At 67.1% G+C, this 56,015-nt stretch carries 53 protein-coding genes and 1 pseudogene (2 of these 54 only partly in view); 25 read left to right on the top strand and 29 right to left on the bottom strand.

Annotated features, from left to right (window positions below):
* Both poxB and WJ12_RS21920 read right to left on the bottom strand, forming a co-directional pair.
* A protein-coding gene (poxB, locus tag WJ12_RS21925; protein WP_059559960.1) for a ubiquinone-dependent pyruvate dehydrogenase crosses the window boundary here: on the bottom strand, positions 1 to 1,388 show its 5' portion. The gene continues 334 nt to the left of window position 1, outside the view; only the first 1,388 of its 1,722 coding nucleotides appear in the window; the start codon lies at positions 1,386 to 1,388; its stop codon lies beyond the left edge, outside the window.
* A 180-nt stretch (positions 1,389 to 1,568) separates the two neighbouring features.
* Positions 1,569 to 2,096 (bottom strand): Lrp/AsnC family transcriptional regulator, encoded by a 528-nt coding sequence (locus WJ12_RS21920; protein ID WP_049032659.1) that lies wholly within the window; start codon positions 2,094 to 2,096, stop codon positions 1,569 to 1,571.
* A gap of 163 nt (positions 2,097 to 2,259) precedes the next feature.
* Here WJ12_RS21920 and mdeB point away from each other — a divergent pair, with 163 nt between their 5' ends.
* Positions 2,260 to 4,986, top strand: coding sequence for an alpha-ketoglutarate dehydrogenase (gene mdeB / locus WJ12_RS21915; RefSeq protein ID WP_059559963.1), 2,727 nt, complete (start codon positions 2,260 to 2,262; stop codon positions 4,984 to 4,986).
* 126 nt (positions 4,987 to 5,112) lie between these two features.
* On the opposite strand, the gene WJ12_RS21910 is transcribed toward mdeB, so the two are convergent.
* A complete protein-coding gene (locus WJ12_RS21910; protein WP_034188541.1) occupies positions 5,113 to 5,613 on the bottom strand; it encodes an Lrp/AsnC family transcriptional regulator in 501 nt (166 codons plus the stop codon).
* Positions 5,614 to 5,777: 164 nt separating this feature from the next.
* On the opposite strand from WJ12_RS21910, the gene WJ12_RS21905 reads away from it, so the two are divergent.
* Positions 5,778 to 6,821 (top strand): 1-aminocyclopropane-1-carboxylate deaminase, encoded by a 1,044-nt coding sequence (locus WJ12_RS21905; protein WP_059560109.1) that lies wholly within the window; start codon positions 5,778 to 5,780, stop codon positions 6,819 to 6,821.
* A 304-nt stretch (positions 6,822 to 7,125) separates the two neighbouring features.
* Here WJ12_RS21905 and WJ12_RS21900 read toward each other — a convergent pair whose 3' ends face one another.
* From WJ12_RS21900 to WJ12_RS21870, 6 genes are all read right to left on the bottom strand, one after another.
* Complete coding sequence (locus WJ12_RS21900) at positions 7,126 to 10,128, bottom strand: hybrid sensor histidine kinase/response regulator (RefSeq protein ID WP_059559966.1); 3,003 nt, start codon at positions 10,126 to 10,128, stop codon at positions 7,126 to 7,128.
* A gap of 80 nt (positions 10,129 to 10,208) precedes the next feature.
* A complete protein-coding gene (locus tag WJ12_RS21895) occupies positions 10,209 to 10,868 on the bottom strand; it encodes a response regulator (RefSeq protein WP_034188543.1) in 660 nt (219 codons plus the stop codon).
* A gap of 625 nt (positions 10,869 to 11,493) precedes the next feature.
* Entirely contained in the window at positions 11,494 to 14,580 is a 3,087-nt protein-coding gene (locus WJ12_RS21885; protein ID WP_059559968.1) for an ATP-binding protein, read from the bottom strand.
* Positions 14,581 to 14,950: 370 nt separating this feature from the next.
* Entirely contained in the window at positions 14,951 to 15,973 is a 1,023-nt protein-coding gene (locus WJ12_RS21880; RefSeq protein WP_034188546.1) for a hypothetical protein, read from the bottom strand.
* Positions 15,974 to 16,088: 115 nt separating this feature from the next.
* A complete protein-coding gene (locus tag WJ12_RS21875; protein WP_034188547.1) occupies positions 16,089 to 16,916 on the bottom strand; it encodes a hypothetical protein in 828 nt (275 codons plus the stop codon).
* 121 nt (positions 16,917 to 17,037) lie between these two features.
* Positions 17,038 to 17,625, bottom strand: a complete 588-nt coding sequence (locus WJ12_RS21870; protein ID WP_034188548.1) for a tetratricopeptide repeat protein — start codon at positions 17,623 to 17,625, stop codon at positions 17,038 to 17,040.
* 357 nt (positions 17,626 to 17,982) lie between these two features.
* On the opposite strand from WJ12_RS21870, the gene WJ12_RS21865 reads away from it, so the two are divergent.
* Genes WJ12_RS21865 through atsR form a run of 3 tightly spaced genes read left to right on the top strand, consistent with a single transcriptional unit; the run spans position 17,983 to position 21,241 of the window.
* A complete protein-coding gene (locus WJ12_RS21865) occupies positions 17,983 to 18,855 on the top strand; it encodes a response regulator (protein WP_034188549.1) in 873 nt (290 codons plus the stop codon).
* 48 nt (positions 18,856 to 18,903) lie between these two features.
* Positions 18,904 to 19,407 (top strand): putative pterin-binding protein, encoded by a 504-nt coding sequence (locus WJ12_RS21860; protein ID WP_069245818.1) that lies wholly within the window; start codon positions 18,904 to 18,906, stop codon positions 19,405 to 19,407.
* A gap of 13 nt (positions 19,408 to 19,420) precedes the next feature.
* Positions 19,421 to 21,241 (top strand): hybrid sensor histidine kinase/response regulator AtsR, encoded by a 1,821-nt coding sequence (gene atsR / locus WJ12_RS21855; protein WP_059559972.1) that lies wholly within the window; start codon positions 19,421 to 19,423, stop codon positions 21,239 to 21,241.
* 30 nt (positions 21,242 to 21,271) lie between these two features.
* Here atsR and WJ12_RS21850 read toward each other — a convergent pair whose 3' ends face one another.
* Together WJ12_RS21850 and WJ12_RS21845 are read right to left on the bottom strand one after the other, a co-directional pair.
* The gene (locus tag WJ12_RS21850) at positions 21,272 to 21,691 is read right to left on the bottom strand and encodes a secondary thiamine-phosphate synthase enzyme YjbQ (RefSeq protein ID WP_034188617.1); all 420 of its coding nucleotides are present in this window, start codon (positions 21,689 to 21,691) and stop codon (positions 21,272 to 21,274) included.
* A 10-nt stretch (positions 21,692 to 21,701) separates the two neighbouring features.
* Positions 21,702 to 22,028 (bottom strand): thioredoxin family protein, encoded by a 327-nt coding sequence (locus tag WJ12_RS21845; protein ID WP_059559975.1) that lies wholly within the window; start codon positions 22,026 to 22,028, stop codon positions 21,702 to 21,704.
* A gap of 226 nt (positions 22,029 to 22,254) precedes the next feature.
* Between WJ12_RS21845 and WJ12_RS21840 the strand changes: the two genes are divergently transcribed.
* Positions 22,255 to 22,956, top strand: coding sequence for a flavin reductase family protein (locus tag WJ12_RS21840; RefSeq protein ID WP_034188553.1), 702 nt, complete (start codon positions 22,255 to 22,257; stop codon positions 22,954 to 22,956).
* 135 nt (positions 22,957 to 23,091) lie between these two features.
* Here the strand turns inward: WJ12_RS21840 and gcvA are convergent, their stop codons facing one another.
* A complete protein-coding gene (gene gcvA / locus WJ12_RS21835; protein ID WP_059559978.1) occupies positions 23,092 to 24,024 on the bottom strand; it encodes a transcriptional regulator GcvA in 933 nt (310 codons plus the stop codon).
* A gap of 138 nt (positions 24,025 to 24,162) precedes the next feature.
* Between gcvA and WJ12_RS21830 the strand changes: the two genes are divergently transcribed.
* Together WJ12_RS21830 and WJ12_RS21825 are read left to right on the top strand one after the other, a co-directional pair.
* A complete protein-coding gene (locus tag WJ12_RS21830; protein WP_059559981.1) occupies positions 24,163 to 25,365 on the top strand; it encodes an MFS transporter in 1,203 nt (400 codons plus the stop codon).
* Positions 25,366 to 25,379: 14 nt separating this feature from the next.
* Entirely contained in the window at positions 25,380 to 26,276 is an 897-nt protein-coding gene (locus WJ12_RS21825; protein ID WP_069246032.1) for an oxidoreductase, read from the top strand.
* 184 nt (positions 26,277 to 26,460) lie between these two features.
* Here the strand turns inward: WJ12_RS21825 and WJ12_RS21820 are convergent, their stop codons facing one another.
* Positions 26,461 to 27,033, bottom strand: coding sequence for a YbhB/YbcL family Raf kinase inhibitor-like protein (locus WJ12_RS21820; RefSeq protein WP_059559985.1), 573 nt, complete (start codon positions 27,031 to 27,033; stop codon positions 26,461 to 26,463).
* Between the two features lie 473 nt (positions 27,034 to 27,506).
* Between WJ12_RS21820 and WJ12_RS21815 the strand changes: the two genes are divergently transcribed.
* From WJ12_RS21815 to WJ12_RS21800, 5 genes are all read left to right on the top strand, one after another.
* The gene (locus WJ12_RS21815) at positions 27,507 to 27,839 is read left to right on the top strand and encodes a DUF2322 family protein (RefSeq protein ID WP_034188557.1); all 333 of its coding nucleotides are present in this window, start codon (positions 27,507 to 27,509) and stop codon (positions 27,837 to 27,839) included.
* 88 nt (positions 27,840 to 27,927) lie between these two features.
* Entirely contained in the window at positions 27,928 to 28,788 is an 861-nt protein-coding gene (locus tag WJ12_RS21810; protein WP_264166220.1) for a hypothetical protein, read from the top strand.
* 130 nt (positions 28,789 to 28,918) lie between these two features.
* On the top strand, positions 28,919 to 29,551 hold the full coding sequence (locus WJ12_RS21805; protein WP_034188558.1) for a LysE family translocator: 633 nt from the start codon (positions 28,919 to 28,921) through the stop codon (positions 29,549 to 29,551).
* Between the two features lie 323 nt (positions 29,552 to 29,874).
* Entirely contained in the window at positions 29,875 to 30,075 is a 201-nt protein-coding gene (locus WJ12_RS36865) for a type II toxin-antitoxin system RelE/ParE family toxin (protein ID WP_231750648.1), read from the top strand.
* On the top strand, positions 30,003 to 30,290 hold the full coding sequence (locus WJ12_RS21800; RefSeq protein WP_034188559.1) for a helix-turn-helix domain-containing protein: 288 nt from the start codon (positions 30,003 to 30,005) through the stop codon (positions 30,288 to 30,290). The genes WJ12_RS36865 and WJ12_RS21800 overlap by 73 nt, the downstream gene beginning before the upstream one ends.
* 96 nt (positions 30,291 to 30,386) lie before the next feature.
* Here the strand turns inward: WJ12_RS21800 and WJ12_RS21795 are convergent, their stop codons facing one another.
* The 3 genes from WJ12_RS21795 to WJ12_RS21785 all read right to left on the bottom strand — a co-directional run bounded on the left by WJ12_RS21795 (position 30,387) and on the right by WJ12_RS21785 (position 32,449).
* Positions 30,387 to 31,058 (bottom strand): YebB family permuted papain-like enzyme, encoded by a 672-nt coding sequence (locus WJ12_RS21795; RefSeq protein ID WP_059559988.1) that lies wholly within the window; start codon positions 31,056 to 31,058, stop codon positions 30,387 to 30,389.
* 144 nt (positions 31,059 to 31,202) lie between these two features.
* Positions 31,203 to 31,772, bottom strand: a complete 570-nt coding sequence (locus tag WJ12_RS21790; protein ID WP_034188561.1) for a hypothetical protein — start codon at positions 31,770 to 31,772, stop codon at positions 31,203 to 31,205.
* A gap of 218 nt (positions 31,773 to 31,990) precedes the next feature.
* Entirely contained in the window at positions 31,991 to 32,449 is a 459-nt protein-coding gene (locus WJ12_RS21785; RefSeq protein WP_034188562.1) for an Lrp/AsnC family transcriptional regulator, read from the bottom strand.
* Between the two features lie 125 nt (positions 32,450 to 32,574).
* On the opposite strand from WJ12_RS21785, the gene WJ12_RS21780 reads away from it, so the two are divergent.
* The 3 genes from WJ12_RS21780 to surE all read left to right on the top strand — a co-directional run bounded on the left by WJ12_RS21780 (position 32,575) and on the right by surE (position 34,588).
* Positions 32,575 to 33,309 carry an AzlC family ABC transporter permease gene (locus WJ12_RS21780; protein WP_059559991.1) on the top strand — a complete coding sequence of 245 codons (735 nt, stop codon included), beginning with the start codon at positions 32,575 to 32,577 and terminating at the stop codon, positions 33,307 to 33,309.
* Positions 33,302 to 33,610, top strand: a complete 309-nt coding sequence (locus tag WJ12_RS21775) for an AzlD family protein (protein WP_080287849.1) — start codon at positions 33,302 to 33,304, stop codon at positions 33,608 to 33,610. The genes WJ12_RS21780 and WJ12_RS21775 overlap by 8 nt, the downstream gene beginning before the upstream one ends.
* A 198-nt stretch (positions 33,611 to 33,808) precedes the next feature.
* A complete protein-coding gene (gene surE / locus WJ12_RS21770) occupies positions 33,809 to 34,588 on the top strand; it encodes a 5'/3'-nucleotidase SurE (RefSeq protein WP_059559994.1) in 780 nt (259 codons plus the stop codon).
* Between the two features lie 105 nt (positions 34,589 to 34,693).
* Here the strand turns inward: surE and WJ12_RS21765 are convergent, their stop codons facing one another.
* From WJ12_RS21765 to WJ12_RS21745, 5 genes are all read right to left on the bottom strand, one after another.
* The gene (locus WJ12_RS21765) at positions 34,694 to 35,515 is read right to left on the bottom strand and encodes an SDR family NAD(P)-dependent oxidoreductase (RefSeq protein ID WP_049031219.1); all 822 of its coding nucleotides are present in this window, start codon (positions 35,513 to 35,515) and stop codon (positions 34,694 to 34,696) included.
* Between the two features lie 153 nt (positions 35,516 to 35,668).
* A complete protein-coding gene (locus WJ12_RS21760; protein WP_059560000.1) occupies positions 35,669 to 38,338 on the bottom strand; it encodes a GH92 family glycosyl hydrolase in 2,670 nt (889 codons plus the stop codon).
* 69 nt (positions 38,339 to 38,407) lie between these two features.
* The gene (locus WJ12_RS21755; RefSeq protein ID WP_059560003.1) at positions 38,408 to 40,846 is read right to left on the bottom strand and encodes a GH92 family glycosyl hydrolase; all 2,439 of its coding nucleotides are present in this window, start codon (positions 40,844 to 40,846) and stop codon (positions 38,408 to 38,410) included.
* A 326-nt stretch (positions 40,847 to 41,172) separates the two neighbouring features.
* On the bottom strand, positions 41,173 to 41,643 hold the full coding sequence (locus WJ12_RS21750) for a cupin domain-containing protein (RefSeq protein ID WP_049030123.1): 471 nt from the start codon (positions 41,641 to 41,643) through the stop codon (positions 41,173 to 41,175).
* 127 nt (positions 41,644 to 41,770) lie between these two features.
* Positions 41,771 to 42,994, bottom strand: a complete 1,224-nt coding sequence (locus tag WJ12_RS21745) for a Zn-dependent hydrolase (RefSeq protein WP_059560006.1) — start codon at positions 42,992 to 42,994, stop codon at positions 41,771 to 41,773.
* 144 nt (positions 42,995 to 43,138) lie between these two features.
* Here WJ12_RS21745 and WJ12_RS21740 point away from each other — a divergent pair, with 144 nt between their 5' ends.
* Entirely contained in the window at positions 43,139 to 44,056 is a 918-nt protein-coding gene (locus WJ12_RS21740) for a LysR family transcriptional regulator (protein ID WP_059560009.1), read from the top strand.
* Between the two features lie 3 nt (positions 44,057 to 44,059).
* Here WJ12_RS21740 and WJ12_RS21735 read toward each other — a convergent pair whose 3' ends face one another.
* The gene (locus WJ12_RS21735) at positions 44,060 to 45,412 is read right to left on the bottom strand and encodes a pyridoxal phosphate-dependent decarboxylase family protein (protein WP_059560012.1); all 1,353 of its coding nucleotides are present in this window, start codon (positions 45,410 to 45,412) and stop codon (positions 44,060 to 44,062) included.
* Positions 45,413 to 45,443: 31 nt separating this feature from the next.
* Positions 45,444 to 45,743: an ArsR/SmtB family transcription factor gene (locus WJ12_RS21730; RefSeq protein WP_049030128.1), complete on the bottom strand. Its 300-nt coding sequence runs from the start codon at positions 45,741 to 45,743 to the stop codon at positions 45,444 to 45,446.
* A 344-nt stretch (positions 45,744 to 46,087) separates the two neighbouring features.
* Between WJ12_RS21730 and WJ12_RS21725 the strand changes: the two genes are divergently transcribed.
* The 4 genes from WJ12_RS21725 to WJ12_RS21710 all read left to right on the top strand — a co-directional run bounded on the left by WJ12_RS21725 (position 46,088) and on the right by WJ12_RS21710 (position 48,940).
* On the top strand, positions 46,088 to 46,405 hold the full coding sequence (locus WJ12_RS21725) for a co-chaperone GroES (protein ID WP_034188621.1): 318 nt from the start codon (positions 46,088 to 46,090) through the stop codon (positions 46,403 to 46,405).
* A gap of 81 nt (positions 46,406 to 46,486) precedes the next feature.
* Positions 46,487 to 48,109: a chaperonin GroEL gene (gene groL / locus WJ12_RS21720; protein WP_059560015.1), complete on the top strand. Its 1,623-nt coding sequence runs from the start codon at positions 46,487 to 46,489 to the stop codon at positions 48,107 to 48,109.
* 107 nt (positions 48,110 to 48,216) lie between these two features.
* A complete protein-coding gene (locus tag WJ12_RS21715; RefSeq protein WP_034188622.1) occupies positions 48,217 to 48,471 on the top strand; it encodes a hypothetical protein in 255 nt (84 codons plus the stop codon).
* Positions 48,472 to 48,598: 127 nt separating this feature from the next.
* Positions 48,599 to 48,940: a hypothetical protein gene (locus WJ12_RS21710; RefSeq protein WP_034188576.1), complete on the top strand. Its 342-nt coding sequence runs from the start codon at positions 48,599 to 48,601 to the stop codon at positions 48,938 to 48,940.
* Positions 48,941 to 49,033: 93 nt separating this feature from the next.
* Here WJ12_RS21710 and WJ12_RS21705 read toward each other — a convergent pair whose 3' ends face one another.
* The 3 genes from WJ12_RS21705 to WJ12_RS21695 all read right to left on the bottom strand — a co-directional run bounded on the left by WJ12_RS21705 (position 49,034) and on the right by WJ12_RS21695 (position 50,589).
* Positions 49,034 to 49,597, bottom strand: a complete 564-nt coding sequence (locus WJ12_RS21705; RefSeq protein ID WP_034188577.1) for an Hsp20/alpha crystallin family protein — start codon at positions 49,595 to 49,597, stop codon at positions 49,034 to 49,036.
* A gap of 131 nt (positions 49,598 to 49,728) precedes the next feature.
* On the bottom strand, positions 49,729 to 50,136 hold the full coding sequence (locus WJ12_RS21700) for an Hsp20/alpha crystallin family protein (RefSeq protein ID WP_049028888.1): 408 nt from the start codon (positions 50,134 to 50,136) through the stop codon (positions 49,729 to 49,731).
* A gap of 15 nt (positions 50,137 to 50,151) precedes the next feature.
* Positions 50,152 to 50,589, bottom strand: a complete 438-nt coding sequence (locus WJ12_RS21695; RefSeq protein ID WP_059560018.1) for an Hsp20/alpha crystallin family protein — start codon at positions 50,587 to 50,589, stop codon at positions 50,152 to 50,154.
* 249 nt (positions 50,590 to 50,838) lie between these two features.
* Here WJ12_RS21695 and WJ12_RS21690 point away from each other — a divergent pair, with 249 nt between their 5' ends.
* On the top strand, positions 50,839 to 51,261 hold the full coding sequence (locus WJ12_RS21690; protein WP_034188580.1) for a hypothetical protein: 423 nt from the start codon (positions 50,839 to 50,841) through the stop codon (positions 51,259 to 51,261).
* Positions 51,262 to 51,306: 45 nt separating this feature from the next.
* On the opposite strand, the pseudogene WJ12_RS35115 reads toward WJ12_RS21690, so the two are convergent.
* Positions 51,307 to 51,642 (bottom strand): annotated as a pseudogene (locus WJ12_RS35115) (class I SAM-dependent methyltransferase); the annotation flags it as partial.
* 3 nt (positions 51,643 to 51,645) lie between these two features.
* The gene (locus WJ12_RS21685; RefSeq protein ID WP_034191147.1) at positions 51,646 to 52,533 is read right to left on the bottom strand and encodes a LysR family transcriptional regulator; all 888 of its coding nucleotides are present in this window, start codon (positions 52,531 to 52,533) and stop codon (positions 51,646 to 51,648) included.
* A gap of 127 nt (positions 52,534 to 52,660) precedes the next feature.
* On the opposite strand from WJ12_RS21685, the gene WJ12_RS21680 reads away from it, so the two are divergent.
* Both WJ12_RS21680 and WJ12_RS21675 read left to right on the top strand, forming a co-directional pair.
* Complete coding sequence (locus WJ12_RS21680) at positions 52,661 to 53,698, top strand: aldo/keto reductase (protein WP_069245817.1); 1,038 nt, start codon at positions 52,661 to 52,663, stop codon at positions 53,696 to 53,698.
* A gap of 206 nt (positions 53,699 to 53,904) precedes the next feature.
* A complete protein-coding gene (locus WJ12_RS21675) occupies positions 53,905 to 54,381 on the top strand; it encodes a GNAT family N-acetyltransferase (protein ID WP_059560024.1) in 477 nt (158 codons plus the stop codon).
* A gap of 186 nt (positions 54,382 to 54,567) precedes the next feature.
* Here the strand turns inward: WJ12_RS21675 and WJ12_RS21670 are convergent, their stop codons facing one another.
* A complete protein-coding gene (locus WJ12_RS21670) occupies positions 54,568 to 55,293 on the bottom strand; it encodes a class I SAM-dependent methyltransferase (RefSeq protein ID WP_059560115.1) in 726 nt (241 codons plus the stop codon).
* 190 nt (positions 55,294 to 55,483) lie between these two features.
* Between WJ12_RS21670 and WJ12_RS21665 the strand changes: the two genes are divergently transcribed.
* Positions 55,484 to 56,015, top strand: partial view of a hypothetical protein gene (locus tag WJ12_RS21665; protein WP_034189609.1) — the 5' portion only. It continues 458 nt past the right edge of the window; 532 of the gene's 990 nt are visible here — the first part of the coding sequence; its start codon is at positions 55,484 to 55,486; its stop codon lies off the right edge, out of view.

Here is a 56,015-nt window from a genome sequence, read left to right as displayed (position 1 = left end):
CTGTTGTTGTACACGACGATCTTGATCGGCAGGTTGAGCTGGCGCGCGCTCAGCAGATCGCCGAGCAGCATCGACAGCCCGCCGTCGCCGGACAGCGACACGACCTGCCGCCCCGGATGCGCGCCCTGCGCGCCGAGCGCCTGCGGCATCGCGTTCGCCATCGACCCGTGGTTGAACGAGCCGTGGAGCTGCCGCTTGCCGTTCATCGTCAGGTAGCGCGCGGCCCACAACGTCGGCGTGCCGACGTCGGCCGTGAAGATCGCGTCGTCGGCCGCGACGTCGTCGACGAGCTTCGTCAGGTACTGCGGATGGATCGCGCGGCCGGGCGGCTCGGCCACCGCGAGATCGTCGAGCCCCTTGCGCGCGGCCGCGTAGTGCTTCAGCGCGTTCTCGAGGAAACGCCGCTGCGTCTTGCGCGTCAGGCGCGGCAGCAGTGCCGCGATCGTTTCCTTCACGGTGCCGACGAGGCCGAGCGCGAGCGGCGCGCGGTGACCGAGCTGCGAGCCCTTCCAGTCGATCTGCGCGATCTTCGCATTCGCCGGATAGAACGGCCGGTACGGGAAATCCGTGCCGAGCATCAGCAGCGTGTCGCACGATTCCATCGCGTGATAACCCGAGCTGAAGCCGATCAGCCCCGTCATCCCGACGTCGAACGGGTTGTCCCATTCGACGAACTGCTTGCCGCGCAGCGCATGCACGACCGGCGCGCCGAGCGTGTCGGCCAGCGCGACCACTTCGTCGTGCGCGCCCTGCGTGCCGCTGCCGCACAGCAGCGTGACCGCGTCGGATGCGTTGAGCAGGGCCGCGAGCCGGTCGAGATCGGCATCGGCCGGCAGGATCGACGGCGGCGCCGATTCGCTCCATGCCGGCGCCTCTTCCGGGCCGTCGCCGAGCGCGATGTCGCCCGGTAGCACGATCACCGCGACGCCGCGCTCGTCGATCGCGGTACGCATCGCGCGCGCGAGCACGCGCGGGAACTGCGACGCGTTCGTCACGAGTTCGGCGAAGTGGCTGCACTCGCGGAACAGTTCCTGCGGATGGGTTTCCTGGAAGTAGCCGAGGCCGATCTCGGTCGACGGAATGTGCGCGGCGATCGCGAGCACCGGCTGGTGATTGCGGTGGCAGTCGTACAGCCCGTTGATCAGGTGCAGGTTGCCGGGGCCGCAGCTGCCGGCGCACACCGCGAGCCGGCCGGTCGACGCGGCATCGGCACCGGCCGCGAACGCGGCGCTTTCCTCGTGCCGCGTATGCATCCAGCGGATCGAGCCAATCTGGCTCAGGCTGAACGACAGGCCGTTCAGGCTGTCGCCCGTCACGCCCCAGATGCGCTCGACGCCCGCTGCCGCCAGCGTCTTCGCCAGGTATTCCGCCATCGTCTGTCTTGCCATGATGCCCTCGCTCGTTGATCGGTCGTCACACGAATGAACCGGCTCCGGCGGCTGCCTTCGCCGGCGACCAAACGAGCATACGCGATCGTGCCGCACCGCGTCGCGAAGCCCACAGGCGTCCCGGCCCGTTCCTTTCGGTCATGTCAGGCAATCGTCGCCGCTTCGTCGGCTGGCGCGCGCTCAACTCCAGTCGGACGCCGCCTCGTCCGGATCGACGAGCGTGAGCCCCGCCGCCGGCAGCGGCAGCGCGGTCTTGTAGCGCACCTGCTTCAGCGCGAAGCTCGAGCGGATGTTCGACACGCCGGGGATCGTCGTCAACCGCTCGATGATGAAGCGCTCGAGCGTGCGCATGTCGGGCATCACGACGCGCAACAGGTAATCGGCGTCGCCCGACATCAAATAGCACTCCATCACCTCGGGCCGCTGCGAGATCGCCTCCTCGAAGCGCTGCAACGCATCCTCGACCTGTTTTTCCAGGCTGACCTGGATGAACACGTTGATCCGCAGCCCGAGCGGCTCGGGATCGAGCAGCGTGACCTGCTGCCGGAACAGCCCGAGCTTCTCCAGCGCGCGCACGCGGTTGAAGCACGGCGTGGCCGACAAGTTCACCGCGCGTGCGAGTTCCGCGTTGGTGATCCGCGCGTTCTGCTGAAGCTGGTTCAGGATGCCGATGTCGATGCGGTCGAGCCGCCGCGGGTTTGCGCTCATGATCGAAATATTCCGAGAGAGTGGCGATAACCGGAATATTTACACTATCAGACCGTGAAACTCCAATGAAATCAGACGCATATTTTGCGGATCGACGGGTAGCATGATTCGACCGATTGCCACTGATTGCGCGCCGCCCGAACTGGCGTGCGGGAGACCTGCGATGACGGACCTGTCGAACGGAATTGACGCCACGCGGCGCGCGGGCCTTGCGCATGCCGATGCCGACCCCGAAGAAACCGCCGAATGGCTGGAGGCGCTCGACGCGGTCGTCGCTCACGTCGGCCAGGATCGCGCGCAGTTCCTGCTCGATCGCCTGGCCGCGCACGCGCGCACGCGCGGTCTTGCTGCATCGCGCGGCCCGGTCACGCCGTACGTGAACACGATCGCCGCGCACGAACAACCGCCGTATCCGGGCGATGCCGATCTCGAAGCGCGTCTGTCGGCCGCGCTGCGCTGGAATGCGCTCGCGATGGTCGTGCGCGCGAACCGTGCATACGGCGAGCTCGGCGGACACATCGCGAGCTATGCGTCGGCGTCCGACCTGTTCGAAGTCGGCTTCAACCATTTCTTCCGCGCGGCGACGGGCGAAGGGCATGACGAAGGTGGTTCCGGCGGCGATCTCGTCTACTTCCAGCCGCATTCGTCGCCGGGCGTCTATGCACGCGCGTATCTCGAAGGCTTCCTCGACGAGGCACACCTGAAGCACTACCGCCGCGAAATCGCCGGGCCCGGCCTGTGCTCGTATCCGCATCCGTGGCTGATGCCCGACTTCTGGCAGTTCCCGACCGGCTCGATGGGCATCGGCCCGATCAACGCGATCTACCAGGCGCGCTTCATGCGCTACCTGCAGCATCGCGGCCTGGCGGACACCGCGAACCGCACCGTGTGGGGCTTCTTCGGCGACGGTGAAATGGACGAACCCGAATCGCTCGGCGCGCTGTCGCTCGCCGCCCGCGAAGGGCTCGACAACCTCGTGTTCGTGATCAATTGCAATCTGCAGCGGCTCGACGGCCCGGTGCGCGGCAACGGCCGCGTGATCGACGAACTCGAGGCGTTGTTCGCCGGCGCCGGCTGGAACGTGATCAAGGTGCTGTGGGGTTCCGACTGGGATCCGCTGTTCGCGCGCGATCACGCCGGCGCGCTCGCCCGCGCGTTCGCCGACACCGTCGACGGCCAGTTCCAGACCTTCTCCGCGAACGATGGCGCGTACAACCGTGCACGCTTCTTCAGCCGCGACCCGGCGCTCGACACGCTCGCCGCGCAATTGACCGATGCGGAAATCGACCGCCTGCGCCGCGGCGGCCACGACGCGCTCAAGCTGCACGCCGCGTATGCGCGCGCGCTCGCCCATCGCGGCCAGCCGACGGTGATCCTCGCGAAGACGATGAAGGGTTACGGGATGGGCACGATCGGCCAGGGGCGGATGACGACCCACCAGCAGAAGAAGCTCGACGTCGACGACCTGAAGGCGTTCCGCGACCGTTTCCGGTTGCCGCTGTCGGACAACGACGTCGAGCAGTTGAAGTTTTACAAGCCAGCGGAAGACAGCCCGGAGATGCGTTACCTGCATGCCCGCCGGGCTGCCCTGGGCGGCTATCTGCCCAGAAGGCGGATGGCGGCATCGCAAGGACTGACCGTCCCGCCGATGCCTGCCTGGGGTGCGTTCGCGCTGGACGCGGCGAACCGCGAGATGTCGACGACGACGGCGCTCGTGCGCATGCTGGCAGCGCTGCTGAAGGATCGCGACCTCGGCCCGCGCGTCGTGCCGATCGTGGCCGACGAAGCGCGCACGTTCGGCATGGCGAGCCTGTTCCGGCAGGTCGGCATCTACTCGCCGCTCGGCCAGCGCTACGAACCCGAGGATCTCGGCTCGATGCTCTACTACCGCGAGGACACGCGCGGGCAGATTCTCGAGGAAGGGATTTCGGAAGCCGGCGCGGTGTCGTCGTGGATCGCCGCGGCGACGTCGTACAGCGTGCACGACCTGCCGATGCTGCCGTTCTACATCTACTACTCGATGTTCGGTTTCCAGCGCATCGGCGACCTGATCTGGGCCGCCGCCGACCAGCGCTCGCGCGGCTTCCTCGTCGGCGCGACAGCGGGCCGCACGACGCTCGGCGGCGAAGGCCTGCAGCACCAGGACGGCAGCAGCCATCTCGCGGCGTCGACGATTCCGAACTGCCGCGCGTACGACCCGGCGTTCGCGTACGAAGTCGCGACGATCGTCGATGCCGGCATGCGCGAGATGGTCGAGCAGCAGCGCGACGTGTTCTATTACGTGACCGTCATGAACGAGAACTACGCGCAGCCGTCGATCCCCGGCGACGATCCGGCCGCCCGTCGCGCAGGCATCCTGAAGGGTATGCACCGGCTGCCGTCCGCCTCGAACGCGGCCGCGCGCGTGCAGTTGTTCGGCGCCGGCGCGATTCTCGGCGAAGTGCTCGCCGCGCAGCGGATGCTGCAGGACGGCTGGGGGATCGATGCGGCCGTCTGGAGCGTCACGAGCTTCAGCGAATTGCAGCGCGACGGGATGGAAGCCGAACGGCTGTCGCGGCTCGGCGACGGATCGGCATCGTCGTATGTCACGCGGATGCTTGAAGAAACGCAGGGCCCGGTGATCGCCGCGACCGACTATGTGCGCGCGGTGCCCGAGCTGATCCGCGCCTACGTGCCGCGCCGCTACGTGACGCTCGGCACCGACGGGTTCGGCCGCAGCGACACGCGCGACGCGCTGCGCGCATTCTTCGAGGTCGATCGCGCGAGCATCGTGCTCGCCGCGCTGAAGGCGCTCGCCGATGACGGCGCACTCGATGCGACCGTCGTGCGCGACGCACGCGAGCGTCTCGGCAAGACCTCGCATCCAGGCGGTGCGCCATGGCAGCGCTGACCGGGCAACGCGGCCAGGCACGTCGAGCGGCTTCAAGCCGCCGAGCGCCGCGTTCGCCCGGCCCCTCCACGCCGCGGCGCATGCGCCGCTCTCACACGGACCGGCGTGAATCGGCGGCGCTCCGCGCTAAACCGGCAACGCGTGCGTCGACAGAATTTCCTTGAGCACCATGAACGAGCGCACCTGTCGCACACCGGGCAGGTACAGCAACTGTTCGGCATGCAAACGGTTGAAGCTCTCGTTGTCGCGCGTGCGGAGCAGCATGAAGTAGTCGAATTCGCCGGTCACCACGTGACACTCGACGCACCCCGACACTTTCTGCGCGGCCTTCTCGAATTCGGCGAATGCTTCCGGCGTCGAACGATCGAGCACGAAGCCGATCACGACCAGCATCCCGGCACCCAGCGGCTTCGGGTCGAGCAGCGCGACGATGCCGCGAATCAATCCCATCTCCTTCAACCGCTCGACGCGCCGCAGGCACGCCGGCGCGCTCAGCTTCACCTTCGCCGCGAGGCTCACGTTCGAGATCGACGCGTCCTGCTGCAACTGCCGCAGGATCGCGCGGTCGATGCGGTCGAGCGCCGCCGCGGCGTCGGCCGGCGATGCACTGACGCGATCTAATTTCATTGCGTTTCCTCGAAATTTTGCGAATCAAAATTATTCATTCATTCCTGACCTCACAGATAACGTAGGTTTTCATTATTTATTTCGCAAGCCCATTTCGCACCATCCTGCCTATCATTTTTCCATCGGGACACGGCGTGCAAGCCGCACCCGGCCGATCCGGTTTCCTGTCCACCGTCCCTCGGAGCGCGTCGACGAACCTGCAACGTTTCCCGCGTTATCCGCTCACGTTCGGTCCGACCCCGATCCAGCCGCTCAAGCGCCTGAGCGCGCATCTCGGCGGCAAGGTCGAGCTGTATGCGAAACGTGAGGACTGCAACAGCGGCCTTGCGTTCGGCGGCAACAAGACCCGCAAGCTCGAATACCTGATTCCCGATGCGCTCGCGCAGGGTGCGGACACGCTCGTGTCGATCGGCGGCGTGCAATCGAACCAGACACGCCAGGTCGCGGCCGTCGCCGCGCATCTCGGGATGAAGTGCGTGCTCGTGCAGGAGCACTGGGTCAACTACGACGATCCGGGATACGACCGCGTCGGCAACATCCAGCTGTCGCGGATGATGGGGGCCGACGTACGGCTCGTCGCTGACGGCTTCGACATCGGCATTCGCCGCAGTTGGGAAGAAGCAATGGACAGCGTGCGGCAGGCGGGCGGCAAGCCTTACCCGATTCCGGCCGGATGTTCCGAGCATCCGCTTGGCGGCCTCGGTTTCGTGGGCTTCGCGGAAGAAGTGCGGGAACAGGAAGCGCAGCTCGGCTTCAGGTTCGATTACATCGTGGTCTGCTCGGTCACGGGCAGCACGCAGGCCGGGATGGTCGCCGGCTTCGCGGCCGACGGGCGCGCGGACCGCGTGATCGGCATCGATGCGTCCGCGACGCCGGAGAAGACGCATGCGCAGATCACGCGCATCGCGCGGTATACGGCCGAGATCGTCGAACTCGGGCGCCGCATCGACGAGCGGGACGTCGTGCTCGATACGCGTTTTGCCGGCCCCGAATACGGGCTGCCGAATGAAGGCGCGCTGGAGGCGATCCGGATGTGCGCGCGGCTCGAAGGCATGCTGACCGATCCCGTCTATGAAGGGAAATCGATGCACGGGATGATCGACAAGGTGCGGCGCGGGGAATTCGAGCCGGGGTCGAAGGTGCTGTATGCGCACCTTGGCGGCGTGCCGGCCTTGAGCGCTTACGCGGAGATCTTCCGCAACGGCTGACGGGCTTCCGCAGTCGATCCGGCGCACGACGGCCAATTCCGCGTCATGAAGCTGCCGCCTCCGGCATCCGCCCGAGGCGGCGGCATGCGGGATAGCCGGTGGTCGAGCGTTGCACCGTTCCGCGCGATGCCGTGCGGTGCCCGTGCGCCCCTCATCGTTTTCGCGCGCCGTCCATGAACACGCTCGCCGGCGCGTACCGCTCGACGATTCAGTGCGCGCGCCGGCACGGCGCGCGCATGGTCGTCGGCCGTCAACGTCGCAGGCATCGCCCGCCATCGCGCCCGCAAGCATGGCGTCGCATCGTTCAGACGCCGGACAATCTCGACAACGCAGCCTCCACCTCCACGCGCATCTCCGGCCACTCCGGCCGGAGTGCATCGACACCGCCCGCGGCCAGCACGCGCTCGCCTCTCGCGCACGTATCGCTCGCGTCTGCGTCGCCGGCCAGCGCGAAGCCGCCTCGCATCGAATGCAGTTCGCCCTTGACGCGATCGTGGTCGCCGCGCGGCAACGCGGCGTCGATCGTCGCCAGCGAGTGCAGTGTCGCGGCACGCAATTGTTCACGAATCGCGTCCGTCATCGGCGGCGCCTGCCGGTCGTCGCGATCGACCGCCGGCAACGCCGTCGCGCCACGCGCCCCATGGCGTTGCAACACCGCCCCGAGCGCATCGATCGACAGCGGCTTGAGCACGACTTCCGCGACGCCGGCCTGCGCGCACCGCCTGCGATCCTCTTCGGTCGCGTGCGCGGTCATCGCGATCACGGGTACCGTCGCCCCCTGCTCGCGCAGGAAGTTCGCCAGCGCAAAGCCGTCGAGTTCCGGCATGCCGAGATCGGTCAGTACCACGTCGTACGAACGCGCGAAGAAGGCACGCATTGCCTCGACGCCGTTCGTGACGATCGTCGCATCGTAGCGCAGCGCATCGAGTTGATCCCGCAACAATACGCGGCTCGCCGGGTGGTCTTCCGCGACGAGCACGCGCAGCGGCACGCTTTCGTCCGCGTGCGTCGGCAACGCCGCCGCCGCGGGCTCGTCGTCGAACGCGGCACGCCATCCGGACGGCGCCTCCGCCAGCGGCAGCGATGCGGTGAAGCGCGTCCCCGCACCCGGTCGGCTGTCGACCGTCAGCGCGCCGCCCATCAGCCGCGCGAGACGTCCGCAGAGCGGCAGCCCGAGCCCGGTGCCGCCGAAGCGCCGGTAAATCGACGGATCGGTCTGCACGTACACGTCGAACAGCGTCGGCAACGCTTCCGCGGGGATGCCGATGCCCGTGTCGCGCACCACGATTTCGACGCCGCGCGGCCTGCCGGAAGCGGCAGCCGGCAGCGCGTCGATCGTCACGCTGCCGTGCTCGGTGAATTTGATCGCATTACTGACAAGGTTCGACACGATCTGACGCAGGCGGGTCGGATCGCCGACGTAACCGTCGGCCAACCCCGGCGCGACGCGGCATTCGAGTACGAGCCGTTTCGCGTCGGCGAGCGGCCGAAAGATCGCCGCGACGTCGCGCAGCACCGCACGCAGGTCGAACGGCACGGCTTCCAGCACCATCTGGTTGGACTCGGCCTTCGACAGGTCGAGCACGTCGTTGATCACGCGCAGCAGCGCGTCGGACGATGACATGACCGTCCGCAGTCGGCGCTGTTCCGCGGCGGGCAGCGCCGCGCGCGCCATCAATTCGAGATTGCCGACGATGGCGTTCAGCGGCGTACGAATCTCGTGACTCATCGTCGCCAGGAAGGTCGACTTCGCCTTGTTCGCGTCGTCCGCGGCTTCGCGCGCTTCATGGAGCTTGTCTTCGGCCTGTTTGCGCGCGGTGATGTCGGTCAGCGTGCAAAGCAGCACGTCGACGCCGCGATAGCGGGTGCGGACGATGTGCGCGGCCAGGTAGGCGGCCCCGCCACCGGCCCGGTCGACCGCCAATTCGTGCGTGACGACGCGCGGCTTTCGTCCGCCCGCGATATTGTCGCGGTATGCGTGCCAGATGCGCTTGCCGAGCAACGGCGCTGTGCCGGCGTCGCCGTAAATCCGTGCGGCTTCGTTACGCGCCATCGTGTCGCCGTTGGCCAGCGACAGCAGCATGATGCCGGCCGGCGCCGTGCGAATCAGCGTGCGGTTGAGCGCCTCGCTTTCGATCAGCCGGATCGCGCGGCGGTTGGCCGGGCGCAGCGCGCGCCGGTCGAACATGACGATCGCGAACCACACCGTTCCGATCGCGAGCAACGCGAGACCGGTTGCGATACCCAGGCGGACGGCCACGTCGTCGAACACACTGCGCCACGAATGCGTCGCGGTGAGTACCTCGTCGAATCCCGGCATGCGATCGCCGATGACGATATTCGTGCCGACACGGTGTGCGGCAGCCCGTTCACCTCCGGCCGCGCGCGCGTAATCGAGCGCACGGGCAGTCAGCACGGGCGCAGCCTGCTGGCCGGTCAGGACATTCGCGTTCGAATCGACCAGTGCATAGTTCTGGCCGGCGGACGCGGAACGCAGGATGTCGTCGATCTCCGGCCGCGTGACGATGACAAACCATGCGATCGGCTTGCCCTGCGTATTCCGTACCGCCTGCGCGAACCGCAGCACGGACCGCCCGAGCAGCGGATCCTGCCGCCTGTCCAGAAAAATCGGCCGATTGCCGGGCGCGGCGCCGGCCGATACGAAATCGGCCGGCGGCTGCAACTGCCGGATCAATGCCTTCACGTCGAAACCGGCCGGCAGCGCGAGCGTCGACTTCACCAGCGGATACCCGGTCACGATGACGAAGTCGCCCGCCAGATCGATCAGATATCCGCCCATGCCCGGGTCGCCGGGCTGCCTCGGCGGCATGACGCCCGTCTTCTCGACCGTCTCGAGAAATGCCGCGAGGAACGGCGCGTAGGTGCCCCCTGGCCGGGACGACGGATCGGCCGCGAACGCGGCCACCGCCACGCGTCCCGCGTGTCCGAGAACGGCCAGCCTGCCGCGCCCGTCGGCAAACGGCTCGAGTGCATCGGGCGGGGTGGTCGGTCCGTGCCGAGCCATCAACTCGAGGATGTCGGTGTAGCGATTCTGGAGGGCCTTGACCACCTCCATCTCCGCCAGCAGGTCGGCCTTGCGGACCAGGAACTCCGACCGCTCATGCGCAACCGATTCCTGCAGGTCGAGCCGCACGACGAGTGCCGCGCAGGCCAGGACGAACACCGTGATCGCCACACCGCTTCCGTACAGCAGCCATTGCTGCTGCCGTCGCACGCGCCCCGGTTCGAACGGCTTGCGGCCCGCGGCCGCGGCATGCGCGATCAGCGCTTTCAGTTTGGTTGGCATGAGTGTCGTCGAAGTCGTCTCGGCGCCAGCACCGCGTCGTGCGCCGTCCGGGTCACTCGGTAGTGTCCGACGGACACCGTCTATGCACTGGCCTCGGGCAATTCGGGCAGCTGGCCCTCGCTCGCGTAGCGAATCAGATCGGCGTCGCGAACGATACCGAGCTTCTTCATGGCACTCGATTTCTGCGAACTGATCGTCTGCTTGCTGCGGTGAAGCTGGACGGCGATCTCGCCGACCGTCAGGCCGGCCCCGTAAAGCCGCACGACTTCGATCTCGCGGGCGGTCAAGGTGCGGACACCGGCCGACGGCTGGCAGTCCTCCAGCAGCCTCTTGACGAACGGAGACAGATAATTGGCCCCGACGAAGGCCGCATGCACCGCGCCCACCAGATGCGAAATCGCATCGGACTTGCTCAGGATGCACCCGACGCCCTGCTTCTGAATCGCGAGCAGCACGCTCGGGTTGTCGATCATCGTGATCGTCACGAGGCGAAGCGCCGGATAACGACGCTGCAGAAAGGACAGCAATGACAGACCGTCGCCATACTTGCCGCCGGGCATCACATAGTCGACGACGAGCACGTCGCTCTGCTGCTCGTCGAGCATCGCCACGAGGTCGGTCGAATTCGAGACAGTGCCGAGCAGCTTGATCGTGCTGCTGCCCGCGAGCGCCTGCGACATCCCGAGCGCGGACGAAGGATGATCGTCCGCCACCATCACCCGCACAAAAAATTCATCCATCTCTACTTTTCTCCCGATACACGCGGCCCGACGTGCGATGTTGTGCGACGCGCCGGAGCTCGAATCGATCCCGCAACACGATCGCGTTGCGGCATCCAGCGAACCGGGCGGTGCGCAGCGCAATTTTAAGATAATAGACGGCTGTACGATCAAGCGTGGCGGTCTGTCGACACACATGCCCATCTCGCCGGCTGGCGCGCGCACCACGACATTGCGGTATGAACCGTCGACAGTCCGCCGCCCACGCCCGTCCGATCGGCGGCGCCCCCACGCCGTCGATCCATCCCGTCCCGCCGGGCGGCCGAAACCGCTCTCTAGTGCTTGACCACGGTTTCGTCCGGCTCGCCGGGCTCGTCATCCACGGCGTGCTGCCACTCGGTGACGGCCCGCCGCTTTTGCGACGGCGACATCATCATGAATTCGTTCAGCTTCATCAGGAAATGCCGTCTGGATTTCTCTGGCAACGTCGCGAATCCAAGTAGCAGCCCGAACACCTTTCCCATATAGCGCACGGCCTTACCCTTCCTTCTTCAGTCGAAATCACGCGGCATTGAAGCAATGCGGCGTGTCTGCCTTCCCTGTTCTGACGCAGGCGATCTGCGTCGCCCTCGCGCCGCCTCTTTTTTTACCGTCCGGGCCAGTGCATCGTCGCAGCAGCCATGACGCCCGAAGCAGGCCGCTTGTCCGCCGTGCCCGCGGGGAGTGCGATCCCGCGCCGCCGCGCGACGCGGGCGAGGCCGCGGCGCAGGTCGGCCAGCGTCACCGGCTTGGTCAACACGTACGCGACGTTCGATGCCGCGTAGCGCCGGGCATTGTCGGGCGCCAGATACGATGCCACGACGATCATGTCGCACGGCAACGCGCGCGCATGAACGGCTTCGACCAGTTCCCGGACCGACATGTCGGGCAAGTCGGCACCGAGCAGCAGCACGTCCCACATGCCGCTCTCGAGCGTGTCGAGCGCCGCGCCGCCGGACGACACACACCGGACCGTGCAACCGAGCACATCCAGCTGCTCGCGGAAAATCGACCCGTTGACCGCCGCATCGTCGGCGACCAGCACACGCGGCACACGCGGCACACGCGTACTGGAAGCCGGCGACGCCGACTGCCCGAAATCGGGCGCGCACCCCGGCCCGCGCGGCGACTCGGCGGTAGCGACTCGCGCCTGCGCGATCGCCATGCGCAGCCCGTTCAGCGAATAACTCGACACGCGGATCGTGCGGCCCGCGACGTCCGGCTGCAGCGGGCCGTCCGGCGTCGCCAGCACGACCGGCGTACCGCCGCCGAGGCTGTCGAGCTCCTCGCGCCGCCATTGGTCGGAATCGCCGAAGAGCACGATCGCGTGTGCACGCGCGAGGCACCCGGCGGCAATCCCGATCGGACTCGGATGCATCGCGACGTCGAACCCCCATGCACGCAGATGCGGAAAGGCAAACGCACGCCACGCGTCCTCCGGCGACACGACGATCAGCGTCCGGCCGGCACCCGCGCCGGCCGGGGATTTCGGCGCAATGCCCGTGTGCAGCGGCAAGCGCACGGTGAACAGGCTGCCGACGCCCGGCGCGCTGTCGACCGCAATCGTCCCGCCCATCGCCGCGACCAGCCGGTCGCACAGCGCGAGCCCGAGCCCCGTGCCGCCATAGCGCCGCGTGATCGACGCATCGACCTGCGAGAACGCCTTGAACAGCTTGCCCTGTTGCGCAGGGTCGATCCCGATGCCGGTATCCTCGATGCCGATGGCGATCTCGGGCGCGCCGCGCGCATTTCGCCCGACCGCCATGCGCGCGACGATGCGCCCGGCGCTCGTGAACTTGATCGCGTTGCTCAGCAGGTTGCCGACCACCTGCGCGAGCCGCGTCGGATCGCCGCGCATGCGCTGCGCGCCGCTCGCATCGATATCGGCGAACAGCGGCAACCCTTTTGCCTTCGCGACCGACGCGAATGCCGCGAGCTCGCGCTCGATCACCGCGATCACGTCGAACTCGATCGACTCGACCGACATCGCGCCGGCTTCGATCTTCGAGAAATCGAGCACGTCGCTGACGATCGCGAGCAGCCCTTCGGCCGACGCGCGCAGCGTCCGCACGCGGCCCTGCTGCGAGGCATCGAGCGCCGTGCGCTCGAGCAGCTCGAGGTTGCCGAGGATCACGTTCAGCGGCGTGCGGATCTCATGACTCGTCGCGGCGAGAAACGACGACTTGGCCGCATTCGCCGAATCGGCCGCGCGCACCGCTTCCTCGAGCTGATGAACGAGGCGGCACTGCGCGCTCATGTCGGCGAACGTCGCGATCAGCACGTCCTCGCCTTGATAACGCGCGCCGTGCGCGATGATCTCCAGGTGCAGCGGCGTATCGCCGCGTGCGTCGAGCACGAGTTCGGTCGTCATCGTCCGGCCGGCCCCGCCGTTCGCGACGAACGCGTCGTACTTCTCGAGTGCCAGCGCGGACAACGCATGGTAATCGCCTTCATGCGGCAGCAGCATCTGCTTGAGCGCGTCGCTCGCGAGCATCACGCGCCGGTCGGACAACGACACGAGGCCGATGCCGACCGGCGCCATCGCGATCACGCTGCGGCACAGCGCCTCGCTGTCGAACACGCGGGCCGAGCGTGCATACACCGGCACAAGCACGCGCCGGTGGAAACGCACGAGCAGCAGCCACATCACGATGATCGCAACGAGGGTCGACGCCGCGAGCCCGCCGGCCTGCACGCCGATGCCGGCCAGCACGTCGGCCCACGACAGCACATAGGCGATCGTCCAGCCGGTTGCCGCGAGCTTGCTGCTGAACACGATCGCGCCGTCGCGAAAGAGCGGCTCGGCGGACACCCTTCCACGATGCGCGACATCGAGGCTCAGCAAGCGCTCGCTCAGGGCGTTCGTGCGTGCGACGTCCGGATCGATCGCGATCAGCCGGTTGTCCGCCGACGTGATGAAGAACGTGCCGGCCAAGCCCCGTCCGGGCAGCCACGACAGCAGGTAGTCGGGTGCGTATTCGGTGACCAGCACCGCGAACGGCTGGCCGGCGGCGCGCGCCTCGGCGGCGACGCGGATGCGCATCTGCCCGGTGACGGGGTTGACGTAGGGCGGCAGCCAGCGGACGTTCGGCCGACCGTCGTTCGGCGCCGGCGGCGAGCCGTCGAAATCGATGCGCAGCGCATCGAATACTTGCGCACGCGCGTCGGCCGACGCCAGTGCCGGATTGTCGCGCGCCAGGTGTGGCACCAGGCCGAAGACGCCCGTGCGCGTACTGTAGTGGTACCCCTCGAGCGTACGCCCGCGATTGAGCGAACTCGCCGCGCAGATGCGCGACAGCATGAACGACAGCGCGAGATAACGAGCGACCTCGTCGCGCCGCGCGGTTTGCCCCGGCACGCCGACCACGAGCGACGGATACGGCTTGATCGCCAGCTGCTGGCCGTCGGCGAAGAACGCGTTCACGACCTCGGCCGGCGCCGCGCCGATCTCCCGCCAGATGAGTTGCGTATTCGTGACGCCGTTGCGGAACGACGTCTCGGCCACCTGCACCTCGTCCGCGGCTTCCTCGACACCGTTCAGGAAATTGCGCCGCTCGCCGTCCAGATGGCCGTAGACGATCGACGTGATCCCGAGCCCGCAGGCGATCAGGATCAGGATCGTGACGACGATGCCGCCCCCGAACATCGAAATGCTCTGGTAGCGGCGAATGGACTGAAGCGTGCTGTATGGCATGGCTCGATGTGACGGAGCCCGGAACGCGGACCTGCGGCAAATCCCGGCCGGCCGGACGTCACGATGGAAACATTCGGGACGGTAAGGTCCCGATCATGCCTAACGACACCGCGAAAATCAGGTGTGCATTATCCTTTTAGTACACGTCCTATTTGTTTTAATGATTGTTTTGAACTTGAACGAGAATCGGCGGTGGAATCGCGTGTCGCGCACCGCGCCTTTCGGACCCGTCGCTTCGGCGAATCGCCTCAGGTCCGTCCACAATGAAATACCGCCGGCGAGCCGGCGGCAAAAGATGCGTCAACGAATCTCGTGACGCACCGAGGCACCCGATTCGACCCGCGCGGGACTTCCCGGCAGGATCGCCCGCTCAGTTCTGGGTGAGCGGATTCAGCGTCGTGCACAGGAAGCCCGTGCAGTTCTTCGGCGTGAAATAGAACGACGCCATCACCGGCGCGGGCGAGCCGAGCGCGAGATCGCTCAGATACGCGCTGCCCTGCGCGCCGAATGTGTTCGCCTGCTGAACGAAGCTGGCGCCGGTCGACTGGATCGCGGCCGACTGGTACGTGAAGGTCGGCGACTGCGTCTGGTCCTTCACGTAGACCCACGAGATCGCCGTACCGAATGCCATCGCGCCCTTCGCGCGATAACCCTTCGCCCCCTCGCTGTTGGCCTGTGCGATGAAGTCGCCGACCGTCGACGTCGGCGCCAGCGCGTCGTACGTATAGGTCGCGTTCGACGCGTTGTTCTTCATGTACACGTTCGCCTGCGCGGTGCCCACCGCCATCGGGCCAAGGAACCAGTAGCCCGACTGGCCCTGTCCGTTCGCCTGCGCGAGGAATGCGTTGGCGTCGGCGGGCAGGCCCGTCGCCGTGTACGTGTAGGTGGCCGACGAGCCGCCGTCCTTGCGATAGAGGTCGCCGTACGTGAGCGGCCCTTCGTAGCGGTAGCCGCTCGCCCCTTGCGCGTTGGCCGCGTTCACGAAGGACGTCATGTCGGCCGGCGCCGTCTGCAACTGGTACGTGTAGGTCTGCGCGGTGCCGTCGTTCACGAAGATCGACTGCGACCCGCCGTTGCTCGCATTGTAGAAATAGTCGCCCAGATATCGATAGCCTTTTGCGCCCTCGTTGTTGACCAGCGTCAGGAAGCTCGCCCGATCCGCCGCGACCGGCTGTGCCTCGTAGCGCCACGTCAGCGTACCGCCGCCGGAGCCGCCCGAACCACCGCTTCCCGCCCCGCCGCCGCCCGTCCCGCCGGAGCCGGTGCCCGTGCCACCGCTGCCGCCGTTGTTGCTCGTGCCCGATCCGCCGGACGATGCAGGCGCGGAAGTGTCGTCGCCGCCGCAAGCGGTCAGCGCCAGGCAAGTCAATGCGATCAATGCAACGGTTTTCATCGGAATCACCTTCTGAACGAACAGGACGAACGAAGCCGTTACGCACGGATCACGCCGCGCGCACGGACCATCCGCATCGGGATTGGGCCGGCGGCCAACCACCGGCCCGGGAACGTCAGTTGACCTGCAGCTGGCCGCCGCGGCCGAGGCCGCCCTTCACGTCCTGCGCCTTGTAGCTGCGCAGCGCCACGACCATCTTGTTGTACGCGTCGATGAACGCGACGACCGTCGCCTTGCCTTCCGGCGTCGACGAGAACCCGGCGAGCGCACCGCCCACGCCGCCGCCGAAACCGCCCAGCGCCGCACCGTAGTTGGTCGCCGTCGAGCTGCCTTCCGACGCCGCGATCTGCACGGCCGAGCGCACGTCGAACAGCGTCAGCGTCACGACCGACGCCTTCGTCTGCAGGTGGCCGGCCACCGCCGCCACCGCGCTGTTGCCGATCAGCCCGCCGATCATGCTGCCGATGCCGCCGATCGGCGAATCGTTGATCACGATCTGCGGCTCCATGTAGTAGTCGGCCGCGACACGCTGGCCCTTCTGCTGCTTCGAGCCCGCGCGGTATTCGCCCGAGTTGCGCTGCAGCTGCGTGATGCGCGACAGGCGCGCGTCGCTCTTCTGGTTGCCGATCGACGTGATCACGAAGCAGTTCGACTGCTGCACGGCCAGGCGCAGCAGCGGATCGATCGTGGTCATCTTGGTCGCGCTGCCGAACGGGCCCCACCAGTCGGCGTTGCGGCCGTCGTCGACGGCGATCGTGCCGAGCGGCGACGCACAGCGCTGCAGCTGCGAATCCGCGCCCGCGCTCGCGCCGCCTGCCGCGGCACCCGTCACGCCGGCGTTCTGTCCGCCGGGCGTCACCACGCCGCCGCAACCCGCGACGGACGCGCCAAGCGCTGCAACCAGCGCACCTTGAGTGAGACGTTGGGAAAGGTTGGTCTTCATGTCGTTGTCGATCGATTAGAGTCGTTGTTCGGCTTATGTGTTCGTGCGAACTTCGATAAGCCCCCCGGCGTGGCGCGCGATGGTGGTCCCCCCGCTGCTGCCCCCGTTGCCTGATGCGCGGTCAGTAGTACCAGTACGTCTGCTGCCAGACGCCGTAGTACGGATAGCCCGAGTACCAGTAGCCGTAATAGACGTCACGCCATTGCGTGCGCCATTTCCAGTCTTCTTCGTCTTCCTTCTTGGCCTTGCGCGCGAGATCGAGCAGCTTTTTCGATTCCTTGTCGCCGCGGCCGGCCGCGATCGACAGCCACTTCTCCGCTTCGCGCGCGTCGGAGCCCATTTCCTCGAGGCCGAACAGGTAGAAACTGCCGAGCGCCTTCTGCGCCTGCAGGTCGCCGCGTTCGGCGGCCTCGCGCATCCACTTGAGCGCCTGATAGCTGTCCTGGCGCACGCCGTCGCCGCGGAAATAACGCAAGCCGAGGTCGTAGGCAGCCTTCGGCTGGGTCTTCGCGGTCTGCTTCAGCGCGGCGATACGCGGATCTTCCCGGTCTTCCGCATCGTCCTTCTTCTGATAGGACACCTGATCTTTCGGGCGATCGGAACACCCGGTGTCGTCGCAGATCCGTACCGTGTTGCCGGTGACGGACGGGTCCTGCGCGCACGCGGCCAGCAGCAACAGCAGCCCCGGAGCGAGTAAACGGCGATACATTGGTACAGTCCTCAGTTTTATTGGCGCCGCAATTCTTCGAGCCATCCCACCCCGTGAGCTCGTACCTGGTTGCGTGCGGCGCAACGGATACAATCCGCTAACGCCGACACGCAGTCCAAGGCTCTCTCAGGTTCTCTCTTGGAATTGTTCCGTCACCATTTCATGGCTGCCGCTTTTCGCTGTACCGGCTATCCCGGCATCGATCTCCAAACATGACGCGGCAAACAATAGTGACGTGGTGAGCAATAATAATGGAGAAAAATGGCATGTCAAGGTCATTCGCTTTTTCAAAGTTTGCGTGACACGTCAGTTTTGCTATGCTCTCCCTCGCCCAAAACCCTTCGAGACCCCATCGAGATGTCCACCACCGAGCAGGCCAATGTCGATCTCATCACCGCGAACAAGGTGCGCGATCTACTGAACCGGAACGGCATTCCGCCGCGTAGCCACAACACGACGATCGCCAACGTGCTCGGCCTGAGCTTCTCGGTCGTCACGCGCAAGATGAAAGGCCTGATCCCGTGGAACCTGTCGCAGCTGCAGGACATCGCGACGCACTTCGGCGTGCCGCCCGCGATCCTGCTCGACGACAAGGGCACGCAGCCGGCCGCCGCCGAGATGATCGACGCGACGTTCGTGATCGAATCGAGGCGCTTCCGCTGCCGCGCCGCGATCTCGACGAAGGCCAGCAGCCAGATCGAAACGGATTTCGTCGCGCTGCAGTGGCAGGGCGAATGGATCGTGACCGAGCGCCAGCACGCGCGCGAGGGCCGCACCTATCCGGTCGACGTGATCGAGCTGCGCTCGACCCAGCCGAACGTCTATGCGGCGCGGATCGCCGTGGTCGACGATTCGCAGGATGTCGCCGAGACGGTGTGTGAATATTTCATCGAGAAAGGCGTGAACGCGATTCCGTACTTCGACGGCGCGACGTTCCGCAAGGCGCTGGAAGTCGAGGATTTCGACGGCTACATCCTCGACTGGATGCTCGGCGACCAGACGGCCGCCGAACTCGTGCGCGGCATCCGTTCGAGCGAGAACAGCGGCGCGCCGATCTTCCTGCTGACCGGCAAGATCTCGACCGGCGAAGCCAGCGAGGACGAAATCGCGCACATCGTGTCGCACTACAACGCGCGCTGCGAGGAAAAGCCGGTGCGCCTGCCGATCCTGTTCGCCGAAGTGGCGCGCGAACTGAAGATCACGCTGCCGGCCGTGGCCGCCGCGAACTGAGTCCCGAACCACAAACCACGACACGAACCACGAGACCGAGGGCACGACATGCGCATTTCAACCATCTGGATCAAGAGCCTGCTGACGGCCTGCCTGCTCGGCATGGCAGCCTCGGCATGGGCGGCTTCGTCGTTTACGTTCACCGTCGACGGCAAGATCAGCAAGAGCAACCAGCAGGGGAAGATGACCTACGTCTTTTCCGAGCAGGCGCTGATGGCGCTGCCGCAGCATACGATCGTCACGTCGACGAGCTGGACGCCGAAGTCGACCTTCACCGGCCCGCGCCTGTCGGACGTGCTGAAGACCGTCGGCGCGCATGGCACGCAGATCGAATTCCGCTGCATCGACGAGTACACGTTCACGATTCCCGTGTCGGATGCCGACAAGTACGGCGTGATCCTCGCGCGGACGATGAACGGCAAGGTGCTCGGCAACGACAACTACGGCCCGCTGTGGATCATGTATCCGCGCGACCAGTATCCCGACGAGCTGAAGACGCCGCTCGGCGAGGCCAAGTTCGCGTGGCAGATCATCGGCCTGACCGTGAAGTGAGTTCGACCGCGACATGAAACGCCGGCGGTGGAAAAACAGAAAGATCATCCTGGTCCTCGGCTCGCTGTGGATCATGGGGTTCGCCGCGTGGGCGTTCCTGCTGTGGGACCTGCTCGCGACCTCGGTCAACGAGGGCGTGCTCGAAGGGCCGCGCGAAGGCGTGTTCTGGACCGCCGCGCAATACCGCAACGTCTATACGCGATTCGACCGGCAACTGATCCTCTACGCGACACGCGAGGACGACGACTTCGATCACGTGCGGATGCAGCTCGACAGCCTGTCGGTGTCGTTCGGGTTCCTGCAGCGGCCGTCCGAAGTATCCGAATACTGGCTGCGCATTCCGCGCGCGCGCAACGAGATCGACGCGCTCGGTGAATTCATGACGCGCCTGAAGCAGGAAGTGCCGCCGCTGCGCGACACGCCGAAGAACGCGCGGCAGGTGATCGACGAAGTCAATGCATACTGGCCGAAGGTCAACGGCCTCGCGAACTACTTCCGCGCGATCGAGATGGCGCAACGCGATTTCACGTTCCATCAGCTGAAGGAAAAGCAGCGTGCGATCCTGATCCTCGGCATCGTGCTCGGCGTGATCCTGTGCGCACTGTTCCTGCTGCTGTTCTACACGATGCGCACGCGCGACGACCTGCTCGAACGGCAAAACGCGGCGCTCGACGCCGAGCGCAAGGCCTCCGACCGCGCGTTCGAGATGATCGAGGCGAAGAACGCGTTCCTCGGGATGGTCAGCCACGAGCTGCGCACGCCGCTGCAGGCCATCTGCGGGTCGATCGAGATCCTGCTCGCGCGCCCGCAGTCCGACGCGAACCTGAAGACGATCCGGCGGCTGCAGAATTCCGCGCTGTCGCTCGAAGCACTCGTCAAGGACCTCACCGACTACATCAAGCTGCGCTCGACGAAACGCCTGGCCGAACTGGATACCGTCGGAATCGCGCCGCTGCTCGCCGAAGCGATCGAACCGTTGCGCGAGAAGATCCTGGCCAAGCGGATCACGGTCGAACAGCGGATCGAGCCGCCGGGTCTCGCGATCCGCTCCGATCGCAAGCTGCTTCGGCAGGTGCTGTCGAACCTGATCGAGAACTCGGTCAAGTACACGCACGGCGGATCGATCAAGGTGTCGATCACGCTCGCCGACACGCCGGCCGGCCAGCAGGTGAAGATCGCCGTGCACGACACGGGCGCCGGCATCGCGAAGCAACACCTGTCGAAGATCTTCGAGCCGTTCTATCGCGCGAACGACGCGGTCGGGCTGCATGTGGACGGGATCGGCATGGGGCTCGCGGTCGTGCGCGAAATCGTGACGACGCTGCGCGGGCATGTGGACGTGCGCAGCGTGGTCGGCGAAGGCAGCGAGTTCATTGTGACGCTGCCGGCCGAAGTGCCGGGCATCGACACGGCCGGCCACGCGGCCGGCGACGTGCCCGCACTGCCGCCCGCGATCGCGCTCCGCGACCGGCGCGCGCTGGTGGTCGACGACAACGACAACGCGCGCGAAACGCTTGGCGCGATGCTGTCGGCCCTCGGCATCGAGGCCGATCTGTGCGGCACCGGGCAGGAAGGCGTCGCGCGCTTTGGCACGGGCCGCTACGACATCGTCGTGCTCGATCTCGAACTGCCGGACCTGAGCGGCTTCGAGGTCGCGCGGCGCATTCGCGCGGCGGCGGAACCCGACCACGACGGCCGCCATCCGGCGATCCTCGGCGTCAGCGCATATGAGTCGGCCGCGCTGCGCGAGAACAAGCAGGTGTTCGATGCATTCCTGCCGAAACCCGTCCATTTGCGCGAGCTCGGCACGCTCGTCGAGAAGCTGCTCGCCTGAGCAGGCGCATCGCCCGTTCCCCGTTCCCGCCTACTCGCCGATCAGATGCAGCACGATGTCGCGCCGGTGCGCCGCGCGGCGATGCTCGAACAGGTAGATCCCCTGCCACGTGCCGAGCACCATGCGCCCGTGCTCGACCGGAATCGACAGCTGCACCTGCGTGAGCGCCGTGCGCAGATGCGCGGGCATGTCGTCCGCGCCTTCGGTGTCGTGCTCGTAGCGCGTGTCGTCCTCGGGCGCGAGCGTCGCGAAATAGCGTTCGATGTCGCGCCGCACCGACGGATCGGCATTCTCCTGGATCAGCAGCGACGCCGATGTATGGCGGCAGAACACGGTGACGAGGCCGGTGCGGATCGCCTGCTGGTCGACGAACGCGCGCACCTGCGGCGTGAATTCGACGAGGCCGCCGCCGCGCGTGTCGACGCCGATGTGCGTGAGGGCCTGTTGCATCTCGGCCACCTCAGACCAGCGCGGCGAAGCCGTCGGCTTCGATCTGTTTCGCGTCGGCGGGGCGCACGACGCGCGCGACCTCGACGCCGTCGCGCAGGAAGACGAGGGTCGGCCACAGCTTCACGCCGAACGAGCGGCCGAGCGGGCGGCCCGGGCCATCCTCGATCTTCAGGTGCCGCACCGCAGGATGCGCGGAGAACGACGCGGCGATCGCGGGCTGCGCGCCTGCGCAGATCCCGCACCAGTTCGCGCCGAATTCGATGACGGTTGCGCCGCCCAGTGCGTCGACTTCCGCGCGCGTCGGCGCATTGGCGGTGTAGCGTTGTTCGGTGTCCATCGGGCCCTCGTGTGCGTTGGCGGAACGGGGCCGCGCCCGCGAGCGTGGTGCGGCGGTCGCGGCCGACGATTTCCTACTCTAGCGGAAAAGCGCGCGCGATGCCGGCCGGCCCGTCGCGGCGCCCACGCCGCCTGCGCTCTTCCGGAATGACACGACAAGATTCGGAGCGCCGCGCCGTCGCGACGGGATCAGCATGCGGACTGATCCGTCACCGAGGGCACCCGCCATGAATGCGCCGCACTGCGTCACCGAACCGAACATCCTCTATTTCGGCACGCCCGTCGTGCTGGTCAGCACGCTGAACGAAAACGGCACGCCCAATCTCGCGCCGATCTCGTCCGCGTTCTGGCTCGGCTGGCGCGGCGTGATCGGCATCGCCGCCAGCTCGCAGACCACCCGCAACCTGTTGCGCACCGGCGAATGCGTGCTGAACCTGCCGTCGTCGGCGCAGGCGGACGCGGTCGACCGGATCGCGCGCACGACGGGCACGTATCCGGTGCCCGACGGCAAGCGCGCGAAAGGCTACGTATTCGAACCCGACAAGTTCGGCACGGCCGGGCTCACCGCAGCCGCGTCGCAAACCGTCGCGCCGCCGCGCGCGCTCGAATGCCCGGTGCACATGGAAGCGGTCGTCGCGGCCGCGCACGGGATCGGCGACGAGGCGCCGGACCTGCGCGGCCATATCCGCGTGTTCGAGTTGCGCATCCAGCGCGTGCACGCGCATCCCGACCTGCTGATGGACGGCCATGCGGACCGCATCGATCCGGACAAGTGGTCGCCGCTGATCATGAGCTTCCAGAAGTTCTACGGACTGGCGCCGCGGCAGGTGCATGCGTCGCGGCTCGCGGAGATTCCGGAGCGCGCGTATCGCAGCCCCGACATCGAGCGTTCGCGTGAAGCGGGCATCTTGACCGGCGCCGGACGGTAACGAAACGCCCGGCGCAATGGCAGCGAAGCCGGCGCTTCGTCGTGCCTCCACCGGCGGTATCGACGCGGCTGCGCCGCCCCCGCACCGCCGGCCCTGTGCATCGCCGTGCCGATCGCGCGGACCGACACCGCGAGCCTATCCCGCCTCTCGGCTCGCCACGCCTTCCATCCATTGCCCGAACGCGGACACCGCGGCATCGTCGGCACGATCGGCGCTCGTCACCAGCATGTAGTCGTCAGCACGCCATACGGGCGACGCGATCGGACACACGAGGCGCCCCTCGGCGAGATCGCGCCCGATCAGCGGCAACGACGCCAGGGCCACGCCGAGCCCCTCGACGGCCGCGCCGAGCTGAAGATTCACATGATCGAATTCGACATGACGCGCGGCGCGCAGATCGGAAGCACCCGCCTCCTGCAACCAGTGCGACCAGGCGGAGCGCGTCGTGGCCGAATGCAGCAGGGTGTGATGGCGCAGGTCGGCCACGCTTTGTATCGGATGCCGGCGCAGCAACGCGGGATTGCAGGCCGGCACGCGCAGGTCGGGCATCAGCGGACGCGATACGACGCCCGCGCCCTGCTCGGGACCGGAACGGACCCCGATATCGAAAGCGTCGGCGACATAGCGCAACTTGCGCGATGTCGTCGATACCCTGACGTCGATGTCGGGGTACCGCGAATGGAAATCGGCGAGCCGCGGCAGCAGCCAGCACAGCGCAAAGCTCATCGGCACATTCACCCGCACGACGCCCGATATCCGGTGCTTGAACGTGTCGTGGCGCAGCCGCCCCACCGCGGTACCGAGGCGCTCGAACACGTGGCTGACGTCATTCAGCAGCGCGGCTCCTTCGTCGGTCAGCACGACACCGCGCGGACGACGGTCGAACAACGGCAGGCCGAACCAGTCCTCCAGCAGCCTGATCTGCTTGCCTACGGCCCAGTGGGTGACATGCAGCTCCAGCGCCGCCCCCGCGAAGCTGCCGTGCCGCGCGACCGCGTCGAACGCGCGCAGCGCATTGAGCGGGGGCAACTCGCCCCGGTGCTTCGCGGTGTCCTGGTTGTCGTTCATGACGTGACTTTTTCTCTCTGTTGACGCAATTTTAGTTCAATTGAAATGGCCGCGACCTCAACCATAAAATTGACACTTCGAGCGCGAAAGCGAAGCCACGAACGGCTTCCACCGACCGCTCGCACGGAGCGAACGACGATGCGCCTGCCGGATTTTTCCCCGCCCATGATGCGGGAGACCGCGTCACCCCGACGGCGCGTGCTGTGGCTGTCGTGCCTTGCGCACGCCATGCACGATGGCTATACGGACATGATCTACGCGTTGCTGCCCGTGTGGCAGTCGGAATTCGGGCTCGACTTTGCGGCCCTGGCGATCCTGCGCGGCGTCTATGCCGGCACGATGGCGACGCTGCAGTTGTCGGCGGGACGCCTCGCGCAACACCTGGGCAGCCGCATGACCCTCGCATTCGGCACGCTGCTCGCCGCGCTCGGCTATGCGCTCGCGGGCCTGTCGGGCGGCCTGCTCGGTCTGGGCGTGGCGCTGGCGATTTCGGGCGGCGGATCCAGCACGCAGCATCCGATCGCATCGGGCGCCGTGTCCCGCCTCTATGGACGCGACGCGAGAGGCCCGCTCAGCATCTACAACTTCGCTGGCGATCTGGGGAAATCCGCACTGCCGGCCGCCATTTCGCTGCTCGTGACCCTGATGCCGTGGCGTCACGCGCTATGGATCGTCGCCGGATTGGGCTGCGTCGTGGCCGCCGTCATCGCGCTCTGGTTTCCCGCCGTGCCGCGTGGCGCCGGCAAGACGGCGGCCAAAGGGCAGGCGTCCGCTCAACGCAGCGGCACCGGCGGAAGCGGATTCACCACGCTGTTTTCCATCGGCGTGCTCGATACGGCGGTACGCATGGGACTGCTTACCTTTCTGCCTTTCCTGCTCAAGGCAAAGGGTGTCTCGCCGCAACTGCTGGGAACGGCGCTTGCACTCGTTTTCATAGGCGGTGCGGCCGGCAAATTCATGTGCGGCTGGCTGGGCGCGCGCCTGGGCATGGTCAGGACGGTGCTGCTCACGGAGGGCGGTACGGCCGCGTGCATCGTCGCGGTGATGTATCTCCCGTTGGCACTTACCATGGTGCTGCTGCCGATTCTGGGTATGATGCTCAACGGCACTTCGTCGGTGCTGTACGGAACCGTTCCGGAGATGTCCGCACCCGAGCGTACCGAGCGCGCATTCGCGATTTTCTACACGGGGACGATCGCATCGGGCGCGATCTCGCCCGTTCTCTACGGTTTCCTGGGCGACAGGATCGGTGTGCATGGCGCCACGTATGCGACCGCGTTGACCGCCCTCGCGATCTTTCCGCTCGCCCTCGCACTGCGCCCGCATCTGGCGGATGACTGAACAGGATGAACACCATGACGAACGCTGACTCCCCGACCGTCGCACTCGTCGGTCCGGGCGCAATCGGAACGACCGTCGCCGCGGCCCTTCACGAAGCCGGCCGCACACCGGTGATCTGCGGCCGCTCGGCCCACGCGCAGCTGAAGCTGCGCTTCGACGGCGGCGAGATCGTCGTGCCCGGGCCCGTCCTGACCGATCCGCACGCGGTCAAGGAGCGGTTCGATCTCGTGTTCGTTGCGGTGAAGTCGACGCAGATAGCGAGCGCGGCACCCTGGGTCTCCGCGCTATGCGATGCGAATACCGTCGTCTGCGTGCTGCAAAACGGCATCGAGCAAAAAGCCGCGTTCGCGCCGTACGCGGCCGGCGCCACGGTCGTGCCGTCGGTCGTCTGGTTTCCGGCGCAGCGCGAATCGGGCGCATCGGTGTGGCTGCGGGGCAAGCCTCGGCTCACGCTGCCCGATACGCCGGCGAGCAACGTGGTGGTCGCCGCGTTGCACGGCACGCGCTGCTCGCCGGAGGTCGCGGAGGATTTCATCTCGCTCGCGTGGCGCAAGCTTTTGCAGAACGCAGTAGCGGGACTGATGGTGCTGACCGGTCGCCGCGCCGGCATGTACGCGCGCGGCGACATCACCGCACTGTCGCTCGCCTACCTGCGGGAATGTCTCGAGGTCGCGCGGGCCGAAGGTGCGAAGCTGGGTGATGAAGTGCCGCAGGAAATTGTCGATGGACTGCATGGCTATCCGCCGGACTTGGGTACGTCCATCCTGGCCGACCGGCAGGGCAACCATCCGCTCGAATGGGACTGCCGGAACGGCGTCGTGCAGCGATACGGACGAACGCACGGCATTCCGACGCCGATCAGCGATCTGGTCGTGCCGCTTCTCGCCGCCGCCAGCGATGGTCCGGGCTAGTCGCAAGGAAACCCAAGCGCATCCGATCGACGCGCGACTCCCCGCCTGACCGGTCATGACATTCGGCCGCAGGTCACTGGCTCGCGCCGCACTGATTCTCGTCAGCAGCGAAGGGCGCTTCGTCAACGGCATGAACCGGAATGCCGACGGCGGGATGCGCTGCGATGACCTCCCGCCACGACGCTCACTCCGCCGCTCGGTGATACATCGCAACGTAGCGAGCCCGTGCAATCACTTTTCCGTGCATCTGGTATGCAACGAGAGCCGGGCTCGACGTGGCGTTCACGTCGATACCTGGAACCGAGAGCGCCGACGCCGTGACGACGTATCGGTGCGACTCTCCCTGAGGCGGGCAAGGCCCGCCGTATTTCGCCGTCCCGAAATCGGTCAGCGTTTCGATGGCGCCTGCAGGCATCCGCTTCGGATTGCCGGACGCGCCCTTTTCGATCGACGCTTCCGACACCGGAATATTGACGACGCCCCAATGCGTCCAGCCCAGCCCGCCCGTCGGGGCGTCGGGGTCGTGAATGGTCACGACGATGCTCTTCGTTCCGCGAGGAAGATAGGACCACGAAATGCGCGGCGAGACGTTTTCGCCATGGCAGCCAAATCCGCCGTAGACCTGTTCGTTCCCGAACCGGCCATGGTTCAGGTCATCGACTTTGACGGAGAACGTTCCCGCGACGGCGATTGTCGGCACGATCGACAAGAGCATCGCGGAGCAGAGGGTCGATCGCGAAAGGAAATTGAATGTCATGGTGTGCTCCGTTGAAAAGGAGGGCGTTTCCGCGGCGGGCAAAAACGATCCGGCCGAACGAAGCGCGCGGGTTGCCGGCTTCCTTGCGGCAGATACGCCGGGTTGAAACATGAAACAAGCGTTGTACAACCGGCGTTGACGCAAATTGTAGATTTGGATTCCCAACGTCGGTAGCGTCGCCCACGCGTTCACCATGTTGTCTTGATAGCAACAATTGACGACGGGCATGTCTTGAGATTGCGATCGCGACCGTCACGCTGAAGTGGCGGCGGCACGAGAAGCAGGCATCGCAAACCGGCCGACTGCGTCTCGCGGAGCATTCGCGCGTGCCCGCAATCGGCCGCCGTGCGCGTCTACGACCGGATGATCCGACTCCGTGCGAATCGCCCGGTTGCGTCGAAGAATGCATCCCGGCGAATCAGATAACATACGGGCCGCCACCTTTCCACGATCAAACCGACGGAGCGTTTTCAGTGATTCAACCGACCCCTGTATTCAAGGACAACCTCGCGCAACTGCCGGCCATCGACGGTATCGCGCGCATCGATCTCGCCGGCGCGAACGGCGACGTCGTCGCGACCATCGAGAACCAGCCGGGCAAGCAGGGCTCGCTCGCGGTGTACCACTATCTGCAGCAGGCATTCGGCACGCTCGACGCGAAAGCGGCCGAGCATGGCCTCGCCGTGTTCGCCGAACACACGGCCGACGCACGCAACCGCCCGGGCGCGCACCCGAACGTCGATCGTCTGCTGGCGATCGTCGACGGCGGCGAAGCGCTGCGCATCGACGTCGTCGCGAAGGACTGAGTCGTTGGCGGCACGCGTGCGGAACACCGCGATCGTCGCATCCGTATCCGCTTCTCCGGAAACCGCTCGCGTGTCGCGCTTCGGTGCGCTGGCCTCGGGCCGCCGTTTCGCGACGGCAACCACGATCGCCACTGTTGCCTGGGCCGCGCTCGGCGGCACGGCATCGGCCGCCCCGCCGCGGACAGCATCCGATATTGCCGGCGCATCGCTCGTGCCGCTCGGCGTGCTGCCGCATTCACCCGAGAACGGTTCGCTCGATCCGTTTTGCACGCGATATCGCGCGAAGGCGACCACCGCGGCCGGCCGCGAAGTCGCGAAGCGCGACTGGATCGTGACGTCCGAGGCGCCGCTCGGGCGCTACACGGTCGTCACGTTCTCGAGCGGCTTCGGCGCCGGCACGAGCGCGATCTGCTTCGCGCGCAACGGCAACATCGGCGTATTCGACGGCACGACGCTCGTCGCGCTCGGCTATACCGCGCGCAAGGCCGGCTGGCAGCTCGGCTCGGTCGATCGGCTGGAAAACGGCGCGCTGCTGATCTGGGGCGGCGACGGCCCGGCACCGCCCGTCGGCGAGCTGCATGAAGAGAACGGCGGCCTGCGCTTGACCGGCGTCGCCGCCGAAAGCACGCACTGCGGCGGCCGCGCGGTCGTGCCGAACGTGTACGGCAAGCCGCTCGACGCGGCACGCAGGATCCTGATCGCGCATGGCTGGCAACCGCTGCCCCCGCGCGAGAAGCCGGAAGCCACGGATGGCGCGGCAACGCTCGCGAAGCACGGCATCATCGAAGCCGAAGCGTGTTCGGGCACCGGGATGGGGTATTGCGCGCTGCGCTACCGGAATGCGGCCGGCGTGCTCGGCGTGACGACGGTCGGCGGCGAGCCGGACAAGCCTTCGGCGAATACCGTGATCGACTACCAGGTCGCGTGTCGCAAGCAGGGGGCGCGCTGATCGCGCGAGCATGATGCCTGTGTCATGCGATCCACACCGTCCGGCCATCGTCCGTTCGCTCGATTGACCGCGCTCACGTGCCCTCCTAAACTGACCTCCCTTTTACGCCGCACCGACAAAAGGGACTGCCATGATCGACTTCTCCACGCTCGCGCTGTTCTCCGGCGCATGTCTCGCGCTGACGGCCACGCCCGGCCCCGACATGCTGCTGATCGCGTCCCGCAGCGTGAGCCAGGGCCGGCGTGCAGGCTTCGCGACGCTCGCGGGCATTCAGGCCGGCACCTACTGCCACGCGCTCGCGGCCGCGCTGGGCTTGTCGCAGCTCTTTGTCGCGGTGCCGCTCGCGTATGACGCCGTGCGCTTCGCAGGCGCCGCGTATCTGCTGTATCTCGCGTGGAAGACCTTCCGTTCGGATGCGACCGCGCTGTCGCCCGTCGCGTCGCCACGCCGCCACTCGACCGCGACGATCTTCCGTCAGGGCCTGACGACGAACCTGCTGAATCCGAAGATGGCGTTGTTCGTGCTCGCGCTGTTTCCGCAGTTCGTGCGCCCCGAGCACGGTTCGATCGCCGCGCAGATTCTCGTGCTCGCGACGGTGTTGAACCTGATCGGGCTCGTCGTGAACGGCGCGGTCATTCTCTCCGCGAGCCGGCTGAGCCGGCGGATCGGCGCGCGCCGCCGGCCGTCGAAACTGCCTCAGTATCTGCTTGGGTCGGTGTTCGTCGGGCTGGCGGCACGGCTTGCGGTGGCAGGGCGAAACTAACTCCGTCATCCGGCCGTGGTGCCTGCCCCACCCTGACACCGGATCGCGTACTTGCCGGACCCGAATTTCCTGAAAGCCGTCGGGTCCTAACGCCGTCTCCGCTATCTCCGACCGCAGCAACAAGGTCTCGAACGTTCCCTCACCGCTGACCAACCGCCTGTACCCGCATCCGCGGTCGGTCACTGTTCTCGCGAATACATAACATATTTGTTACCGTGTTGAATCATGCTTGTGAGATTCGCTTCTTCAATGAGCGTGTCGAGGTTGGGGTAGCGTCGTTACCCGCGACCTTGCTTGCCCGGTTCCTTGCACTCGCCGACCGCATGGCGCAGTACGGCCCGAATCTGGGCGAGCCCCACACCCGACCGATGGGAAACGGGCTGTACGAAATGCGATTGAAGGGCGCGGAAGGAACTGGAAACCGCCCGTCGTCGATTGAAGGAGGTTCGAGATGGCAACGTATAAGGAACTGCGCGAGCGTGCGTTGGCCGCTCCCAAGGTGCGCGCCGAATACGAACGGCTGAATCGCGAAGAATTCGCGCTGCTCGACGCGATGCTGGCGGCTCGGCGAGCGGCCGGCTTGTCGCAAGCCGACGTGGCGGAACGGATGGGCACGAAAGCGCCCGCCATTACCCGGCTCGAACGAGCGCTCGCGACGGGCCGGCACTCCCCGTCCATCGATACGCTGCGCAAGTATGCGGCGGCTTGCGGCAAGCAGCTCGTCATCTCGTTTGCCTGAGTCACGCGCCCGCGACACGATCGATTTCTCCTGCCCTCCTTCAAGCCCTGCATCGCGTCAGCGGACGCGCCGCCGATTCCGTATCGCACTTGCCCGTCAATCGGCCCCGCACCCGCGCGTATCCGCCACCACCCGCAACGCGCCGCTCTCGAGCAAGCTCGCCGGCGTCACCGTGCGGCGGCGCCACGGGATTCGCCCGAAATACCAGATTTTCCAGAAGCCGAGCGGATGATCGGGATTCCGGCGCAGCAGCATGTCGAAGGTCTCGACGTCGCCGAGCACGATCCGCGTCGCATCGCGCACGACTTCGTGCACGAACCGCGAGCAGAACTGCCGGCGCGACGCGAGATTGAAACCCGTGTCGTAGACCACGCCGATCCGGCGCATCGCCGCGTCGACGAGCCGGCGTCGCTGCGCGGCGTCGAGCGGCTGCTTGAGCCGCGCGATCACGCATGCGCCGCGATCGGAACGCGCGAGAAACCGCGACATCGTCGTGACGCGCGACAGCGGGAACGTGCTCTCCGCGATCAGCGTTTCACCGCCGCGCGCGCCGACCACGATGCCGACGTGATTCGTCCATGAGCGCGTGGCGCTCGCTACCTCGAGGAACGGCCGCACGGTCACACGAATGAACACGATGTCGCCGATCTCCGGTTCGACCGGCAACGACACATCACGCGTTTCGGGAGAACCGACGAAGAAGAGACGCCGCCGGCCCGCGCCGGGCGAGCGGATCATGAGCGGCTGGCGGCCGGTGTCGACGACCATACGGACCTCGCGCGAGTGGTGATGGCGCGAGCATGTCAGCAGCGGCCGGGCTTCGCATCCGCTTCCTGTGCGAGGGCGGATATTCGCGCCGCCCGGTGGCGGATTCCGATACCGGCGTGAAGCGGCGCGCGGGCGCCGCGGCCTTCAGCGCGTCGCGCCCAGCGCCACGCGCAGCCGCTCCATCAACTGCGTGTAGTGGCGCAGCACGTCGTCCCTCGGCACGACATTCGCCGTCGCGAAACGGTCGGACCACGCGGGCTTCCACTCGTACGAACCGTGCACGCTGCGATCGCCGTCGGGCGCCTGGATCAGCGAGCGGATCCGCGCGTCGCGGCCCGGGCCCGTATGCACGTCGAACAGCGCGTGGATGTACGTGTGATAGGCGTCGTACACGTCGTCGTCGAACAGGTAGCGGTAGATGTGGAACGTGCGGTCGAGCTCGCGCTTCGCACGGATCACGTCGTCCGGCGAGATGTCCTTCCAGTAGCCGATCCACGTGTAGAAGCACAGCAGCATGTTGAGCTGAGGCGCAACGGCGTCGTACAGCGCGAGCCGCTTCTCGATCAGCCGCTGGTTGGTCCACTGCACGAGTTCGAGCCGCTTCAGCCGGCGCGCGACGAGCCAGCCGAGACACGCGACCGACAACGGCGTCAGCACGCCGAGCACGAGCTTGACGATTTCCAGCGAATTCCACGGATTGTTGATTGGCTGCATGAATGGCCCGACAAGAAGAAACGCATTCACGGCAACGCATGTCCGGCGCGCAGCGCCGCGTGCCCGATCGCGTCAACATTGACCGTTAGTTGCTTGCACATCGAACGCCGCATCACCGCGCCGGCGAGACGGGCGATGCGGCCTGCGTCGCCAGTTTATCCGGCGATTGTCACTGCGCAATGACCATTCGTCGACGGGCACCGTGCGCCCGCGTCGCGCTACGTCGGCAGCGCCGACGTGAGCTTGATCTTCTGCATCGGAATGTCGGTCTTCACGCTGAGCACGCCGGGAATGCGCGTGAGGGTTTCCATCTGGAAGCGCCGGTAGTCGTCGATGTCGGCCGCGACGACGCGCAGCAGGAAATCGCAATCGCCGGCCATCAGGTGGCATTCGACGACTTCCGGCATCTGCTGGACGGCCTCCGAGAAACGGTTCACCGATTCCGCGTCCTGCCCCTTCAGCCACACCCGCGTGAAGATCGTCAGCCCCTTGCCGACCTTCGCGGGATTCAGCACGGCCACGTATTTCTCGATCACACCGGCTTCCTCGAGAAGCCGCACGCGCCGCAGGCACGGTGAAGGCGACAGCCCGACCTCGTGCGCGAGCTCCACGTTCTGCATGCGGCCGTCGCGCTGCAGCGCGCTCAGGATGCGGCGATCGATAGCGTCAAGTTTCATTTGGCATCCGATTCCAAAAAATTCTCACATCGCGCGTTCAATGCCAAATTCTGAGGAAAATCTGGCCACAACGCAACCCGATTCGAGTCAAAAAAGCAGACAATCCCTCCCCCGAAGGAGGAGTCATGAGCAGTAGCGTTTCAACGTCGTCCGGGCTTCGCGACAAGCCCGCCTATGTCGCCGAGATGGGCCGCGGATTACGCGCGGCGCTGCCCGTCATGCTGGGTTTCGTGCCGTTCGCGCTCGTGCTGGGCGCGCAGGCCGCGCAGAAAGGGCTCAGCCTGTTCGAGGTGCCGATGATGACGGGCCTCAATTTCGGCGGCGGCTCCGAATTCGCGGCGATCCATCTGTGGACGTCGCCGCCGCACATCGCGCTGATCGTCGCGATGTCGTTCCTCGTGAATTCGCGCCACATCCTGATGGGCGCCGCCTTCGCGCCGTACATCCGGCGCCTGCCGCGCCGCCGTGCGTTCGTCGCGCTGTTCTTCATGTGCGACGAGAGCTGGGCGATGTCGCTCGCCGACGCGAGGGCGCGCTCGGCCACGCACATCAGCGTGCCCTATTACGCGGGCATCTGCATGGGGCTCTACCTGACGTGGATCTCGATGACGACGCTCGGCGCGGCCGTCGGCCCGACGATCGGCAACGTCGAGCAGTACGGCTTCGACATGGCGTTCACCGCCGTGTTTCTGGTGCTGCTGCGCGGCATGTGGAAAGGGATGCGTGCGAGCCGGCCGTGGTTCGTGAGCCTCGTCGTCGCGGCGGCCACGCACCTCGCCTTGCCCGGCGCCTGGTACGTCGCGGCAGGGGCATGCGCGGGGCTGATCGCCGCGCTGCTGTGGGAGCCGCGCGATGCCTGAGCTGCCGGATTTCAGTACCGTCGCGACGATCGTGCTGATGGCGTCGACGACCTATCTGTCGCGCATCCTCGGCTACGTGCTGCTGCGCAACCGCACGCTGAGCCCGCGGATGGCGTCGGTGATGGAGAACGTGCCCGGCTGCGTGCTGATCTCGGTGATCGCGCCGGCCTTCGTGTCGACGCGCCCCGCCGACCTGCTCGCGCTCGCGATCACGCTCGCCGCGGCGACGCGCCTGTCGATCCTGCCGACCGTGATCGTCGGCGTCGTGTCGGCCGGCCTGCTGCGGCACCTGCTCGGCTGAACGGTGCCGGGCCGCCGCGCCGGCCACCCCTCCAACGACGAACGGGCGCGCGATGCGCCCGTTTTCACGTCCGCGCCGGCGTGCGGCGAGCGCGTGACACGACGCTCCTCACGCCGGAGTGCTAGCCTTGTGGCTTGCGCCACGCTGGCGCGGCGCCGTACGCCCCTGTCATTGCCCATCTCCGCGAGGATCGTCCCGATGCAAGAAGCCCGCCCGCTGTTCGACCGTGTCCTGCTCACCAACGACGACGGATTCGACGCCCCCGGCCTGGCAGTACTCGAACAGGTCGCCACGCAACTGGCACGCGAAGTGTGGGTCGTCGCGCCGGCGGAAGACCAGAGCGGCACGTCGCATTCGCTGAGCCTGCACGAACCGCTGCGCGTGCATCGCAAGGGCGAGCGCCGCTTCGCGGTGCGCGGCACGCCCGGCGATTGCGTCGCGATCGCGGTCAGCCACCTGATGAAGGATGCGCGGCCCGACGTCGTGCTGTCCGGCGTGAATCGCGGCGCGAACCTCGGCACCGAAACGGTATTTTCCGGCACGGTCGGCGCGGCGATGACGAGCATGCTCGTCGGCGTGCCGGCCATCGCGCTGAGCCAGGCCTTCGTCGATCGCAACGCGGTGCCATGGAACACGGCGCTCACGCACGCGCCGGACGTCATTCGCCGGCTCGTCGCCGCCGGCTGGGACAGCGATGCGTGCCTCAACGTGAATTTCCCGGCGCGGCCGGCCGACGACGTGCGCGGCCTGAAGGTGACGAACCAGGGCGCCGGCACGCTGCAGGGTGTCGAGATCGTGTCGGGGCGCGATCCGCGCGAGATCGACTATCACTGGCTGAAGCTCGCGCGCGCGCCGCGCGACGACGACGCGGATTCGGAAACCGTCGCGCTCGGCGAAGGGTATGTCGCCGTCACGCCGCTGAAGTTCGAGCGCACGCACGATCAGGGGCTCGCGCGACTGCGGTCCAGCCTCGGCTGATCGTCCGCGCCTCCCGAAGGCCCCGGCGGTCGCGCGCGACACGCGCGCGTCGCCGCGTCACCGCGTCACCGCGTCACCGCGTCACCGCGTCACCGCGTCACCGCGTCACGTCAGGTTCAACCCGCCGTCGAGCATCACGATCTCGCCCGTCACGTAATCGGACGCGACAAGCATCGCGACCGTCTGCGCGATGTCGTCCGGCGCCGCCGCGCGGCGCATCGGCGCGCGCTCGCGCCACAGCTGCTGCGCTTCCGTCCAGTCGGCGGTCAGCGGCGTATCGACGAGCCCCGGCGCGACCGCATTGACGCGGATCGCCGGCGCGAGCGTCCGCGCGAGCAGCCGTGTGGTGTGATTGAGCGCGGCCTTCGCGGCCGCATACGGAATCGACGCGCCCTTCGGCCGCACGCCCGCATGCGAGCTGACGTTCACGACGCACCCGGCTCGCCCGTGCGACGCCGCTTCGCGCAGCGCGGCCTCCGCTTCGGCGACGAGCCGGAACGGCGCGATCACGTTGATCTCATGCATCTCGCGCCACACGTCGGGCGTGGCCGCCGCGAGGTCGTCATGCGGAATCACGCGGCTGACGCCCGCGTTGTTGACGAGCACGTCGAGCCGGCCGTGCACGGCCAGCGCGTCGCGGATCAATCGCACGCGCTCGGTATCGTCCGCGAGATCGGCCTGCACGTAGGCCCCGCCGAGTTCGCGCGCCATCGCACGCCCGGTGTCGGCCGAGCTGCGCGAATGCAGGATCACCGCGTAGCCGTCCGCCGCCAGGCGGCGCGCGACGGCCGCGCCGATCCCCGACGTCGAGCCGGTGACGAGCGCGACCGGCCGGTGCAGGCGCGACGCGCGCGGCGCGGCGGCGGTTTCGGTTTCGGGGGCCGTCTCGGCAATCGGGGCAGACATCGGCGGAAGCGGCGCATCCATGGCGGGGAACCCTGTCAGTGGCGTTCCCGCATCATAAGCGCGACGGGGCTTAGAATCGAAGCGCAATCGATCCGCCCCCACGCGCGTGCCGGCCGCGCCAGCCGGTGAGCGGGCGGCACGACCGGCAGCGCCCCATGGCGCCGCCGCACGCGGCTACTGCACGCCGGTCGGATTGCCGGCCACCACCAGCGACGGCGCGAGCGCGCTGTTCGGGTCCTGGCCGTTCCACTGGCCGACCCACGTATCGTTCGGCATCGAGCCCATCACGAAGTCGAGCGTGCCGCCGGCCTTCATCTCGTCATAGGTGATGTACGGCCGGTGCAGCGGCGTGCCGTTCAGGCTGACCGACTGCACGTAGCGATTCACCGACGACGGCGCGCCGCCGCTCGCCGTATGCGCGGTCACCTTGAAGCGCCGCGTCGCGCCGAACCTCAACGCACCGCCCGCCGCGCTTGCCGACGCGACCGGGATATCGATCGTCGCTTCCTCGAACAGCGGCGTGCCGAAGTAGAACACGCCGCCGACCGGATTCAGCGAATAGATGCCGAGCGCGGACAGCACGTACCACGCGGACAACTGGCCGCAATCGTCGTTGCCGGGAATCGCCGCATCGCGCACGCGCCGCGGATCGTTCAGCGCGGCCTTCAGGCTGTCGCCGCTCAGCAACGCGCGATCGCCGGCCGTCAGCGTCAGCGAGTACATGTCGTCCATCACCGTGCGCACGCGGTCCTGGGTCTTCGACGGCATGCCCGCGACGGCGTACAGGTACGGCAGGTGGTTCGCCGGTTCGTTGCCCGCGAAGAACTGGCCGCTGCGGCCGGTCAGGTCCGGAAAGCCCTGGTTGTACTGGAAGGTCAGCGGGTTGGCCGGATCGAACGTGCGATCGAGCTGCGCGATGAACTGGCGCTTGCCGCCGAGCAGCGCGACGAGGCCGGGGAAGTCGTGGAAGACGTTCCATGTATCGACCCACGCATTCGATTCGGAGAAGTCCGTCTTCTCGGCGGCGGTCGGATCGAAGCCGGCGACCCAGTTGCCTTGCGCATCCTTCGGCTGCGAGAACGTCCAGCCGTTGTTCGGCACCGCGTTGAACACGTTCCGGTAGTTCCGGCTGCGTTGCAGGTACGGCCGGTAGTCGGCCGCACGCTTGCCGGCCGCCTTGCCGACCGCGGCCGTCGCCCAGTCGTCGAACGCATAGTCCTGCGTCGTCGACACCGACGCGTTGTCGCCCGCGAACACATAGCCGCTTTGACGATACTGATCGAAGCCGTGCGCGCTCGCGCCCTGCGTGGTCGTCAGCGCGGTCCAGATGTCGTCGATGCCCGCGCTCGTCAGGTGCTTCAGGTACGCATCCGCGATCATCGGAATCGACGGGTGGCCGGCCATCGTGAAGGTTTCCGTTTGCGCCAGCGGCCACACCGGCAGCTCGCCCTTGCCGTTCTGCCGGAACTGCGTGAGCAGCGACTTCACCCAGCCGTCGACGCGCTCGGGCTGCACGAGCGTCATCAACGGCGATTCGGCGCGGAAGGTATCCCACAGCGAGAACGTCGACGAATAGTCGAAGCCCGGGTTCGCATGCTTGCTCGTGGTCGGCGGCGACGTCGTGCCATCGTTGGTCGAATCCATGCCGACGTAGCTGCCGTCCGCGTTGTTGTAGACCGTCGGTGCGAGCATCGTGCGGTACAGCGACGTGTAGAACATCGTCCGCTGGTCGGCCGTGCCGCCCTTGATCCGGATGCGGTCGAGCGCGGCGTGCCACACGCGCTCGGCCGCACCGCGCACCTGGTCGAACGACTGCGTGCCGACTTCCGCCGCGAGGTTGGCCTGCGCATCCGCGACGCTCGACGGCGAGATGCCGACCTTCACCGTGACCGCGCCGCCGTCGCTGCCGTCGGCGAACGTCAGGTAAGCCTTGAAGCCGTCCGTGCTGAACGCGACGTTCTTCGTATCGAACGGCTTCGAGAAGCGCGCGACGAAATACGTCGGCTTGTGGTTGGCCCAGTTGTTCGTGAATTGCCAGCCGACGATCGTCCGCGCGTCGACGATCTGGATCCTGCCGCTCGCGGTCGACCCGCCGATCGGGTTGTCGATGCTCACGATCATGCTGCGCTTCTGCGTCGCCGCGCCCGGGAAATACGTATAGCGATGTACGCCCGCATGCGTGGTCGCCGTCATCTCCGCGAGGATCGTTGCGCCCTGCACGTTCCACGGCGTGTTGCCGCTGCCGACCGGCGCCATCTTCACGCGGTAGTAGCCGGGGCTCGCGGTTTCGTCGTCATGGCTGAACGACGCGTTGTAGGTGATCGACGGATCGACGGCGACCTTCGCCAGGGTTGCCTTGTCGACCGGCGCGAGCGTCGGCAGGAACCGCACTTCGCCGCCCGAGCCGATGCCCGTGCCCGACAGGTGCGTGTGCGTGAAGCCGGTGATGAACGGATCGTCGTACTGGTAGCCCGACGTGCGATCCCAGTTCCACGGCAGCGTATGCGCGCCGCCCGTCGTGTCCGGCCCGAGCTGCACCATCCCGAACGGCACGGTCGCGCCCGGATACACGTGGCCGTGGCCGCGCACGCCGCTCGCCCAGTCCGCGTTGATGTCGAGATTCGCGGTGCCGATCATCGGATCGACGCTGCGCAGCACCGACCGCTTGCCCGCGCCGCCGTTCTCGCCCTGGTCGTTTTGATCGCCTTGGTCGGTTCGATCGTTCTGGTTGCCCTGCGGGTTCGACATCTGCGCCAACACGCTCGCATCTGTCGAACCCTGGTCGCCCCCGCACCCCGACAACACGGCAAGGCACCCGATACCCACCACATGACGTAGCTTCATCCGTTCGTCCCTCCCTCTCTCTCTTTGCGTCGATCCCGTTGGCAAGGACCGCTCGTTGATCGTCCAGCCTTACTGCGCGCCGGCCGCCTGCGGGAACGACGGCATCGCGGACGCATCGGTGCCCCACGTCGCGGCGTTCGCGTCGGCCGTCATCGAATACGACAGCGTCCCGCCCTGCGCGATGTGTTCGAACGGCAGCCATGCGGTCGGGTAAGGTGCGCCGTTCAGCTTCAGCGACTTCACGTAGAACGACGCGCCGTCGCTGGAGCCTGCCCCCGGCGCGGCGATGCGCAGCAGACGGTAGCTGCCGTCCTGCTGCCCGACGCGCACCGTGATCTTCTCGAACTGCGGGCTCGACAGCGCGACGCCGCTCACGCCAGGCACGACCGGATAGAGACCGAGCGCGGCCCACACGTACCAGCCGGAGAGCGCGCCGAGATCGTCGTTGCCGGGCAACCCCGCCGCGCCGGTGCCGAACGCGTTCGCGAGCGACGCGTGCAGCACGCGCTGCGTATGCGACGGTGCGCCGGCCCACGCATAGACCCACGGCACGGCCATCGTCACTTCGTTGCCGACGTAGAAATACGGCTGCACGGTGCCGACGTTCAGGTGCGTGAAGAACGTGTCGAGCCGCTCGACGACCGGTGCGGCGCCGCCCGCCCGCGCGACCACGCCCGCGAGATCGTGCGGCACGTACCACGTGTATTGCTCGGCGTTGCCTTCCATGAAGCCGGAGCCGTCGGTGACCCACGCGCCGGCCGACGTCTTTGGCTGGATCGCCGTCCTGTCGAACAGGTTCCGCCAGTTGCCGCTCGACTTCAGCAGCGTGCCGGCCGTCGCCGTATCGCCGAGTGCCGTCGCGAAGCGCGACACCGCGAAATCGCGCACGGCGTATTCGAGCGTGTTCGACGCGGTCTGGTTGTCGCCGCTGCCCGACGCGGGCACGTAGCCGAGCCGGTCGTAGTCCGCTCGGCTGCCCATCACGGGTGTGCCGGCACACGCTGCGCCGGGCGCCGTGCTGCGCTTCATGATCGACAGCGCGGCCTGCGTATCGAAATTCGTCGCGCCGAATGCATACGCGTTCGCCGCGATGATCGATCCCGCGTCGCCCGGCATCACGGCCGTTTCCGTATTGAAGTATGCCCAGCGCGGGAAGGCGCCGCAGGCCTTCGCGTCGAGCACGAGCGACTGCACGATGTCGCTGGTGCGCACCGGATCGAGCAGCGCCTGCAACTGGATGAACGAGCGGTCGATATCCCAGCCGGAGAAGTTCGCGTACATCGTGCGGCCCCGGTCGACCTGACGTGTCGGCGCATCAGGCGCGCCGTTCGATGCATGGAAGTCCGGATACTGGCCGTTCACGTCGTTGAATACATTCGGATGCAGCGACGCGTGATACAGCGCGGTGTAGAACCTGGTCTTGTCGGCATCGCTGCCGCCGGTGACCTGGATCGCGTTCAGGCGGGCGTTCCAGGCGGCACTCGCCGCGCGGCGCACCTCGTCGAAGTTCCAGCCTGCCCGGCCGTGCATCGCGTTGCCGGGGTTTTCCGCGTCGAGGTTCGCCTTCGCGTTCGCTTCGCTGACAAACGAAATGCCGAGCTTCATCATCACGTCCGGTTGCTTGCGGTCGACATGGAACGTCAACGTCACGGGGCTGTCGTTCGACAACGCGGGCTTCGCCGCGAACGGCTGGCTGAACTCCGCGTAGTAGTAGACGGGCACCGCATGCCCGGCCCAGCAGAATCCGCCGCCCGCGATCGTGCCCGACAGCGCGCGGTCGCCGACCTGGCGGATCGTGTCGCGCGTCGTGCCCTGTGCACGGTTGTTCAGCACGGTCGGATCGATCGCGATCGTCGCCTGCTGGCCCCGCGCGAGTACCGGATACGTGAAGCGCGCGAAGCCGGTGCGCACCGTCGTCGTCAGTTCGGCCTTGATGCCGTTGCCGAGCGTTACGCCGTAGTAGCCGGCCTGCGCGGTTTCGTCCGCGTGGCTGAAGCTGGCCGGCGTGCCGGCATCGCCCGGTGTGAGCTGCGGCATCACGTTCAGGTAGCCGCCATTCGCCCAGCAGCCGGTGCCGCTCAGGTGCAGGATGCTGAATGCGTTGATCGACGTGTCGCCGTACCAGTAGCCGCCGGAGAAGCCGGAGCCGTCGCCCTTGCGGCTGTCGTATTGCGCGGTGGGCGTCATCGGGCTCCACTGCATCATCCCGAACGGGACCGTCGGCCCCGGGAACGTGCCGCCGCCGAGCCCCGAGCCGACCGGGTCGGCCGGCTGATCGGTCGCGTAGTCGGTGCCGATCAGCGGATCGACGTACTGGACGACGCGCATGTCGGCGTTTTTCTTCGATGCTTCGTTGCCGGTGCTGTCATCGTTTTCATTGCGTTGCCCATGCGCCGCGGCCGACAGATTCGACACCGCGACCGACGGCGAATCGCCGTCGCCGCCGCACGAAGCCAGCACAACGCACAGCGCCAGCAGCGCCGCTCGCCACCCCCAGTTCCTCGACATTGCCTGTCTCCGTTTCGTTCTTGAATCAAGCTGTTGGTTCGAACTACTGAGCTTTAGATCAGGAATCTTTTTCGTGACTTGTCGCGTACGCGGTCAATCGGTCGAAACTGCCGGACGCATGTATTTATTGCCGCATTCTGGGTGCCCGAAAAGGACGCACCGGCATGTCGACATGCCGGCGCCCGGGAACGGACAACGCGCACAAGCGTGCCCAAATAAACGTGATTTCTCTACCCCGTGTTTTTACGAATTTTTATTTTGTTTATCTAAACAAAAGTCAATTGATTCGATTTTTATACGGGATCCGGTATTGATGACGTGACCAGTCACGACGACTGCTTCGGCAGATCGACGTAATCCTCGAGTTCCCCGGCGATATAAAGCCGCTTGCCAATTCGCGGGTATTCGCAGACGTCGTGTTCGAGCCGCTGCCCGCCGACGAGCAGTTCCAGCGGCGCATCGCCGGTGTTCTGCACCGTATGCGCTTCGCCGCCGCGCGGGAAGCCGATGAAATCGCCCGGCCCGATTTCACTGGCGCGTTCGCCGATCGTGACCGAACCCGTGCCGGCCAGCACGTAGACGAACTCCTCTTCGTACAGGTGGCGGTGATATTCGGCCGATTCGTGACCGGGCATCAGCGTGAGCAGGTGAACACCGAATTGCGTCAGGCCGGTCAGGTCGCTGAGTTGTCGCTTGAGACGAACGGCATTGGGATTCAGCGAATGCACCGCGCGCGTCGGTTCCATCTTCTCGATATCGGCGGCCTTCAGCAGTTCCCGGGGAAAGGGAGTCGACATGGGGATCTCGCAAGCGTGAATGCGTCAGTTGAATGCGGCGCCGGCGCGGCGCGCGCAGCGGTCATTGTCCGACATTTTCACGCTTGCAAGGCGCGTCAGGCCGCCCCTGCGACGCGGCCAAACTGGGCTAACGCGCGCAATCGGCCAGCAGGTTCGCCAGCACGGACGCCCCTTGCGAGAGGTGCACCGGATCGGCGTCTTCCGCTTCGTTGTGGCTCAGGCCGGCCTTGCACGGCACGAACACCATCGCGGACGGCGCGACGTACGACAGGTTCACCGCGTCGTGCCCCGCGCCGCTGCACATCTCCAGGTACGGATAGCCGGCGGCGGCCGCCGCACGCCGCACGCGTGCGACGCATTCCGCATCGAACACCACCGGCTCGTATTCGGCGATGGTCTGCACTTCCACCGTCGTACCGCGCAGCGCGGTGCGCCGCAAGCAGATCGCTTCGATGTCGGCGACGAGCTGCTGCAACGCCGGCCGCGACGGGTGACGCACGTCGACGCTGAAGCGGACCTTGCCCGGTATCGTGCTCGGCGAATTCGGCTGGCACGCGACATGGCCGACCGTCACGCGCGCATCGGCGTCGAATGCGTGGCCGTGCTCGACGATCGCGGCGATCATCGCGGCCGCCGCGCCCATCGCGTCGCGGCGCACGCTCATCGGCGTCGTGCCTGCATGCGATTCGAAGCCGCTCACCGTGACGTCGAGTTCGTAGATGCCCTGCACGCCCGTCACGACGCCGATCGGCAAGCCGGCCTGCTCCAGCACCGGCCCTTGTTCGATATGCGCTTCGAAATACGCGTTGGGCATCTGCCGCTCGCGCGCGGGGCCGGCGAAGCCGGTGCGTTCGAGTTCGTCGCGCAGCAGCACGCCCGTCTGCATGCACGGGCGGGCCAGCGCGTAGTCGAGATCCAGCGAGCCGGCATAAACGGCCGAGCCCATCATGCCCGGCGTGAAGCGCGAACCCTCTTCGTTGGTCCACGCGACGACGTCGATCGGATGCCGCGTTTCGATACCGTGCTCGTTCAGCGCGCGGATCGCTTCGAGGCCCGCCAGCACGCCGTAGACACCGTCGAAACGTCCGCCGAGCGGCTGCGTGTCGAGATGGCTGCCGCACATCACGGCCGGCAGGTCGGGCTGCGTGCCGGGCCGGCGCGCGAACACGTTGCCGATCGGATCGATGCGGACCTCGCAGCCGGCTGCCTCGCACCATGCGATGAAGCGGCGCCGGCCCCGCGCGTCGTCGTCGGTCAGCGCGAGCCGGCAGCTCCCGCCGTGCGCGGTCGCGCCGATCGTCGCCATCTCCATCAGCGAATCCCACAGCCGTTGCTGGTTAACGAGAATCATCGCGACCGCTCCTGAAAAGCCCCGAGCATATACACTCGACCCAATAAGAAAAATCCAAGATTTCGTTGTGGACGATAACTTTTCCTTGTCACCCGGGGTTCCACCCGACACCCTGCGCCTTCCCCGCAACCGGATCGATCGGTCATGAAGCTCAAGCAACTCGATGCGTTTCTCGCGGTCGCCGAGCATCGCACCATTCGCGGCGCGGCGCGCGCGCTCGGCGTCACGCAACCGGCCATCAGCAGCATCGTGCGCGAGCTCGAACAGGAGTTGGGCGTGCCGCTCGTCGTGCGCAGCGTGAAAGGGATCGAACTGACCGATTACGGCAGCGCGTTCGCGATTCGCGCGCGGCTGATCGTCGAGGAGATCCAGCGCACGCGCGACGAGATCGAGCAGTTGCGGCTGGGCACGACCGGCTCGGTGTCGATCGCGGTCAGTCCGACCGTCGCGTTGACGATCCTGCCGCGCGCGTTCGCCGCGTTCATGCGCGACCTGCCCGGCGCGACACTGAACGTCGACGACGCGCTCACCGCGACGGATCTCGCGCGGCTGCGCGACGGTTCGCTCGATTTCATCGTCACGCATCAATTGTCGAACGCGATGCCGGACCCCGACGCGCTCGCGAGCATTCCGTTGTTCCGGACCGCGTTCGCGGTCGTCGCGAGAAACCGGCATCGGCTCGCGCGCGCCCGCTCGCTGCGCGAGCTCGTCGATGCACACTGGTGCGTGCCGCGCTACGGCGAAGGCGGGGACGATCTGGTGCGCTCGATCTTCACGCCGTTCGGCCTCGACGTGCCGAAGCGGGTGGTTCACTGCCCGTCGTTTGCCGCGACGCTCGGGCTCGTGTCGCAGACGGATGCGCTCGGCGTGTTCGCGCGGCCGCTCGCGGACGTCGAACGCAAGTCGCGCGGAATCGTCACGCTGGATCTCGCCGAGCCGATGCCCGCGTTGACGGTTGCGATCGTGATGCGGCGGCATGCATGGCTGACACCGGCCGCGCTACACCTCATCGAATGCCTGAAAGTTGCATCCGCAACCATCACGGCCACGGCCGACGCGTGACGCTCAGCGCACGTGCACGCCGCGCAGCTCCGTCAGCAATGCGACGAGCCGGTCGATGTGCGCATCTTCCGTGCGCCACGACGACACGCTGATCCGGAACGCCGGCCGCCCCTGCCACACGGTCGCGCCGAACCATACGTAGCCCGAGGCCTGCGCGGCGTCGAGGACCGCCGCGGTTTCCGCGTCGGTGCCGGCGCGCACGAGCACCTGGTTCAGCACGACGCGGTTCAACACGTCGTAGCCGGCCGCCCGCAGCCCGTCCGCGACCCGCGCCGCCTGCGCGCAATGCCGTTCGACCATCGTGGCCACGCCGGCGCGGCCGAGCGCACGCAGCGCGGCCCAGACGGGGATGCCGCGCGCACGCCGCGAGAATTCGAGGTTCAGGTTCTTCTGCGCATCGCGCGCGCCGCTCAGGTAGACGGCGTCGCTGTTCATCGCGGTGGCAAGCGCGGCCGGGTCGCGGCAGATCACCATCGCGCCGTCGTACGGCGTGTTGAGCCACTTGTGGCCGTCGGTCGTCCAGCTGTCCGCGCCGTCGATGCCGTCGGTCAGCGCGCGCTTCGCCGACGCGCGCGCCCACAGGCCGAACGCGCCGTCCACGTGTACCCAGGCGCCGGCCGCCTTCGCGGGCGGAATCAGCGCCGCGAACGGATCGAATTCGCCGGTGTTCACTTCGCCGGCCTGCACGCAGAGGATCGTCATGTCGTCGAGCGGCGGCAACTGCGCGGGGTCGATGCGGCCGTGCGCATCGACGGGCGCGACGACGATGCGCTTCATCCCGAAACCGAGCACGCGCAGCGCCTTTTTCACCGTGATGTGCGCGAGCGCGGAGATCACGACCTTCACTTCCGGCGCGCCGATCAGGCCGTCCTCGTCGATGTCCCAGCCCTTGCGCGCGAGCAATGCGCGCCGCGCGGCCACCAGCGCGACGAGCGTGCAGGCCGTTGCGCTCGTGCCGAAGCCGACCGCGCTGCCTTCGGGCAACGCGAGCACGTCGACGACCCAGCGCGCGGCCTGCCGTTCGAGCGTCGCGGCCACCGGCGAATTCGCATACGACGACGCGCACTGGTCCCACGCAAGCATCAATCGTTCGGCCGCGGCGGCAGCCGGCAGCGTCGCGCCGATCACGAAGCCGAAGTAGTTCGGGCCGTTCGATGCGACCGTCGCGGGCGTGCCGCGCTCGTCGAGCAGGCGCAGCACGTCGTCGGCCGGGCGGCCCGTATCGGGCAGCGGTTCGTCGAAAGCGGCGAGACCGGCCAGCGCGGCCGCGTCGGGAAACGCGCGCCGGTCGGCGGTTGCAGCCAGATACGCGTGCGCGCGCCGGTCGGCGTCGGCCAGCAGTGCGAGTTCGTCCATGTCGGTTGCCTCGGTGGGAATCAGCGGTGCGTCAGAGTTGCGAGAGATCGTGGCCGAGCTGCTGGAGCGCGCCGTCGATCCGCTTGTAGTACGTGAACTTGCCGACACGCGTGGCCCGCACGAGCCCGGCATCCGCGAGGATGCGCATGTGGCGCGTGGTCGTGGCCGGCGCGATGCCGAGCTTCTCGGTGATGTACGTGCAGCACACGCCGAGCGCGTCGATATCGCCGTGCGGCTGCGGCGGGAAATGCTCGCGCGGCTGCTTGAGCCAGCGCAGCACGGCCAGACGGCTTTCGTTGGCCAGGGCGCTGATGCGGGTGACGTCGTCCATGAGATGCGGTTTCGTTTGACGTTTTGAATATTAGCTAAATGACGAAACGTGGGCAAGGGGGCGAACGGCGATGTCGGCGGGCGATGTCGTTCGCCGTTCAGGGGCACCGCCATGCGACGCGATCGCGCCTCATATGCCCTCGGCACGGTCCCTCACCTCCTGCCATCGCCACGAAACAATTTGTTACAAATAGCCGTTTTCACCCCCTCTTGAAGCGCGCGACGGGCGCCTCTATTTCGCAATCCGCCAGACATTGGCTCGGCTGCATGGCGGCGTTCCACGCGCCCCGCTACCCGCAGCCGGATTCCCTTATTGGTGATCCTTTAATCGCTCAGGAGATGGAAATGCAGATTCGTCCCCTCTACGACCGGGTTATCGTCAAGCGAATCGAAACGCAGCGGACGACGGCTTCGGGCATCGTGATACCCGATTCGGCGGCGGAAAAACCGGAACAAGGCGAAATCGTCGCAGTCGGCAACGGCCGGCTGCTGCAGGACGGCACGCTGCGCGCGCTCCAGTTGAAAGTCGGCGACCAGGTGCTCTTCGGCAAATACGCGGGCCAGACCGTCAAGGTGGACGGCGAGGAACTGCTGGTCATGCGCGAAGAGGACGTCATGGGCGTACTCGAACCCGGCTCGCAAGCCGCCCGACAAGCGGCCTGACACCCGCTTCGACCGCGCCGCACCGGTGTTGGCCCGGTGTGCGCGGCATTCCGATCAACGACTTTTTCCGGAGCAATCAAAATGGCTGCAAAAGACGTGAAATTCAGCGACGGCGCGCGTAACCGCATCGTCAAGGGCGTGAACGTGCTGGCCGATGCGGTGAAGGTGACGCTCGGTCCGAAGGGCCGCAACGTGGTGATCGAGCGCAGCTTCGGCGCGCCCGTGATCACCAAGGACGGCGTGTCGGTCGCGAAGGAAATCGAGCTGAAGGAGCGCTTCGAGAACATGGGCGCGCAGATCGTCAAGCAGGTCGCGTCGAAAACCGCCGACGTGGCCGGCGACGGCACGACGACCGCCACCGTGCTCGCGCAGGCCATCGTGCAGGAAGGCATGAAGCATGTCGCGGCCGGCCTGAATCCGATGGACCTGAAGCGCGGCATCGACAAGGCCGTCGGCGCGGTGCTCGACGAGCTGCGCACGCTGTCGAGGCCGATCTCGACCCACAAGGAAATCGCGCAGGTCGGCGCCATTTCCGCGAACGCGGACGAGGCGATCGGCAAGATCATCGCCGACGCGATGGAGAAGGTCGGCAAGGAAGGCGTGATCACGGTCGAGGACGGCAAGTCGCTCGACAACGAGCTCGACGTGGTTGAAGGCATGCAGTTCGATCGCGGCTATGTCAGCCCGTACTTCATCAACGATCCGGACAAGCAGGCCGCCTATCTCGACGACGCGCTGATCCTGCTGCACGACAAGAAAATCTCGAGCATTCGCGATCTGCTGCCGATTCTCGAGGCCGCATCGAAGGCCGGCAAGCCGCTGCTGATCGTCGCGGAAGATGTCGAGGCCGAAGCGCTCGCGACGCTCGTCGTGAATGCGATGCGCGGCATCCTGAAGGTCGCCGCCGTCAAGGCGCCGGGCTTCGGCGACCGGCGCAAGGCCATGCTCGAGGACATCGCGATCCTGACCGGCGCGACGGTCATCTCCGACGAAACCGGCAAGCAGCTCGACAAGGCCACGCTCGACGATCTCGGCCGCGCGAAGCGCGTCGAGGTGCGCAAGGACGACACGATCATCATCGACGGCGCGGGCGACGCGGCGCGCATCGATGCGCGCGTGAAGTCGATCCGCGTGCAGATCGACGAAGCGACGAGCGACTACGATCGCGAGAAGCTGCAGGAGCGCGTGGCGAAGCTCGCGGGTGGCGTCGCCGTGATCAAGGTCGGCGCGGTCACCGAAGTCGAAATGAAGGAAAAGAAGGACCGTGTCGACGATGCGCTGCATGCGACGCGCGCGGCGGTCGAAGAAGGGATCGTGCCTGGCGGCGGGGTCGCGCTGCTGCGCGCACGCGCGGCGCTGTCGGACCTCAAGGGCGCGAACGCCGATCAGGATGCCGGCATCCGGATCGTGCTGCGCGCGCTCGAGGCACCGCTGCGCGTGATCGTGTCGAATGCGGGCGACGAGCCGTCGGTCGTGATCGCGAAGGTGCTCGAGGGCAAGGGCAACTTCGGCTACAACGCGGCGACCGGCGAGTACGGCGATCTCGTCGAGGCAGGCGTGGTCGACCCGACCAAGGTCACGCGTACGGCGCTGCAGAACGCCGCGTCGATCGCGGGGCTGATCCTGACGACGGACGCAACGGTCGCCGACGCCCCGAAGGACGAAAAGCCGGTGCAGGCCGCCGCACCGGAACTCGAGTACTGACCCGGCAGCGGGTCGTGCACGCGCCGGCCAACAGTCGCGGCCGGCGCCATTCGTTCGGCGCCGCACGCTGCCATTCACGCGGCGCCGCTTTTTTTCCGGCGACCGACATGAAACTCGAACTCTGCATCGACTCGAAACGGCTCGACATCGAACTCGACGACGTCGTGGCCGGACTGCTGGCCGCCCGGCTGAACCTGCCCGCGGGCACGGACAACCGGGACGCGCTCGCGCGCTATCTCGGCAAACAGGGCGAGCCCTGGAGCCTCGACGAAGAGCACATGCGCAGGCGCATCCTTCGCCGCCTGATTCTGGATATCGCCGACCCGGCGCTGGTCATCCGGCATCTCATGGCCGGCGAATGAACTCGACCGGCCCATCGGGCCGGAGCCGAGGCTGCGGCGTCACAGGCGCGCGCCTCGATCGTCCTGCCATCCCGCTGAATCGGACATCACCATGCCCAGCGAACCTCGTTCGTCCGTCCGCTCGTCGATGGGGCTGCCTGCCGGCGTGCTCGGGCGGGACTACCTGACGTTCTTGCAACTGGCAGTCGATGACGCGCTTCTCGGCAACGCGTCAAGCGACGTCGAAGCGCTGGAAGAAGCGAAAACCGCGATCCGGCTGGGCGCCATGCGCGCGGCACGGCCGGCGATGAAAGTGTTCTTCGACGGCTGCCGGTTCTGGCTCGCCAGTCACTTTCACCGCTACGAGGCGGCCCGTCGGCTCGGTGCCCGTCATCAGGAATTCTGGTGCGAGATCGCACCGGGGCCGAAGGACGATGCCGTGAGACATGCGTCGAGCGTCGCCGGCTTCACGCCCGTGCGTCACTCCTGACCGGCGGACAAAAAACCGGCCGCGCCGCGGCCTGCGCCAACCGCCCGGCGCGCCCGGTATCCGGCCGCCGCCCCGGCACGTTGCCGGTCTGGCCTAGTGGATCTCGATCGTGCGACTCAGGGTCCGCGCCGGCTCGGATTTCGGCACGGTCAGCGTCAGCACACCGTTGTCGAACTTCGCCAAGGTACGGTCGGGGTCGGCGTTTTCAGGCATCGGGATCGTGCGCACGAAGCTTCCATGGGCACGCTCCAGCCGGTAACAGCCGTTTTCCTCGCTGCGCACGTCCTGCTTTTTCTCTCCGCGCAGCACGATCGCGCCGTCCTCGACGCTCACCTTCAGATCCTCGCGCGCCATTCCGGGCAGTTCGGCGGTCACGCGAAGCACCGGCCCTTCATCGACGACGTCGATGCGCGGCTGGAAGCGCGACGAACTGAAGTCGCCGAACCATCGTTCGAGCGCGCCACGGCCGGCGAACGGGTCATGAAGGAACGTCTCCACGACACGCCACGGCTCCCGCGAGAGCAGTCGCGGAATGTCGGGCCACGAGGCCTGCCACGGTTCGCTCGTTTGCGGGTTTTCCGGGCCGTCCCCGTCGGACTTGCGGGCCGCGCCGCGCAGGAACTTGAACGGGTTCCATTTTTTCGGATCGGTATTCATGGCGTCCTCCGATACTGTCCTTTCCCGGGATTGCCGCGTGACAGCGGACGCCGGTGCCCCCTGCGTCCGGTTCGCGACGGGCGGCCGCACGGTCGCGGCCGCCCAGGCTCCCGATTTACCGTTGCCGAAGGTCAACCGGTCTTGACTTCGATGCGCCGCGGGCGCGCCTCGTCGCGACGTGGGAGGGTCAGTTTCAACACGCCGTCCCGGAGGCTCGCCTCGATCTTCGACGTGTCGAAGTCCGGCGACAGCGTGAACGTCCGGGCGAAGTGCGGCTCCCGGACCTCCGCATGCTGCAGGCGCAGTTGGGCGGGCGTCGGCACCGCCGCCTCGGCCTCGATCGAGAGGCTGCCGTCGTGAACCTTGATGTCCAGCTTGTCCTTCGTCACGCCGGGCAGATCCGCCCACAGGGTGATGCCCTGACTGTCCTCGTATATATCGACGGCCGGCGTGAGGGTGATCCGTCGCGTGGGCTGTTCCGTGGCGCGACGCGTGACGGCGGACGGATCGCGTTCAGCCAGTTGGGTCGTGTCGTTCATGATCGCCTCCTTGCGTTACTGGACAGAGATGGCGCGCGGCCTCGACGACTCGCGCTTGCCGACGCTGATCGACAGGCAGCCGTTGTCGTAGCGCGCCTGGACCTTGTCGGGATCGGCCGTGTCGGGCAACTCGATGACGCGCCGAAAGGTGCCGGCAAAGCGCTCCTGCGCATAGGTGCGCGTCTCGCTTCCCGTGTCGGGTTGGGTCGACCGCCGCTCGCCGCTGATGATCAGCAGTCCCTTGTCGATCGACACATCGAGTTCGTTGGCATCGATTCCCGGCGCGAACGCGACGATCTCGATCGACTCGTCGGTCGCGCCGATGTTGATCTGCGGAAACGTGCCGGACCGGCCGGCGCGGATGCTGGACGGGAAGCCGCCGAAGCGTTGCGCCATCTGCTGCAGGCGGTCCAACCCGCTGAAGAAGTCGGTTCCGAAGTAAAGATCGCTCATGATCGTATCCTCCTCGAATGCAGCCGGGAGGCGAACGGGCCTACGCGCTCCAGTTCGCCTGCCGGACTGCCGGCAAACAAATCGAAACACGCAGCGCGCGGGATGAGGTCACTCGCGCGTCTGCCTAAGCGAAAATCAAGATAGGCACTCCGCGGAAAATTTCAAGCCGGGCCGGCGGATTTTCGCACTTGAAATTCCGGTGCTGGAACCTATCATCGCAGCGACCCGGAACTGCATGCGGAGAACGTCATGGAATTCGACACGGACTGGCTCACGCTGGGCAGGCATCGCGTCCGGCTGCGCTCGACGAAAGGCTTTCCGACCGAAACGATGCGCACCGTGACCGAGGTCGTCCGGCTCGCGATCGACCACAACATGAGCGCGCGGGCGCGGCTCGTCGAAGTCGTCTGCCGGCAGGAGCGGACCTACGACGTGCTGGTCGGCACGACGATGGCGGAGGACCAGGTTTGTGCACCGCAACTTGAAGCGGCGGTGGCGGTCGTGCTGGGCCTGCTGCCCGAGCAGATCAACATCACGGTCACCCCCGTCACGCAGAAGGAGGTCGACCTGCACTTCGGCGTGTACGAGCGGATGCTGTCGGAGAAGCTGAGTACGACGCCACCGATCCGCGGACCGGCCGGTCCGCCGCCCGAAAACAGCCTGGCCGGATGACGGGAAGGCCGTTGCGCCGGGTGCGCCACGTCGGACGTTCACCCCGACCGGCCGCGCCTTGATCCACGGAAACAGCGGCATACGCGCCCATTGCCTCAGTTGATCCGTATCGGCGTGATCGGGCTGCGGCCCGGCGAAGCCGCCGCGATCGCGGAACGGATGCACGAGCGAGATGAACAGCAGCCCGTCCGGCCTCAGCACGCGGCGCGCCTCGTGCAACGCGCGCTGCATGTCGTCGAGGTCCATCAGCACGTTGTACGCCATCACGAGATCGAAGCCGGCATCGTCGAACGGCAGCGCCGCCGCGTCGGCCAGTTGATAGCGATGCGCGGAATCGGCGCGACGCGCGGCGTCGAGCATCGCGGGCACCGCGTCGCTCGCGTGTCACGTCGTCGCCAGCGCCTGCGCCAGCCTGTCGATCAACGCACGCACGCGCCTCGGCTGCGCGGCGCTGCCCGGATAGACGATCTGCAGATCGACGTCGCCCGGCGAGAACGCACCGAGCACCTCGACCAGTGCGCCGGACGCCAGATCCTGTTCGACGTCGACCAGCGACTTCAGCGCAACGCCATGCCCCGCGATGCACCACGCGCGCACGAGCGCGCCGTCGTTGGCCACGCGGCGGCCACGCACCATCACGCGCTTCGGTTCGCCATCGATGCTGAACGGCCATTCGGCATACAGGTCCGGCCCGAAGCGCATCACGATGCAGTCGTGAGCGGCGAGCTCGTCCGGATGCACCGGCGTGCCGTGCGCGGCGAGATACGCAGGCGACGCGCACACCACGCGCCGCGCGCGGCCGAGCAAACGGCTGCGCAGCGAACTGTCCGCAAGCGTGCCGCGGCGGATCGCGAAATCGAGCCCCTGGCCGACGAGATCGACGTAGCCGTCGCCGAGATGCAGGTCGACCGTCACGCCTGGATGCTCGGCCAGAAACGCATCGACGACCGGCACCACGCGCTCGCGCCCGAGATCGGCCGGCGCACTCAGCCGCACGGGCCCCGACAACGTCTGCACGCCGAGCCGCACGCGGCTTTCGAGTTCGTCGGCCTCGGCCAGCAGGCGCCGCGCGCCGTCGACGAGCGTGCGGCCCTCGTCGGTCAGGCTGATCGCGCGCGTCGTGCGCGTGAGCAACGCCGCGCCGTAGTGGCGCTCGAGCGCCGTCAGCCGCTCGGACACCGTGGCCGGCGACAGGCCGACCTCGCGACCCGCTGCGGCCAGCCCGCCCTTCTCCACGATGCGCAGGAACAGCGCGAGATTGTCGAGCAGCATTGTTCGCCTCTTCCGAAGGATATTTTCGCTATCTTCAGGATTATCAGGAAAAGTCGCAAACGGTACATTGAGTGGCCGACGATCGACATGCGGCCCCGCTCGCTCACCCGACCAAAGGAAAACGCAGATGGAATACCGTACGCTCGGCCGTTCCGGCCTCAAGGTTCCCGCCCTGAGCTTCGGCGCAGGCACCTTCGGCGGCACCGGCCCGCTGTTCGGCGCATGGGGCAACACGGGCGTCGATGAAGCGCGCCGCCTCGTCGACATTTGCCTCGAAGCCGGCGTCAACCTGTTCGACACGGCCGACGTGTATTCGGACGGCGCGTCCGAGCGCGTGCTCGGCGCGGCGATCAAGGGGCGTCGCGACCAGGTGCTGATCTCGACGAAAACGGGCTTGCCGACCGGCGACGGTCCGAACGATGCAGGCACGTCGCGCGCGCGGCTCGTGCGCGCCGTCGACGACGCACTGCGCCGCCTCGACACCGACTACATCGACCTGCTGCAGCTGCACGCATTCGATGCGGGCACGCCGGTCGAGGAAGTGATGTCGACGCTCGACGATCTCGTGCGCGCGGGCAAGCTGCGCTACATCGGCGTCTCGAACTTCGCCGGCTGGCAGATCATGAAATCGCTCGCAGCGGCCGATCGGCACGGCTGGTCGCGCTATGTCGCCAACCAGGTCTACTACTCGCTCGTCGGCCGCGACTACGAATGGGACCTGATGCCGCTCGGCGCCGACCAGGGCCTCGGCGCACTCGTGTGGAGCCCGCTCGGCTGGGGCCGGCTCACCGGCAGGATCCGCCGCAACGCGCCCCTGCCCGAAGGCAGCCGCCTGCATGAAACGGCCAGCTACGGGCCGCCGGTCGACGACGCACGCCTGTACGACGTGGTCGATGCACTCGACGCGATCGCGGAGGAAACCGGCAAGACGGTGCCGCAGATCGCGCTGAACTGGCTGCTGCAGCGGCCGACCGTGTCGTCGGTGATCGTCGGCGCGCGCAACGAGGAACAGTTGCGGCAGAACCTCGGCGCGATCGGCTGGGCGCTGACCGATGCGCAGGTCGCGAAGCTCGATGCGGCGAGTGCTGTCGAAGCGCCTTATCCGTACTTCCCGTATCGCCGGCAGGCGGCGTTCGCGCGGTTGAACCCGCCGCTGCGCGGGTAAGCCTCCGCGCCGTACCCGTCCGCGCATCCCGAACGTGTTGCCGGGTCGTCATGATCCTGTTGCGCCGCTGCTTGCGGGTTGGCCGTGGCACCATGAAATGCCGCCGGCCTGGGCCTACCCATGGTGCCGTGAACTTCCTATCGTAGAGACCTGCGACGCGTCGGCCGGATCGGCCGCGCGCCGTTCTCATCGAAAGGCCCGCCAACATGAATGCCAACGACACCGGACTGACCGTACGCGCGGTCACGGAAGACGACTACGACCAGTGGCTGCCGCTGTGGGACGGCTATAACCGCTTCTACGGCCGTTTCGACGACACGGCCCTGCCGATGCGCATCACGCAGCTCACGTGGTCGCGCTTCTTCGACGCCTACGAACCGGTGCATGCGCTCGTCGCCGAGCGCGCAGGCCGGCTCGTCGGGCTCGTGCATTTCCTGTATCACCGCAGCACGACGCTGGCCGGACCGACCTGCTACCTGCAGGACCTGTTCACGCTCGACAGCGAGCGCGGCCAGGGCGTCGGCCGCGCGCTGATCGAGGCCGTGTACGACACCGCGCGTGCGCATCGCGCCGAACGCGTGTACTGGCAGACGCACGAGACGAATCACACGGCGATGCGGCTGTACGACACCGTCGCGGAAAAGCCGGGGGCCGTGCTCTACCGGAAGGAGTTGTCGCGCTGAAAGGGATGAAAACGGGTGTCGGAATGCTGGCCGTCTCACGTCGACAAGCCACAGTAGCCCAGGGGATACGAGATCCGTCATTCCATCGGTTTCTGCATCCCCACGGCTACCCGTTCAACGCGTCAATTCATGTTCTCATCCGGACAGGCGAACCCATCGTCGTCGCCCGACCTTGACCGCCCGCGCTCACCCCACCGGCCGCGCCTTGATCCACAAAAACAGCGGCACGCGCGCCCATTGCTTCAGTTGATCCGTATCGGCGTGATCGGGCGGCGGCTCGCGTAGCGACACGATCGCGAGCCCCGCCGCTTCCAGCGCTTCCATGTACGCCTGCAGCGGCAGCGACCAGCCCGCGAAGTGCATCGACAACCCGTCGCGCGTTTCCACACCGTCGAAATGCGCGCGCCCGAAATAGCTGCCCTTCAGCACGAACGGCGCGTCGGGCTGCGGCCCGGCGAAGCCGCCGCGATCGCGGAACGGATGCACGAGCGAGATGAACAGCAGCCCGTCCGGCTTCAGCACGCGGCGCGCCTCGTGCAACGCGCGCTGCATGTCGTCGAGGTCCATCAGCACGTTGTACGCCATCACGAGATCGAAGCTGGCATCGTCGAACGGCAGCGCCGCCGCGTCGGCCAGTTGATAGCGATGCGCGGAATCGGCATGACGCGCGGCGTCGAGCATCGCGGGCACCGCGTCGCTCGCGGTCACGTCGTAGCCGAGCGCCTTCAGCTCGCGGCTCACGCGGCCCTCGCCGCAGCCGATCTCCAGGGCGGTGCCGGTGCCGCGGCCGATGTAGGCCGCGAGCCCGGCGCGGTATTTCCAGAATGCGTCGTGGCCCGGCTTGCCGGCCCAGCCGATCCATTGGTCGGCCACCTGCGTCCAGTGTTCGGTGATGGCTTTCGTGTTCGTCATGTCCGCTTCCGCCCGGTATTCGTCGTTGCCCAGGATGCGCATGGTAAGCCGAAGCGGCGAACGGCGCGGGCGGATTGGCCATCCGGCCGGTTTCCGTTTCCGGCCGCGACGTCCTACAGTTACGGGAAACAACCCGTGCCGCCGCGCATCGCCCCGTTCGACGATGCGCACCCGATTCCGAGGAAAATCCATGCCGAGCATCCTGGCCGCCCCCGCCGATCTCCCGCCGAGCGCCGTCGCGGCGGAAACGCGCATGGTGCACGACGTCGCGACGCTGAAGCCGTCCGACTACCGTGCGGCGGACGGCGCGTCGTGGGTCATCTCGACCATCACGCCGGCAAAGGACAGCGGGCAGAACGTCACCGGCACGACGGTTTTCGACACCGCGAAAGGCCGCACCGTCCCGGTGCCCGACGCGCGCCGCCGCTACGCGAATCGCGGCACGTGGCAGGTCGTCGCGAGTTCGAGCCCCGCCGTGCCGGCGACGGGCCATTACGACTGGCTGACGCTCGCGTGGCTGCCGATCAACCGGCGGCCGCTGCCGCAAACGCCCGAGCACCTGTATTCGCCGTTCATTCACGGCGGCACGATCGTGTACCGGTGGAATCCGGCGGCGGAAGGCGGTGAGCAATTCGGCAACGTCAGGATGATCTTTCCGGCATGGACGCAGCAGGTGGCCGACGCGCTGCGATCTGCACCGGCAGCCGCGCCCGCCAGCGTGC

The organism is Burkholderia seminalis (assembly GCF_001718535.1).
Classification (GTDB): domain Bacteria; phylum Pseudomonadota; class Gammaproteobacteria; order Burkholderiales; family Burkholderiaceae; genus Burkholderia; species Burkholderia seminalis.
The sequence above is the reverse complement of the archived record's forward strand: the minus strand, read 5'-3'. Positions and strand labels throughout refer to the sequence as shown.

Bases quoted from the DNA above. Each gene is read 5' to 3' on its own strand.
- WJ12_RS21830 (WP_059559981.1), top strand. From the start codon at position 24,163: ATGCGCCTGCCGGATTTTTCCCCGCCCATGATGCGGGAGACCGCGTCA.
- WJ12_RS21725 (WP_034188621.1), top strand. From the start codon at position 46,088: ATGCAGATTCGTCCCCTCTACGACCGGGTTATCGTCAAGCGAATCGAA.
- WJ12_RS21685 (WP_034191147.1), bottom strand. From the start codon at position 52,533: ATGCTGCTCGACAATCTCGCGCTGTTCCTGCGCATCGTGGAGAAGGGC.
- WJ12_RS21825 (WP_069246032.1), top strand. From the start codon at position 25,380: ATGACGAACGCTGACTCCCCGACCGTCGCACTCGTCGGTCCGGGCGCA.
- WJ12_RS21875 (WP_034188547.1), bottom strand. From the start codon at position 16,916: ATGAAGACCAACCTTTCCCAACGTCTCACTCAAGGTGCGCTGGTTGCA.
- WJ12_RS21740 (WP_059560009.1), top strand. From the start codon at position 43,139: ATGAAGCTCAAGCAACTCGATGCGTTTCTCGCGGTCGCCGAGCATCGC.
- WJ12_RS21850 (WP_034188617.1), bottom strand. From the start codon at position 21,691: ATGCAACAGGCCCTCACGCACATCGGCGTCGACACGCGCGGCGGCGGC.
- WJ12_RS21795 (WP_059559988.1), bottom strand. From the start codon at position 31,058: ATGGTCGTCGACACCGGCCGCCAGCCGCTCATGATCCGCTCGCCCGGC.
- gcvA (WP_059559978.1), bottom strand. From the start codon at position 24,024: ATGAACGACAACCAGGACACCGCGAAGCACCGGGGCGAGTTGCCCCCG.
- WJ12_RS21885 (WP_059559968.1), bottom strand. From the start codon at position 14,580: ATGCCATACAGCACGCTTCAGTCCATTCGCCGCTACCAGAGCATTTCG.
- groL (WP_059560015.1), top strand. From the start codon at position 46,487: ATGGCTGCAAAAGACGTGAAATTCAGCGACGGCGCGCGTAACCGCATC.
- WJ12_RS21820 (WP_059559985.1), bottom strand. From the start codon at position 27,033: ATGACATTCAATTTCCTTTCGCGATCGACCCTCTGCTCCGCGATGCTC.
- WJ12_RS21755 (WP_059560003.1), bottom strand. From the start codon at position 40,846: ATGTCGAGGAACTGGGGGTGGCGAGCGGCGCTGCTGGCGCTGTGCGTT.
- WJ12_RS21920 (WP_049032659.1), bottom strand. From the start codon at position 2,096: ATGAGCGCAAACCCGCGGCGGCTCGACCGCATCGACATCGGCATCCTG.
- WJ12_RS21840 (WP_034188553.1), top strand. From the start codon at position 22,255: ATGAATGCGCCGCACTGCGTCACCGAACCGAACATCCTCTATTTCGGC.
- WJ12_RS21900 (WP_059559966.1), bottom strand. From the start codon at position 10,128: ATGCCAACCAAACTGAAAGCGCTGATCGCGCATGCCGCGGCCGCGGGC.
- WJ12_RS21680 (WP_069245817.1), top strand. From the start codon at position 52,661: ATGGAATACCGTACGCTCGGCCGTTCCGGCCTCAAGGTTCCCGCCCTG.
- WJ12_RS21790 (WP_034188561.1), bottom strand. From the start codon at position 31,772: ATGCAGCCAATCAACAATCCGTGGAATTCGCTGGAAATCGTCAAGCTC.
- WJ12_RS21670 (WP_059560115.1), bottom strand. From the start codon at position 55,293: ATGACGAACACGAAAGCCATCACCGAACACTGGACGCAGGTGGCCGAC.
- WJ12_RS21780 (WP_059559991.1), top strand. From the start codon at position 32,575: ATGAGCAGTAGCGTTTCAACGTCGTCCGGGCTTCGCGACAAGCCCGCC.
- WJ12_RS21895 (WP_034188543.1), bottom strand. From the start codon at position 10,868: ATGGATGAATTTTTTGTGCGGGTGATGGTGGCGGACGATCATCCTTCG.
- WJ12_RS21870 (WP_034188548.1), bottom strand. From the start codon at position 17,625: ATGTATCGCCGTTTACTCGCTCCGGGGCTGCTGTTGCTGCTGGCCGCG.
- WJ12_RS21760 (WP_059560000.1), bottom strand. From the start codon at position 38,338: ATGAAGCTACGTCATGTGGTGGGTATCGGGTGCCTTGCCGTGTTGTCG.
- mdeB (WP_059559963.1), top strand. From the start codon at position 2,260: ATGACGGACCTGTCGAACGGAATTGACGCCACGCGGCGCGCGGGCCTT.
- WJ12_RS21715 (WP_034188622.1), top strand. From the start codon at position 48,217: ATGAAACTCGAACTCTGCATCGACTCGAAACGGCTCGACATCGAACTC.
- WJ12_RS21750 (WP_049030123.1), bottom strand. From the start codon at position 41,643: ATGTCGACTCCCTTTCCCCGGGAACTGCTGAAGGCCGCCGATATCGAG.
- WJ12_RS36865 (WP_231750648.1), top strand. From the start codon at position 29,875: ATGGCGCAGTACGGCCCGAATCTGGGCGAGCCCCACACCCGACCGATG.
- WJ12_RS21805 (WP_034188558.1), top strand. From the start codon at position 28,919: ATGATCGACTTCTCCACGCTCGCGCTGTTCTCCGGCGCATGTCTCGCG.
- WJ12_RS21695 (WP_059560018.1), bottom strand. From the start codon at position 50,589: ATGAGCGATCTTTACTTCGGAACCGACTTCTTCAGCGGGTTGGACCGC.
- WJ12_RS21785 (WP_034188562.1), bottom strand. From the start codon at position 32,449: ATGAAACTTGACGCTATCGATCGCCGCATCCTGAGCGCGCTGCAGCGC.
- WJ12_RS21800 (WP_034188559.1), top strand. From the start codon at position 30,003: ATGGCAACGTATAAGGAACTGCGCGAGCGTGCGTTGGCCGCTCCCAAG.
- WJ12_RS21865 (WP_034188549.1), top strand. From the start codon at position 17,983: ATGTCCACCACCGAGCAGGCCAATGTCGATCTCATCACCGCGAACAAG.
- WJ12_RS21880 (WP_034188546.1), bottom strand. From the start codon at position 15,973: ATGAAAACCGTTGCATTGATCGCATTGACTTGCCTGGCGCTGACCGCT.
- WJ12_RS21690 (WP_034188580.1), top strand. From the start codon at position 50,839: ATGGAATTCGACACGGACTGGCTCACGCTGGGCAGGCATCGCGTCCGG.
- WJ12_RS21910 (WP_034188541.1), bottom strand. From the start codon at position 5,613: ATGAAATTAGATCGCGTCAGTGCATCGCCGGCCGACGCCGCGGCGGCG.
- WJ12_RS21745 (WP_059560006.1), bottom strand. From the start codon at position 42,994: ATGATTCTCGTTAACCAGCAACGGCTGTGGGATTCGCTGATGGAGATG.
- WJ12_RS21735 (WP_059560012.1), bottom strand. From the start codon at position 45,412: ATGGACGAACTCGCACTGCTGGCCGACGCCGACCGGCGCGCGCACGCG.
- WJ12_RS21845 (WP_059559975.1), bottom strand. From the start codon at position 22,028: ATGGACACCGAACAACGCTACACCGCCAATGCGCCGACGCGCGCGGAA.
- WJ12_RS21710 (WP_034188576.1), top strand. From the start codon at position 48,599: ATGGGGCTGCCTGCCGGCGTGCTCGGGCGGGACTACCTGACGTTCTTG.
- WJ12_RS21860 (WP_069245818.1), top strand. From the start codon at position 18,904: ATGCGCATTTCAACCATCTGGATCAAGAGCCTGCTGACGGCCTGCCTG.
- WJ12_RS21730 (WP_049030128.1), bottom strand. From the start codon at position 45,743: ATGGACGACGTCACCCGCATCAGCGCCCTGGCCAACGAAAGCCGTCTG.
- atsR (WP_059559972.1), top strand. From the start codon at position 19,421: ATGAAACGCCGGCGGTGGAAAAACAGAAAGATCATCCTGGTCCTCGGC.
- WJ12_RS21705 (WP_034188577.1), bottom strand. From the start codon at position 49,597: ATGAATACCGATCCGAAAAAATGGAACCCGTTCAAGTTCCTGCGCGGC.
- WJ12_RS21765 (WP_049031219.1), bottom strand. From the start codon at position 35,515: ATGGATGCGCCGCTTCCGCCGATGTCTGCCCCGATTGCCGAGACGGCC.
- WJ12_RS21700 (WP_049028888.1), bottom strand. From the start codon at position 50,136: ATGAACGACACGACCCAACTGGCTGAACGCGATCCGTCCGCCGTCACG.
- WJ12_RS21675 (WP_059560024.1), top strand. From the start codon at position 53,905: ATGAATGCCAACGACACCGGACTGACCGTACGCGCGGTCACGGAAGAC.
- surE (WP_059559994.1), top strand. From the start codon at position 33,809: ATGCAAGAAGCCCGCCCGCTGTTCGACCGTGTCCTGCTCACCAACGAC.
- WJ12_RS21775 (WP_080287849.1), top strand. From the start codon at position 33,302: ATGCCTGAGCTGCCGGATTTCAGTACCGTCGCGACGATCGTGCTGATG.